Origin of the sequence: Corynebacterium sp. PCR 32 (assembly GCF_037464985.1) — a bacterium.
Taxonomy (GTDB): Bacteria; Actinomycetota; Actinomycetes; order Mycobacteriales; family Mycobacteriaceae; genus Corynebacterium; species Corynebacterium kroppenstedtii_D.
The window spans coordinates 115343-161886 of the sequence record NZ_JBAHVL010000006.1 but is presented as its reverse complement, the minus strand read 5'-3'; the positions used below and the strand labels follow the sequence as shown (position 1 = coordinate 161886).

General features: G+C 55.3%; 38 protein-coding genes, 4 tRNA genes and 1 pseudogene (1 of these 43 cut by a window edge). 13 read left to right on the top strand and 30 right to left on the bottom strand.

The features are described 5' to 3' along the window. Positions 1 to 192: 192 nt before the first annotated feature. The 4 genes from murA to V5S80_RS08600 form a co-directional block, all read right to left on the bottom strand. The gene (murA, locus tag V5S80_RS08615) at positions 193 to 1473 is read right to left on the bottom strand and encodes a UDP-N-acetylglucosamine 1-carboxyvinyltransferase (RefSeq protein WP_395170367.1); all 1281 of its coding nucleotides are present in this window, start codon (positions 1471 to 1473) and stop codon (positions 193 to 195) included. Positions 1474 to 1587: 114 nt separating this feature from the next. Further along, positions 1588 to 2430 carry an acetate metabolism transcriptional regulator RamA gene (ramA, locus tag V5S80_RS08610; RefSeq protein WP_395170351.1) on the bottom strand — a complete coding sequence of 281 codons (843 nt, stop codon included), beginning with the start codon at positions 2428 to 2430 and terminating at the stop codon, positions 1588 to 1590. Between the two features lie 540 nt (positions 2431 to 2970). Further along, positions 2971 to 3516 carry a DUF2505 family protein gene (locus tag V5S80_RS08605; RefSeq protein ID WP_395170350.1) on the bottom strand — a complete coding sequence of 182 codons (546 nt, stop codon included), beginning with the start codon at positions 3514 to 3516 and terminating at the stop codon, positions 2971 to 2973. An 89-nt stretch (positions 3517 to 3605) separates the two neighbouring features. Then, a complete protein-coding gene (locus tag V5S80_RS08600) occupies positions 3606 to 4523 on the bottom strand; it encodes an enoyl-CoA hydratase-related protein (protein WP_395170349.1) in 918 nt (305 codons plus the stop codon). A 333-nt stretch (positions 4524 to 4856) separates the two neighbouring features. On the opposite strand from V5S80_RS08600, the gene cysK reads away from it, so the two are divergent. Together cysK and epsC are read left to right on the top strand one after the other, a co-directional pair. Next, entirely contained in the window at positions 4857 to 5795 is a 939-nt protein-coding gene (gene cysK, locus V5S80_RS08595) for a cysteine synthase A (RefSeq protein WP_395170348.1), read from the top strand. Positions 5796 to 5915: 120 nt separating this feature from the next. After that, entirely contained in the window at positions 5916 to 6536 is a 621-nt protein-coding gene (epsC, locus tag V5S80_RS08590; RefSeq protein WP_395170347.1) for a serine O-acetyltransferase EpsC, read from the top strand. A 134-nt stretch (positions 6537 to 6670) separates the two neighbouring features. Here epsC and V5S80_RS08585 read toward each other — a convergent pair. Both V5S80_RS08585 and V5S80_RS08580 read right to left on the bottom strand, forming a co-directional pair. Next, positions 6671 to 6743, bottom strand: a tRNA-Phe gene (locus V5S80_RS08585). Positions 6744 to 6975: 232 nt separating this feature from the next. Beyond that, positions 6976 to 7049 (bottom strand) — tRNA-Asp (locus V5S80_RS08580). Positions 7050 to 7360: 311 nt separating this feature from the next. On the opposite strand from V5S80_RS08580, the gene V5S80_RS08575 reads away from it, so the two are divergent. Together V5S80_RS08575 and V5S80_RS08570 are read left to right on the top strand one after the other, a co-directional pair. Beyond that, positions 7361 to 8776: an MFS transporter gene (locus V5S80_RS08575; protein ID WP_395170346.1), complete on the top strand. Its 1416-nt coding sequence runs from the start codon at positions 7361 to 7363 to the stop codon at positions 8774 to 8776. After that, entirely contained in the window at positions 8773 to 9855 is a 1083-nt protein-coding gene (locus V5S80_RS08570; protein ID WP_395170345.1) for a glycerophosphodiester phosphodiesterase family protein, read from the top strand. The genes V5S80_RS08575 and V5S80_RS08570 overlap by 4 nt, the downstream gene beginning before the upstream one ends. A 119-nt stretch (positions 9856 to 9974) precedes the next feature. Here the strand turns inward: V5S80_RS08570 and V5S80_RS08565 are convergent. From V5S80_RS08565 to V5S80_RS08550, 4 genes are all read right to left on the bottom strand, one after another. After that, positions 9975 to 10047: transfer RNA gene (locus tag V5S80_RS08565), tRNA-Glu, on the bottom strand. Between the two features lie 130 nt (positions 10048 to 10177). Beyond that, positions 10178 to 11344 carry an MFS transporter gene (locus tag V5S80_RS08560; protein WP_395170344.1) on the bottom strand — a complete coding sequence of 389 codons (1167 nt, stop codon included), beginning with the start codon at positions 11342 to 11344 and terminating at the stop codon, positions 10178 to 10180. A gap of 211 nt (positions 11345 to 11555) precedes the next feature. Beyond that, positions 11556 to 11628 (bottom strand) — tRNA-Lys (locus tag V5S80_RS08555). 173 nt (positions 11629 to 11801) lie between these two features. After that, positions 11802 to 13316: an acetyl-CoA hydrolase/transferase family protein gene (locus tag V5S80_RS08550; RefSeq protein WP_395170343.1), complete on the bottom strand. Its 1515-nt coding sequence runs from the start codon at positions 13314 to 13316 to the stop codon at positions 11802 to 11804. Between the two features lie 320 nt (positions 13317 to 13636). On the opposite strand from V5S80_RS08550, the gene dusB reads away from it, so the two are divergent. After that, positions 13637 to 14740 carry a tRNA dihydrouridine synthase DusB gene (gene dusB / locus V5S80_RS08545; protein WP_395170366.1) on the top strand — a complete coding sequence of 368 codons (1104 nt, stop codon included), beginning with the start codon at positions 13637 to 13639 and terminating at the stop codon, positions 14738 to 14740. A 72-nt stretch (positions 14741 to 14812) separates the two neighbouring features. After that, positions 14813 to 15547 carry a phosphate signaling complex protein PhoU gene (gene phoU / locus V5S80_RS08540; RefSeq protein ID WP_395170342.1) on the top strand — a complete coding sequence of 245 codons (735 nt, stop codon included), beginning with the start codon at positions 14813 to 14815 and terminating at the stop codon, positions 15545 to 15547. A 63-nt stretch (positions 15548 to 15610) separates the two neighbouring features. Here the strand turns inward: phoU and V5S80_RS08535 are convergent, their stop codons facing one another. The 5 genes and pseudogenes from V5S80_RS08535 to V5S80_RS08515 form a co-directional block, all read right to left on the bottom strand. Further along, entirely contained in the window at positions 15611 to 17038 is a 1428-nt protein-coding gene (locus V5S80_RS08535) for an MFS transporter (protein WP_395170341.1), read from the bottom strand. A gap of 10 nt (positions 17039 to 17048) precedes the next feature. Continuing rightward, a complete protein-coding gene (gene deoD / locus V5S80_RS08530; protein ID WP_395170340.1) occupies positions 17049 to 17765 on the bottom strand; it encodes a purine-nucleoside phosphorylase in 717 nt (238 codons plus the stop codon). A 148-nt stretch (positions 17766 to 17913) separates the two neighbouring features. Beyond that, positions 17914 to 18113: pseudogene (gene pstB / locus V5S80_RS08525) on the bottom strand (phosphate ABC transporter ATP-binding protein); the annotation flags it as partial. A 473-nt stretch (positions 18114 to 18586) separates the two neighbouring features. Beyond that, entirely contained in the window at positions 18587 to 19654 is a 1068-nt protein-coding gene (gene mshD, locus V5S80_RS08520) for a mycothiol synthase (RefSeq protein WP_395170339.1), read from the bottom strand. Between the two features lie 151 nt (positions 19655 to 19805). Further along, the gene (locus V5S80_RS08515; protein ID WP_395170338.1) at positions 19806 to 20483 is read right to left on the bottom strand and encodes a winged helix-turn-helix domain-containing protein; all 678 of its coding nucleotides are present in this window, start codon (positions 20481 to 20483) and stop codon (positions 19806 to 19808) included. A 129-nt stretch (positions 20484 to 20612) separates the two neighbouring features. On the opposite strand from V5S80_RS08515, the gene V5S80_RS08510 reads away from it, so the two are divergent. Then, positions 20613 to 21539 carry a DUF2993 domain-containing protein gene (locus tag V5S80_RS08510; protein ID WP_395170337.1) on the top strand — a complete coding sequence of 309 codons (927 nt, stop codon included), beginning with the start codon at positions 20613 to 20615 and terminating at the stop codon, positions 21537 to 21539. A 51-nt stretch (positions 21540 to 21590) separates the two neighbouring features. After that, complete coding sequence (locus V5S80_RS08505) at positions 21591 to 22238, top strand: FABP family protein (RefSeq protein WP_395170336.1); 648 nt, start codon at positions 21591 to 21593, stop codon at positions 22236 to 22238. Between the two features lie 104 nt (positions 22239 to 22342). Here the strand turns inward: V5S80_RS08505 and V5S80_RS08500 are convergent, their stop codons facing one another. Continuing rightward, positions 22343 to 23200, bottom strand: coding sequence for an aminodeoxychorismate lyase (locus tag V5S80_RS08500; protein WP_395170365.1), 858 nt, complete (start codon positions 23198 to 23200; stop codon positions 22343 to 22345). Between the two features lie 102 nt (positions 23201 to 23302). Between V5S80_RS08500 and V5S80_RS08495 the strand changes: the two genes are divergently transcribed. Then, positions 23303 to 24697, top strand: coding sequence for a YgfZ/GcvT domain-containing protein (locus V5S80_RS08495; RefSeq protein WP_395170335.1), 1395 nt, complete (start codon positions 23303 to 23305; stop codon positions 24695 to 24697). A 192-nt stretch (positions 24698 to 24889) separates the two neighbouring features. Further along, on the top strand, positions 24890 to 25069 hold the full coding sequence (locus V5S80_RS08490) for a DUF3073 domain-containing protein (protein WP_395170334.1): 180 nt from the start codon (positions 24890 to 24892) through the stop codon (positions 25067 to 25069). Between the two features lie 206 nt (positions 25070 to 25275). On the opposite strand, the gene purM is transcribed toward V5S80_RS08490, so the two are convergent. The 3 genes from purM to V5S80_RS08475 all read right to left on the bottom strand — a co-directional run bounded on the left by purM (position 25276) and on the right by V5S80_RS08475 (position 28484). Continuing rightward, positions 25276 to 26367, bottom strand: coding sequence for a phosphoribosylformylglycinamidine cyclo-ligase (gene purM, locus V5S80_RS08485; RefSeq protein ID WP_395170364.1), 1092 nt, complete (start codon positions 26365 to 26367; stop codon positions 25276 to 25278). Between the two features lie 90 nt (positions 26368 to 26457). Continuing rightward, a complete protein-coding gene (purF, locus tag V5S80_RS08480; protein WP_395170363.1) occupies positions 26458 to 27966 on the bottom strand; it encodes an amidophosphoribosyltransferase in 1509 nt (502 codons plus the stop codon). Positions 27967 to 28091: 125 nt separating this feature from the next. Beyond that, positions 28092 to 28484 carry a sterol carrier family protein gene (locus V5S80_RS08475; protein ID WP_395170333.1) on the bottom strand — a complete coding sequence of 131 codons (393 nt, stop codon included), beginning with the start codon at positions 28482 to 28484 and terminating at the stop codon, positions 28092 to 28094. A gap of 93 nt (positions 28485 to 28577) precedes the next feature. Here V5S80_RS08475 and V5S80_RS08470 point away from each other — a divergent pair, with 93 nt between their 5' ends. Further along, a complete protein-coding gene (locus tag V5S80_RS08470; RefSeq protein ID WP_395170332.1) occupies positions 28578 to 29606 on the top strand; it encodes an acyl-CoA thioesterase in 1029 nt (342 codons plus the stop codon). Positions 29607 to 29693: 87 nt separating this feature from the next. Here the strand turns inward: V5S80_RS08470 and purL are convergent, their stop codons facing one another. The 10 genes from purL to purD all read right to left on the bottom strand — a co-directional run bounded on the left by purL (position 29694) and on the right by purD (position 43706). Continuing rightward, the gene (gene purL, locus V5S80_RS08465; protein WP_395170331.1) at positions 29694 to 32123 is read right to left on the bottom strand and encodes a phosphoribosylformylglycinamidine synthase subunit PurL; all 2430 of its coding nucleotides are present in this window, start codon (positions 32121 to 32123) and stop codon (positions 29694 to 29696) included. After that, positions 32124 to 32795, bottom strand: a complete 672-nt coding sequence (gene purQ / locus V5S80_RS08460; RefSeq protein ID WP_395170362.1) for a phosphoribosylformylglycinamidine synthase subunit PurQ — start codon at positions 32793 to 32795, stop codon at positions 32124 to 32126. Next, entirely contained in the window at positions 32792 to 33076 is a 285-nt protein-coding gene (purS, locus tag V5S80_RS08455; RefSeq protein WP_395170330.1) for a phosphoribosylformylglycinamidine synthase subunit PurS, read from the bottom strand. Before purS ends, purQ begins: the two co-directional genes overlap by 4 nt. A gap of 122 nt (positions 33077 to 33198) precedes the next feature. Then, positions 33199 to 34602, bottom strand: a complete 1404-nt coding sequence (locus V5S80_RS08450; protein WP_395170329.1) for a cation:dicarboxylate symporter family transporter — start codon at positions 34600 to 34602, stop codon at positions 33199 to 33201. Between the two features lie 189 nt (positions 34603 to 34791). Then, positions 34792 to 37050, bottom strand: coding sequence for a S9 family peptidase (locus V5S80_RS08445; RefSeq protein ID WP_395170328.1), 2259 nt, complete (start codon positions 37048 to 37050; stop codon positions 34792 to 34794). A 65-nt stretch (positions 37051 to 37115) separates the two neighbouring features. Then, positions 37116 to 38009 (bottom strand): phosphoribosylaminoimidazolesuccinocarboxamide synthase, encoded by an 894-nt coding sequence (locus V5S80_RS08440; RefSeq protein ID WP_395170327.1) that lies wholly within the window; start codon positions 38007 to 38009, stop codon positions 37116 to 37118. 85 nt (positions 38010 to 38094) lie between these two features. Further along, complete coding sequence (locus V5S80_RS08435; protein WP_395170326.1) at positions 38095 to 39465, bottom strand: alpha/beta hydrolase; 1371 nt, start codon at positions 39463 to 39465, stop codon at positions 38095 to 38097. Positions 39466 to 39566: 101 nt separating this feature from the next. Further along, a complete protein-coding gene (gene purB / locus V5S80_RS08430; RefSeq protein ID WP_395170361.1) occupies positions 39567 to 41003 on the bottom strand; it encodes an adenylosuccinate lyase in 1437 nt (478 codons plus the stop codon). Positions 41004 to 41122: 119 nt separating this feature from the next. Further along, entirely contained in the window at positions 41123 to 42403 is a 1281-nt protein-coding gene (locus tag V5S80_RS08425; RefSeq protein ID WP_395170325.1) for a pyridoxal phosphate-dependent aminotransferase, read from the bottom strand. A 22-nt stretch (positions 42404 to 42425) separates the two neighbouring features. Next, positions 42426 to 43706 (bottom strand): phosphoribosylamine--glycine ligase, encoded by a 1281-nt coding sequence (gene purD, locus V5S80_RS08420; RefSeq protein WP_395170324.1) that lies wholly within the window; start codon positions 43704 to 43706, stop codon positions 42426 to 42428. 71 nt (positions 43707 to 43777) lie between these two features. Here purD and V5S80_RS08415 point away from each other — a divergent pair, with 71 nt between their 5' ends. After that, a complete protein-coding gene (locus V5S80_RS08415; protein ID WP_395170323.1) occupies positions 43778 to 44206 on the top strand; it encodes an HIT family protein in 429 nt (142 codons plus the stop codon). A gap of 133 nt (positions 44207 to 44339) precedes the next feature. Beyond that, complete coding sequence (locus V5S80_RS08410; protein ID WP_395170322.1) at positions 44340 to 45281, top strand: esterase/lipase family protein; 942 nt, start codon at positions 44340 to 44342, stop codon at positions 45279 to 45281. On the opposite strand, the gene V5S80_RS08405 is transcribed toward V5S80_RS08410, so the two are convergent. Next, a protein-coding gene (locus V5S80_RS08405) for a sensor histidine kinase (protein WP_395170321.1) crosses the window boundary here: on the bottom strand, positions 45256 to 46544 show its 3' portion. 511 nt of this gene lie beyond the right edge of the window; 1289 of the gene's 1800 nt are visible here — the last part of the coding sequence; its start codon lies off the right edge, out of view; the stop codon is at positions 45256 to 45258. The two genes, V5S80_RS08410 and V5S80_RS08405, sit on opposite strands and share 26 nt — an antisense overlap.

Below are 46544 nucleotides of genomic sequence, written 5' to 3'. Positions count from 1 at the left end.
CAACGACGAGACAAAACACTACACACCCCACCCACACACCACAAACCCCCAGCACACACCACAAAAACACACACCAACACAGACATGCACGAGACACACCAAGGCGACAAGAAGCGCCCCCTAGGGGTGGGCGCTTCTTGTCAGCCCATCCCGGGGGCTGCGGGACGCAATCAAGTCACCGTCCCAGACATGTCATTCCGCCGTCGAATCATGGTGAATACGCTCAACCCCCGCTCCAAGTTCAGTCAGCGTCTCCACAAAATCCGGGTACCCACGATCAATGTGATACACATCGTTCACCTCAGTCGTCCCGTCCGCACAGAGACCAGCAAGGACCAACCCAGCTCCAGCCCGAATGTCAGAACTCCAGACCGGAGCAGACGACAAATCCCCCACACCGCGAATCATCACGTGATGACCATCGATATAGGCATCCGCCCCCAGACGCGTCATTTCATCGACAAATCGGAAGCGTGACTCAAAAACATTCTCGGTAATCACCGACGTCCCTTCCGACACCACACACAAGGCAATCGCCATAGGCTGGAGATCGGTCGGGAAACCAGGGAAGGGAAGCGTCTGATAGTCAACGGCCTTCGGACGCTGATTCTGCACAACGCGGAACCCCGTCGCATAGGTTTCCACCTCCGCACCAGCGCTCTTTATTTTCTCCAATACGAGATGAAGCGACGACGGGTCAATACCACCGACAGTGATGTCTCCCTGGGTAATCGCGGCAGCATAAGCCCACGTTCCTGCCACAATCCGGTCACCAATCACATCATGACGCACCGGATCCAAACGGCGTACACCTTCAACAGTAATCGTGTTCGATCCCGCACCAGATATCTTGGCGCCCATCTCAGACAACATCGCGCACAAGTCCACAATCTCAGGTTCACGAGCCGCATTATCTAGAACAGTAGTCCCCTCCGCGAGAACCGCCGCGGTCACAATATTTTCCGTCGCTCCTACAGATGGAAAATCAAGCTTGATCGAGGCACCATGCAAGCTATTAGCCTCACACACCACACAACCATGCTCAATCCTCGTGGTCGCCCCCAACTTCTCAAGACCACTTTGATGCATATCCAACGGGCGCGATCCGATGGCATCACCGCCCGGCAGAGCCACCACAGCCCGATGACTCCGGGCTGTCAACGGCCCCAACACACAGACCGACGCACGAAACTTACGCACAGCGTCAAAATCCGCATCACTCGTCACTGACTCGGGAACAGTGATGTAGACGGTCGAGCCATCTAACACCACTCGACAACCCAATCCCCGCAACACATCAGCCATATACGGGACATCAGCAATCTCTGGACAATTCGTCAGCACCGTTGTCCCTTCAGCCAACAGCGCTGCCCCCATCAACTTCAAAACACTATTCTTCGCCCCCGCGACACGCACCTGCCCTTGCAACCGGGCTCCGCCAGTCACCTTGAAACTATCGTTCCTGGATTTCACGTCACTCACACCTACAAGGTTAAACAAGCATGAGGATCAATGTGCACAAACATATTTACGCAGGAGAAACACAAGGAACAATTGTCAGTATAAGCAGGTGTCAGTCAATGACACTCACGGAAGAGCCCCAATACGACGAGCAGCATTTACCGCCTCATACCGGGTGTGAGCACCCAACTTACGCATCACCGAACGCAAATAACTCTTGACTGTCTCAGCCCCAATGCCCATTTCTTCGGCAGCCTCAACATTGGTGTGCCCCAACGCTACACACGCCAAAACATCCAATTCACGCGCAGAGAGCTTTGTCGTCTGCTTAACACGGACCGGCTGAACCATCTGGTCACACAGCTGCTCAAGCTCGAGGCGAAGGTCATCGGATTCAACACGATTAGCCAACATTCGAAGCTTCGAGTGAGTCGACCGCACCTGCTCCCACTCCGCGCCATTCATCAATCGGCCCGTCTTAGCCCCGCCCCCACGACTGGGATCAGCACGACGAAAAGCGTCGCCGATCGCCAAATCCTGCTCCAGCGTACGCGCCGTCATGGTCACTTCCTCGAGGACCTTATCTCCCAAACGGACCGGCGAATGGACCCCCACATACAACACTCCACGAAGATCGCGCGACACGATGATCGGCACGGCAACCACCGAATGCAAACCTTCGTCCTGAATAGCACGATCATGCTCGTGAGAAATTACTTTTGCCCGGGTGTAATCACTAACGCCGACTGGACGACGAGTAGTCACAACGCGACCACCGACACCAGTGCCCGCATCGATCGTAAGATTGTGCAAAGCCGGCGTACGAAGCCCGACCCACGCGTTGATCTTCAACCTGTTGTCTGTCTCAATCGCGCCATACATGGTCACGGGAATCCCGGTGGCGTTCTTTAACGAGGCAAGTGCTCGCCGAACGGCCTCACCATCGTCTTTGTATCGTAGTGCGTCCACGAATGCCCTCCTGTATCCCCCACCGGGTTACACCCGATGGGGGCAAAATCACGCTTCGAACTTCACTATAAAGCCACGAAATTGGCCTACAAAATGACACTCGGTGACAAATGAGAGGGCTAAACACCGCTTCAACCGTCGTGAACAGGCCTTTCGTAGTGTGGCCAGGTTACGCACAGGTATCGAATTGTGAATTTTCTCTCACAGCAATAGCTAAACTTTCTCACATTTTTCAGTAATGACACCCCCGCACTACCGCCATGGATGGTCGAATCCGCGACACAGGCTCAACATTTTTACACCTATTAACCTGGTGTTATACTTATTTTATAAGCAACTCTAACCAATGGCGGGTTGCCAATACCCGCAACCCATCTCACAAAAGGTGGATCGCCGAGCATCGCCACGTAATGTCACAAACCTTTACCCCGATACATCAATGGACACCGTAAAGGGGGGCCCAAACGGACTAAAACCAAAGATCGAAACCTACGGTTCCGTTGTTTTCCTCCATGGCACCCCCACGTGCGCCTGTTAAGGTTATTCTCCCCATGTCTGTGCAACCAGAGAATTAATCCGGTCAATAGTTTTATCCAAAGAAGAGCCCAAACTTGCCACGATTCTTTTCTCAAGTTTCCGCCCAAACATAGGAATACGGGACTTCGCAACAGCCGTCGCCTCAACATGACAACTCTGATAAAGCAAACCCGTCCCGTCACTCCCCTCATTCGATGCTGAATAGTGGAAAGTAATATTTACCGTCCCGCTATTTCCCGGTAACAACGCCTCACTCTCAATACGAAACGAGTTCTCTTTCAGCGGAAAGACCGTACTTACCTGCGTCATCCGCAGCGCCTTCGGCTCAGCATCACGCCCGGCCCCCTCCGGGGGACTTATCATGCGCTCAGCGGTCGTCTCCGAGAACACCGATCCGTCATCACGTTCTTCATAACGTGAGTCAACAATCACCACTTCCTGTTCCGAGACTCCGCCGCTATACAGCAAGAACTCCTCGCTCCGACAAATCTCGTACACGCGCTCAATCGGCTGGGCACAATCACGTTGCTCCGTGTTCGACGCACTCATACCTTAAATTCTTCCATGACACCATTCATGAACGAGCGCCCCTACACCACAAACCACAATGTCGGGTACCAACCGCTGCCAGCTCGCCACTACTCCTCCGCTGCCAGGCCGTCGCCCAAACCACTAGGGATACAGTTTTCATGGTGCTCCCACAACGGCTGCCGCTTATCGACAAATGCCGCCATCCCTTCCTTCTGATCTGCCGTCGCAAACAAACTATAGAAACTTTCCCTCTCCGCCCGAAGCCCCTCAGCCAATGAGGTTTCAAACGCACGATCCACAGCATTCGCTGCCGCACGAAGCGCTGTCGCACTGAATCCAGCCACCGTAGCCGCCACCTCAGCAACATCATCACGGAATGAATCAACAGGGAACACACGCGACACCAACCCACAACGTTCCGCTTCATCGGCACGCATGGGACGACCAGTGAGTACCATGTCCATCGCTTTCGCCTTACCAATAGCGCGCGTCAAACGCTGAGTGCCACCCAAACCGGGAATTATTCCCAACGTGATTTCCGGCTGACCAAACTGGGCCGTCTCCGACGCCAGCACAATATCCCCGATCATCGCCAACTCACACCCACCACCGAGCGCATAGCCCGAGACTGCAGTAATGATGGGAGTGTCAACCTCTCGAAGGCGGTCAAGCTCGCCAAACATACGCTGTTTCCGAATCTCCGGAAAAGTACGCTCCCTCATCTCTTTAATATCGGCCCCCGCAGCGAAGGCCTTATCCGAACCCGTAATAACAATCACGCCCACCGAAGGATCCGAGTCAAGCACCTCAACAGCGTCCACCAACTCACGAACCAAGACCTCATTGAGCGCATTAAGAGCATCCGGACGGTTCAGCGTCACCGTAGCGACCCTGCCTTCACGGACAACCACGACAGTCTCAAAGCCGACCGCCCCGGCGTTCCCTGATACCTCACCAACAACGGCCTGACCATCCTCGGATACCGACTGGTTATTACTTGGGCAATCGCTTCTGGCTGTACTCATTACATCCTCAATTCTTGTCATTGACTTGCCTCGGTCGATATATGATCTCGACACCCCACATTCCACGAGAGCTAAAACCCGACATCCTGGTGTGAGGTAATGGGCGAGTGTCACAACGATGGTAGCGCGAGGGTCCGCAGCCTGGGGCGCCAACGACAAGGACTATCCAGATTCCACGATAGACTGCCCAGTCTATTTGTTTTGAGGAAGAAAGCGTACACTTGCGATCGTCGGGCTGCTGTGCCCGGCATTTCCGCAGCGTGAGAACAGAAATTTCACGCCACACCATAGCACCCAATACCAATAAAACATCCAAGAAATGGAGAGCTCACCATGCCCAAAATCTACGACAATATTTCCGAACTCGTCGGTAATACACCGCTAGTCCGCCTCAACACCCTCACCGACGGACTCGACGCCACCGTCCTTGTCAAACTCGAGTATTACAACCCCGCAAACTCCGTTAAAGACCGCATCGGGGCCGCCATCGTCGACGCAGCCGAAGCTGATGGTTCACTCACACCAGGCGGCACAATCATCGAAGCAACCTCTGGGAACACCGGCATCGCCCTCGCTATGGTCGGCGCCGCACGCGGGTACAAAGTCATCCTCACCATGCCAGAATCCATGTCAAAGGAACGGCGTGCCATCCTCCGCGCCCTCGGAGCTGAACTCGTCCTCACCCCGCCCCCCTCAGGCATGCAAGGCGCCGTCGACAAAGCTCAAGAACTCGCCGATACCACCGACAACTCCATCTTGGCCTCACAATTCACCAACGCCTCCAACCCCACGAAGCACTACGACACCACCGGCCCTGAAATCTGGAACGACACAGATGGCAACGTCGATATTTTCGTTGCTGGCGTCGGCACCGGAGGAACGATCAGCGGCGCAGGAGCCTACCTCAAAGAACACAACAACGACGTCACCATCATCGGCGTAGAACCCTCCGACTCCCCGCTCCTTACGGAAGGACGCGCAGGATCCCACAAAATCCAAGGTATCGGAACCAACTTCTACCCCGAAACCCTCAATCGGGACATCCTCGACAAAGTCGTGACCGTGAGCTTCAACGACGCAGTCTCCACAGCGCAAGCAACAGCCGCCAAAGAAGGCATCCTCGGAGGCATCTCCTCCGGAGGCAACATCTGGGCTGCTCTCCAAGAAGCGAAAAAACCAGAAAACGCAGGAAAAACCATCGTCACCGTCGTCTGCGACTTCGGTGAACGCTACATCTCCACTCCCCTGTTCGAAGGACTCCGCGACGAGTAACACCACATCCACTCGACGCGCCACCCCTCACTCGCACTCGCAGCCAGCCACCACACATACCAACGGGCAGATGGGAGCCACCATCTGCCCGTTTCGTACACAACAGGTAGTGTTCTCCACATGCTCGGTTCGATCATGACAACTCTCAAAGAGGATCTTCGCAACGCCCGCGAACACGATCCCGCAGCCCGAGGAGATGCCGAAAACGCCCTCGTATACTCCGGACTCCACGCAATTTGGGCATACCGAGTAGCACACTGTTGGTGGACGCATGGCTGGAAAGGACCAGCCCGCATACTGTCACAAATCACACGATTCTTCACAGGAATCGAAATCCACCCCGGAGCAACAATCGGACGACGATTCTTCATTGATCACGGTATGGGCGTCGTCATTGGAGAAACCACCGAAATTGGCGACGGAGTCATGCTCTACCACGGGGTCACACTCGGTGGCCAAGTCCTCACCCAAACAAAACGACACCCCACCCTCGGCGACAATGTCACCGTCGGAGCAGGAGCAAAAGTACTTGGCCCCATCACAATCGGCGCCAACACAGCAATAGGTGCGAACGCGGTCGTCACCAAAAGCGTGCCCGCAGACTGCATTGCTGTCGGAATCCCTGCAACATGCCGACACCGCCAAGGATCCGAATGTGTCAAACTTGTCGACCCCGACACCTACGTAGCAGAGCCAGATACCGCCCTCCGAAGTACAACACACGACTCAGAAGAGCACTAGAAGCACAGCCCCCAAGCATCAGCACCACGGCTGTGCCGTGCATGCTCAGCGCCCACTTTTGACGTCCACATGCCGGCCATAACCTACCCAAAACAAAACCCCTACCTCATACACAGATGAAGTAGGGGTCAATGTGGCCAGAGCCGGGATCGAACCGGCGACCTTTCACTTTTCAGGCGAACGCTCTCCCGACTGAGCTATCTGGCCACCACGTCAGCCCAGGTTAACCGGGCTTCACGCACGAGACGATACTTTACCTGGATCGCAAGAAAGAACGCAAATATCCCCAGAGCCAGCGTTTTAAGGGAACCTAGCCGAGGAACATGACGACTGAATTGCCTCGCACTACGGCATCTCACAGCAACGAGCACTCTCCGTACTCAAATATTTCTTAAGAAATACAAAAATCGGCCGGACTAAAAATCCGGCCGATCTCTTGCGACCCTGACGGGACTTGAACCCGCGACCTCCGCCGTGACAGGGCGGCGCGCTAACCAACTGCGCCACAGGGCCATCAACACATTCAGAAGAATGATTGTCAATGATGTTCAGCCACTCACTGTCGGAGCCGCTCGAACGAGATAGAACTCTACACAGAACGATAAATGACCACAAATCACCACGTCAATGCCTATTTTCATGAAACATGACAACAATGCAAGCGACCCACACCGACACACTTTCCACAACCTACGGAACCGTCGACCCCCATCGACGCCACCATACCCATTCGGGGGATATATACAGATCCCTGACCTCGTATAATGCAAACCTTTGCCAGGTGAGGATATCTCCATCGATCACGCTATCGCATAATATTTTGCGTGTCACAAGAGAAAAAGGCGCGCCGATTGTCCTTCCGCGCACTTCCGCCACAACCCTTGCTCCCCGCAGACGACATTGCCCATAAATATCCACGGCTTCGCCTCCAAGTATTCATGGGAATATTCATCGGCTATGCAGGCTTCTACCTCGTACGAAACAACATTTCGCCAGTAGCAGCACTCATCAAAAATGATGGCATCCTCGATACTGTCGCCATCGGCATCATCGCCAACGCAGTATATATTTCCTACGGCCTATCCAAATTCATGATGGCCACACTTTCTGACCGAGCAAACGCACGCCTCTTCATGCCACTTGGCCTCGCTCTCTCAGGCATCACCAACATCTTGCTAGGTACCATCCCAGCACTCCACGCCACCGTCGCCATCTTCACCCTCGTGATGTTCATCAACGGATGGTTCCAAGGAATGGGATGGCCCCCATCCGGCCGAGCTCTCGTCCACTGGTTCTCAACAACAGAACGCGGATGGAAAACTGCCATCTGGAACTGCGCCCACAACGTCGGCGGCGCAGGCGTCGGCATGTCAATTGCGTGGGCCCTATCCCTCACCGGTGGCCAATGGGAATCAGCCTTCTGGCTCCCCGGCATCATGTCACTTATCGTTGCCCTCATCGCCTTCCTCCTCATCAGAGATACTCCTGAGTCCGAAGGACTCCCTCCCATCGAGGAATACCGAAACGACCCAGCCAAAACCGACGCTATCGACAACAAAGAAATCGCTCGCCAATCACCACTCACCATCATCTGGCGACACATCCTCACCAACCGAGTCATGGTGCTCCTGGCGTTAGCCAACATATTCATCTACGTTCTCCGGTACGGCGTCCTCAGCTGGACCCCCGTCTACCTCCACGACATTCACGGCGCCAGCCTCAACGGATCGATCGCAGGATTCTCCACCTTCGAGATCGCAGGAATCGTAGGCACACTTATATGCGGCTGGGTCACCGACAAGGTCTTCCGCGGCTACCGCACTAGCACAGGTATCCTTTTCCTCAGCGCAGTTGCCGCCTGCACCCTGGCCTACTGGCTCGTACCTCACAACTCACCATTGTGGATTCCTCTACTTCTCGTCAGCCTGATCGGTGGACTCATCTACGGCCCTGTCATGCTCATCGGCCTCCAGGCCATCGACCTCGCTCCACGAAATATCGCTGGTACCGCCGCCGGATTCACCGGACTCATGGGATATGTCGTCGGCGCCACTCTTGCCTCAACCGGAATCGGCTTTATCATCAAACACTGGGGATGGAATGCCACATTCATCTTCCTACTCATCTGCGCAATCGCCGCGATTGCTTTAATTGCCGGCGTCGGCAAGCACGAAAAATTGTTGATGAGACAACACAACAAGGCCAACACCCACCCCACAAGCCAAGGAACAGAGTCATGAGACCTCCCCGAACACGCCTCTACACCGCGGCACTCCTCCTCGCCACAGTCGGAGTGCTCAGCGCATGCAACCACCCCCCAAAGAGCGGCAACCATGCTAGCTCATCAGCATCCGAGACAGCATCACCGTCCGCCGACCACAACGGCGGAAACCACGTCGATCTCGCAAGCTTCGACCTTCAAGCACACCGCGGAGGCCGCGGCGAAAACACGGAGGAATCGCGACAAGCATTCCACACCGCCATCAAAGAGGGTGTCCGAACCCTCGAAATGGACATCGTTCTCACCAGAGACGGGATCCCCGCGGTATGGCATGATCCGCAGATCAAAGATGAAAAATGCTCCGACACCCACCCCGCCACGCCAAACGACCCCCAATTCCCCTATGTTGGAAAAAACGTCCACGATCTCACCTGGGATCAAATCAATACCCTGACGTGCAATAAAAAACTGAAAGACTTCCCTGACCAAAAAGTAGCTCCCGACAACCACATCCTCAGCCTCAACGAGGTCTTCGAACTGGTCAAACACCAAGGCGCGGACGTTCGCTACAACATCGAGACAAAAATTGAGGCAGACAAACGGGACGAATCTGCCACACCCGAAGAGTTTGTTACCACCATCATGGAAGTCATCGACCACTACGATCTTCGAGACAAGGTGACCATTCAGAGTTTCGACTGGCGATCACTCAAATTCCTGAAAGAGCACCACCCCAATGTGCCCTTAGCTGCGCTCTACGACGAAACAACGTGGAAGAAAAATTCGCCCTGGCTGTCGGGCTACAGCTACGAGAAGTACAACGGCGACGCGCTCACAGCAATCCAAGCCCTCGGCGCACAGTTCGCCTCGCCAGGCTACGCTCAGCCATACGACACCACAGTGGGCAACAAGGATTTCCACCCCGTTGCTGACCGCGCATACGTAGAAAAAGCCCACGGAATGAACATCAAAGTACTCCCGTGGACAGTCAACGATGCCGCAACAATGAAATACTTCATTGATAATGCAGGCGTCGACGGGCTCATCACCGACTACCCCCAGCGCGCGCACGACGTCATCAACGCTCTACACCAATAAAGCAGGATCCTAGGGATTCGTTCACACACCCGCATCAGAGCGATCCCTAGAAACCACAGCACACGACGGCAACAAAACAAGACCCCTACCTGACAACGAGCAGGCAGGGGTCTAACTTGTACTCTCAACGGGGTTCGAACCCGTGTTGCCGCCGTGAAAGGGCGGAGTCCTAGGCCACTAGACGATGAGAGCACATCACCATCGACACAATAACATACGACGAATACGCATGACATTTGCCTTCAGCGGTGCACACAGACTACGTGAAGCACCTACCCTTCACAAAATCGCCAGGTAAGCGACCACATTCACACAGGAACAATCACAGTGGCCAACGATCCACAGAGGTGGACGCAGCTGCCATCATGATGACAGCAACCACCCCCCAACCAACAGCTGTTAACGGCAACGACCCTACCCCACCCGCAGACAGAGAAACACCACCAACAGCAGCACCAATCGATACACCAAGATACGTCCCCGACGTATTCAACGCGAGAGCCTGAGGCGCCACCGACCCAGCCACCATGCACAAACGAGCCTGAATAGCTGGAGCATTCCAAAAAGCCAAGCCACCCCACACCGCCACGATAACCACAATGAGCAAAAACGGAACCGGACGGACCACCCATAGCCCCCACAAAAGAAACATCACAACAATGATTCCCATCATGCCGACGAGCAGCGTTCGATCCGCTCCCCACCGATCGGTCACGATACCGCCCATCCACATCCCCAGTACCCCAGCAACACCAGACACGCTGAATGCCAAGGCGCGCCCATTAACACCACCTGAGCTCGTGGCTTCAAGATAGGGGGCAAGGTAGGTCAACATCATCATCGAGCCCGTCATCAATGCACAGTTCGCCAACAATCCACATGAAATAGGCCGAGACCTCACCACCCGAAGCTGATCCCGAAAGGAAACCACCTCCTGACCACAATCACCAGACGGAAGCGTACGCAGTACCGCAACAAGAACCGCTAACCCCAACAATGCAACAGCGGCGAAGCATGCACGCCACCCCAGATGCCCACCAATCCACGTGCCCACCGGAACTCCGGCAGCAACCGAGCCTGTCACCCCCAACGACACAATCCCGATGTAACGGCCAGTTTTGTCCGCGGGAGCATGATCAGCAGTAAAAGCGAACACAGCAGGAGTCAGTGCTGCCGCCACCACCGCAGCACAAACTCTCAACACCAGCAAAAAAGGATATGACGCCACCACCACAGCCACACCATTTGCACACGTAAACAAACACAGCCCTGCCACGAATAAACGCCGCCTGGGCACTCGTGCCACAACAACTGCAGCTATCGGCGAGACAACCGCGACCGTCAATGAAAATGCAGAAACAAGTTGCCCCGCATGAGATTCACTCACACCCAGATCAGCCGCCAATTCTGGAAGAATCCCAGCAATCACATAATCATCGGTATACAACACAAATCCTGCAGCAAGTAGCGCATAGAGCCACGCTGGCATCAGATTCTCCTCCCGTGTTCATACGGCTATAACACGACCGCGAGAAATACGTGATGAAAATGGTAACGCCCAGCCACATCCGCGACGCTCGTTTCCGTATTCTCGGAAGAAACTAGGCACAGCGGTGACAGCATCCACAGATCACCCACCGTCGAGGAGCACATGACAACGCACAAAACCCCTCCACCATGTCTGGTGGAGGGGCATTCAGTGGGCCCTCCGGGGCTCGAACCCGGGACCTGCGGATTAAAAGTCCGTAGCTCTACCAACTGAGCTAAAGGCCCAACACACAACGAAACCTGTACAACCTATCGCCACGCAAACACGTCGCAATGCGCCATAGATGCACCATACACAGGTGCTACACACAAGTTTGAATGTGCGTTAGATAGTATAGATCATGACGCCCGACGGCTGGCAAACGGCCTGGAGAACCCCCCAACCACGCTTGTCAATCCTATTTTTCCGGCATCATAGAGCCCGTCTCCAAGAAACGGGTATGGAACGAAAGTGCCTCACGCAAATCATGTGGAGTATGTAAACCAGAAGAGACTTTCTCTGCCCGCTCCACATACTCCAACAACAACTCACGGTAATCTGGGTGAGCACAGTTCTCAATAATCTTCCGCGACCGCTGACGGGGAGCAAGCCCACGAAGATCCGCAAGCCCCTGCTCGGTAATAAGGACATCAACATCATGTTCAGCATGGTCAACATGCGAGACCATAGGAACGATGGCAGAGATCGCCCCACCCTTCGCGCGGGACGGTGACACAAAACAAGAAACAAATGCGTTACGTGCGAAATCACCAGACCCTCCAATCCCATTCATCATGGTGGACCCGGTGATATGCGTCGAATTAACATTCCCGTAAATATCCGCCTCAATCATGCCATTACACGCAATCACACCAAGACGTCGGATAACCTCCGCATTATTCGTAATTTCCTGCGGACGAAGCACAATCTTCTTTGCATAATCAGCCGCAGACTCATTCACCCGATGCGCATACTCTGGCGACAACGAGAAAGCCGTCGCCGACGCCACCGCCATGGTTCCTTGGTCCAACAGATCGACCATTCCGTCCTGAATAACCTCAGTATATGACGTGATCTGACGATACGGGCCATCACCAAGCCCAGCGAGAACAGCATTCGCAACATTGCCAACACCCGACTGTATCGGAAGCAAATCCCTATTCAGCCTGCCGGCCTTCACTTCCCCATCCAAGAAATCCAGCAAATAGTCCGCAATCCGCTTGGAATCATCATCAATAGGCTTAAACGGGGAATTTCGGTCAGGCCCATCGGTCTCAACAACCGCAACAACTTTGTCGATATCCAAATCTATATATGTTTTTCCAATCCGATCCCCTGGATCAGTGATCGGAATCGGCTGACGATTCGGCAACTGCCCATAGCTCCAAATGTCATGCATCCCCTCAAGGTTTTCGTCCTGCCACGAATTCACCTCAATAATGACCTTCTTGGCATTACGCAGGTAATTCACAGAACACCCCACCGACGAGGACGGAATAATCGACCCGTCTTCCCGAATCCGCACAGCCTCCACAACGGCAACATCCGTCGGGCCAAAAAACCCCTGATCAGTCAGGGTACCAGGATCAGAAAGGTGAAGATCAGTAAAATATGTATCCCCAGCGTTAATACGCTTACGCAACGTAGGATCAGACTGAAACGGCATACGCCAATTGATCCCATTGACCTCAGCAAGCGCACCATCAAATTCTGGAGCAGTCGAAGCACCAGTCATAACGTTAACTTTGAACTCGTCACCACGATCGTGCGCAGCCTTGATACGACGCGCAAGCGCCTCCGGAACAGCTTTGGGGTAACCAGCCCCGGTGAAGCCGCTACACCCGAGTTGATCCCCGGGATTAATCTGGGAAGCAGCTTCATCAGCGGTCATAATACGACCACGCAGCTTCGAGTTAGCTATCCGTCCTGACATATCCTTCTCCTCTACGTCCTCCGAGCGCCGGTCTCCTGCGAGGCCACGACACAACATGCGCCGATAACACGGTGCCCACCTGAACAACGACCGCTCAGTGACACCGACCACAATCGACGTACATTTTCACATCTTCCATGCCACGTCACAATAGCGGGGGACCACCAAGCCCCACCCCACACCATCATGCTCGAACAGCTCCGCGCGCCTCACTTGGTACCACACTCACCCCCATTTACACTGGCACGGTGATTTCTGGATCCCGTACACCTCTTCAGATCGGCCCCATTACCCTGTCCTCTCCCGTCATCCTCGCACCCATGGCGGGGGTAACAAACGTAGCCTTCCGCCTACTATGCCGTGAACTTGAAAAGGAAAAAACCGGCACCACATCCGGGCTGTATGTCTGCGAAATGGTCACAGCACGCGCACTCGTCGAACGAAACGAAAAAACGCTACACATGACCACCTTCGCCCCAGAAGAAACCCCACGCAGCCTCCAGCTCTACACCACCGACCCCACGTGGACCTTTGAAGCAGCACGTATGATCGCCAACGAAAACCTCGCCGACCATATTGATATGAACTTCGGCTGCCCCGTACCAAAAGTCACCCGACGCGGCGGAGGGGCAGCTCTTCCCTTCAAACGTCGTCTCTTTGGCAATATCGTCGCCGCTGCCGTCCGAGGCGTCGAAGGAACAAACATCCCAATCACCGTCAAAATGCGGACCGGTATCGACGATGACCACCTCACCTACTTAGACGCAGGTGCCATCGCCGCAGCAGAAGGCGCCCAAGCTGTAGCTTTACACGCCCGAACCGCAGCACAACGATACTCAGGAACCGCTGACTGGAATCACATCGGGGAACTCAAAGAACACTTGTCCGACACCGGAGTTCCCGTTTTAGGAAACGGCGACATTTTTAAAGCAACTGACGCAGCACACATGATGAACCAGACAGGTTGCGATGGGGTCGTCGTCGGGCGCGGCTGCCTCGGGAGACCATGGCTATTCGCAGAACTATCTGCAGCCCTCCATGGTCAACCTCTCCCCAAACAACCAACATTCGCACAAGTCTGCACCATTATTGTGCGCCATACACGCTTATTAGCAGCGCATTCAGGTGAATCCACCGCATGCCGAGACATACGCAAACACATGGGCTGGTATCTACGTGGATACCCCGCAGGATCTGAACTGCGCCAAAAAATTATGCAGATATCAAGTATCACCGAATTGACCCATATCCTCGACACAGCAATGGCTGACCCCACAGTAGCAACCGCTCTCCCCAACGACGCAGACGGTGCTCGTGGCAGACAAGGTTCCGCAAAAGCCGTGACGCTGCCTGACGGCTGGCTCAACGACCCCGATGACCGAACCGTCCCCGTCGGTGCAGACATCATGCACTCTGGGGGATAAACAGATACCACACGACAACTTCACCGTATCCAGCCCAGCAATGTCACCCGACTTCCCCTAAAATTAGCCACCATGAGAGACGACTATCGGGAACACCTCGCGGAATTTGCCCACAATCTCATCGTGATGTGCGATTCCATCACAGAGATGGCATCGCAAGCTTCCCGAGCGTTATTAGACGCCAACCTCACGGCTGCAGAAGACGTACTGACCAGCGTGGAAGATGTCGAAGAGCTCCGTGTCAAGTGCGAACAGCAAGCCTTCCAACTTCTTGCTCTCGAAAGCCCTGTAGCTCGTGATCTTCGCCGTGTCATTTCCGGCACCTACATTGTTGAAGACCTCTCACGCATGTCAGCCCTTATGGTCCACATCGCAAAAGTAGCACGACGTCGCCACCCAGAATACGCAGTACCGGAAAACATGGTTCCCTATTTCTCTGAAATGGCCAAGCAATGCCTTGACATTACCAACACCCTGCACGACGTCCTCGTATCATATGATCCAGAACTTGCACTCCAGCTGGCCCGCGATGACGACGCCACTGATGACCTCCACCACCACATTTTTGTCCTCACAACTCAGCGCGAATGGCCCTACACGACGACAAACGCTGTCGACGTCACCCTGCTATCCCGCTACTACGAGCGATACTCAGACCACGCAGTCCACATAGGTGCCCGCGTCATCTACTTGGCCACAGGCATGCGCCCAGACGAATACGTCGGAGGAAAAGACGAACGTGACCGCGAAGCCACATTCACCCGGCACTTCGACGAAATCCAACAACGCTACGGCGGAACCTTCTAGCGCTGGCACCGCCCACCGCCTCCACGACCATCGCTGAGCTCCCACATCCAAAGCCTAGGCGCCTCAGGCTCCCTCCACTGAAATGTCATCACCCCGAGCGCCACTAGCCACCACACCCCTGCGACGATGGTCCCGCCACGTCAGATAGCGATCTGAGAGCACATAAACAAAAAATGCCACCGCCACAATGGCAGCCAATATCCATAACACCGTGCCATAGGCGTGGCTCACATGGCCTGACCCCACAGTCAGACCACTGAAAAACGTCGGCTCAATGTCGATAAGTTTCGCCGTGTATGCAATACCCACTGGGATCGCGATGTTAATCGTCAGATTATAAAACCCAATCGCAACACCAGTCTTTTCCGCAGGAATTTCCTTGATCGCCGACGCCATCAACGGCGCATACATCAGCGCAAAACCGCTACCAAAAAACATCATAGAGATGATCAACAACCACACCGAGACATCAGGCATAATCGCCGGGATCACTAATGCACCACAAATCGACACCAACGCCATCATGATCGCCGGACGCGTTGCCACCACCTTCGCAATAACACCCGACGCTGCCCCCACTGCCGTAGCACAGGCATACCCCGGCGCAATCAGCATGGACGTCGTGTGCGTCCCCAACCCATACAGCTTCGACACGATAAACGGAAAGAAGACAATGTAGCCCAATTGAACCGAGTACAAAATGAGCACAACAACCAAAGCCCAAACGTACCGGCCGTTCAGAAAAAATTCTGGCCTGACGAGCGCATTCTTGTTAACCCTGATATACACCGCGAAAAGGACAACTCCAGCCACTGACATGGCAGCATAGAGAACCCGGAACTGTTGTATAAACACGACGGCAGACGTCCCGATAACACCGATGAGCAGTAATCCGATCACATCAAGGTTCGCACTGACTTTCTCATCGTCGGGTACTGTCTTCGCAATGAGAGGGACCGCAAGAATCAACGCCGCGGCAACCAAGAACATAGCTGGCCACGAAATATAATCAGAGACGAAACCACTGGTCAACACGCCGATGAGCATGGCGAGTTGAAAGGCGGCAGTCGAGAAACCGAGATAAGTTTTCTGATCTTTCGCGGGTATGTGCTTAGTCACGTAGATGACATAGAGCGTTTCTGCGCCAGCCAGACCGGTAGTTTGGATAATTCGTCCTATGAGGACCATCGGCCACGAATGTTGGAACACGAATCCAATGACCGACCCGCCAACGGCAAGCCCGATGCCAACGTAGAGTAATTTCTTAATACTGAAAGTATCGGCAAGAGCGGCATACACCACGGCCCCAATACCGATGACAATTCCCGCAAGTGTGGCTTGGAGGCTCACCGTAGTCGCAGAGAGGTGGAGGTCATCAGCAATGGGTTTGGACATGAACTTAAAGCCATTATCGATGACCAAACTAAACACGAAGGTGAATAAAATAATCGGTACCGCAACCTTTGGGTTCAGCGACTTTTTGTTCTTCATCGTGGCCTACTTAGATCGCTGCGAGTGGAAGGGCGAGCTCCATCATCGTGGTAAACGCCTGTTGTCGCTCCTCCGCGGTGGTCACTTCCCCAGTAACGATGTTGTCGCTCACAGTGAAAATCCCTAGCGCTTCCACACCGGCCTCCGCGGCAGTGGCATAGAGCCCAGCAGCTTCCATTTCCACAGCCAAAACACCCATCGCGGCCCACCGATCATTGACATCACTTTGGTAGTTGTAGAACACATCCGAACTCAACACATTGCCGACATGCGTGGCAATTCCAGCGTTCTGTGCTCGCTTCCGAACATCTTCGATCAGGCGGTAGGACGCAATAGGCGCGTACTGACCGGGCAAGTTGTACTGCGACATGAAATGTGAATCCGTACACGCAGCTTGACCAATAACGACGTCATACAGGTTTAGTTCTTTGTGCAAGGATCCACATGATCCGACACGAATGAGTTTTTTCACACCAAAGTCATGAATAAGTTCCCACGCATACAGGGAAATCGACGGGATACCCATCCCCGATCCCATTACCGACACCTGGCTACCCTGATACGTTCCGGTATAGCCAAACGCATTGCGAACAGAATTGAATTGGGCAACATCATCAAGATAAGTCTCCGCAATGAACTGGGCGCGGAGTGGGTCCCCAGGCAGAAGAATGGTCTCCGCAATGGGGACACCGTGTGGGTTGATATGAGGGGTTGATTGTCGGCCCATGATTTTCTCCTATTCGGAACACGCCTCTGACGTCACAGCGCACCTGTACACGACGGTCGTGGCCAAGCTTGCGCACACTCCTATGACTATCTCACGTCATCACCCGCAACGCAGTATGGGACCTATCACCCACGATGATCCAGACAACTCCACCTGGTTGATCCAGGCGATCTTTGACCTCATCGCAGAGATATGCGCTCCAGAGAGGCCTTTCGGTAACCTCTTTCCACCGCGCTTTGCTTTTCACACCGGAGGCTTTAACCCAGCTACAACAGTGCCCTCAATAGACATTCTCGAGAAAGGGTTCGCTTTGCGAAACACCATACCAACAGTGTACCGACCAGCTACAGAACCATAGCCACAATCAATAGCGGTCTCGTTCAACGCGACTTCTCTCGCGAAAACAAATTCCACAGCTTCACGCTCTCAATGCCTCGAGAACACCCTCACACCGAATAGAATAAAGCACCATTCAATGAGCCTTTTGCGGCGGAATAAAAAATGAAGACAATACCGATCATTACTATCACCCAATATACAGCCGGCGAAACTCCAGCGGTTGCATTCCCATTCATTGAACATGGTCGGTGAAATCGATCCAGCTTCCCACCGGATAGATTCACCCAGCTCCGCGGCGACGTCCAGCGTCAGATTGAGATGGCCGCTCACTCTGACCGTCAGCACAACCGGCATTGCTGCTCATCAGGCTCTCAAACCCCGTTGCGCAATGAATGGAAATGACCAGCCGAACCACTCGGCCAGACACCCATCCGTAACGTAGATAAAGCGCAGAGCACCACGCGGGGACTCTCACCGATAACTCAGAATTTCCAGGCTGTATGTCGCTCAACCACCGTGAAACCCAGTGCCTCATAAGCGCGAACGGCAGGAGCATTGTCTGCCTCCACATACAACTCGATATAAGCAGCACCCTTATTAGCAAGATACTGAATACCTTTCGCCGTCAGAGCCCGACCAAGCCCCCGCCCTTGGGCAGCACGAGCAAGCCCAATGACATAGACCTCTCCGACCTCCCGCCCAGAAGCCCCATCACCTTCAAACGACACCTTCGTCCAATGAAAACCCAACAGGGGAGGCATAGGAGCGTTATCATCTGCGCTCCCCCACAACAACAAAACACCGTCGGGGTCATACCAAGATGCCTTCCGCGCTTGATCCAACCGCGCTTGATCCCATCCCCCCTGCTCAGGATGCCAATCGAAGGCCTCATTGTTGACAGTTAGCCACGCTGTATCCACGGCTTGGCTCCCCCACATCGCCACCGATTCTCTCCAGCTCATAACAGTGACATCCTCAGGAAGCCCCGCCATAGCCTGGGCGATCCGATTGTCAGACTGATCAGTCAGCGCCGAACCAGGAAGCTCCATAACCAAGAGTTCTCGCGTGGCCACGGCACCAACGTGCTCAGCAGCAGCACGTGCCGAGGGCAAGTCACCATGCGCCCACCAGGTAAGACCTATGCCATTGGTGTGAAGATCACGCCCATCACCGAGACCAAGAGACGCCGCATGGGTGTGAACCGCCCGCTGCAACGACCTGGCCAGACCTTGCCGTCGATACGACGGATGAACAGCAAGCTCAACAGCCGGACCAGATGGATCGACAGCAGCTAGTGCACGCACATGCCCATCAACCCTCACCAATGCATGCCAGTGGTTAAACTCCGGTTCTTCCATTCCCCGCAAAAACTGTTCCGAAAAGGGGGCGACCCCATCATGTCGGGTACTCGTGTGCACAATCGTTTCGATCTCCATCCACCGATCGGCGGATGCCTGACGGGCAGTCCTCACCCGAGGAGACACCGGTCCCAACACAAGCTGAGTAATGATGTCACGCGGCCGTGTGGTGGATATCGATTCGTCTGCCATCACTACAATCCTCACTACATCTCTAGGTCGCAGCCTCATGCATGCTGCATCGTCTCATGCTGCATGTACTGTCGTCGCACAGGCTACCGGGCTCCTCGCGCCAGTCATAGTTGTTGAAGACGCGACCACGCCTCACACACCGTGAACGGCCCTATACATCAACATCAATCGCTTTATAACCAACGTTGCGAACCGTGGCAATCATTCCTTCATACTCGGAACCAAGCTTGGCTCGAAGTCGACGAACATGGACATCAACAGTGCGGGTTCCCCCGAAGAAATCATAGCCCCACACCTCCTGCAAGAGCTGCTTACGCGTAAACACACGCCCGGAGTGTTGTACAAGGAAGCGAAGCAGCTCAAACTCCTTGTATGTGAGGTCAAGAGGAGTGCCGTGGATACGAGCGGTATAGGTCGCATCATCAACAACGAGTTCACCGACCGTCACAACATTCGAATTATCGACCTCATTCACTGGCACCGGTCGGCGAGTGAGAAGAAGCCGAAACCGTGCATCAATTTCGACAGGTGTCGCGCTGGCTAAAAGAAATTCGTCAACGGCCCACGACGAATCCAACGCGATAAGGCTAGTTTCTGCAATGGCAACTGCAACAGGCATATCGGGATGAGCAGCAGCAACTGACCGGCACAACTCCCGGGCACCGAGAAGATCAGCCCCCGTGACGTCAACGACTGCGAGTGAGACATCATCTAGCTGACGAGACGAAGTAGCATCGGGAGGGAAAATAATGGTTTCGTGCGGCAATAGCGCCAGTGGTGGGAGTACGTCGGCCACACTCGTGGCGTCGGTGAGTAATGCGATTCTCACGATGGAATCCTTTTCCGGCGACTAGCTAACCTGCTCGATAATGGATCACTCTAGCTGAGTTCGCCCCACCTCCCGAACTAAATTATCTATTTTTACACCCGGGTACGATGTCTGCGGAGCGCGGGTTCGATGAATGCGAAAGGAACCGGTAAAACTGTAGAGGTGACTAGCCAACCTTCCTCGCCCGCCGGGTCTTCGCCCGTCGTGGCGCGGCCCCGTCAACGTCGAACGGTTCGCACCGTGAGCATGCTCACGGTCATAGCCGTGGTAGCGCTAGTCGTCTGTGCCTGGGTAACAGATTCATTTATCGCTGCACGAACGGAATCCCGCATAGCGCACGAGTTGCAGCGCTACTCTAATCTGCCAGTTCAACCTGCCGTCACCGCGGGCGGTTTCCCCTTCCTCTACGAAGCTGAACGGGGAAAATTGTCATCACTGACCGTCGACGCTCAAGATTTGGACGTCCCCGGCTTTGGCTTAGTCACTGTCCATTCATCAGCAACCAACATCGAGGCATCGCAACAAGACATCATTCACGGCCAAATTGAAAACGCCCCCGTGGAAACGATCTCGACAACGCTCTCGTTGGACGGGCTGGCACTAGGCGAGCGCCTCGGTATTACCGATTTGACCATTCGCCGTCTCGCAAACACTGCTCCTAACGGTGGCCAAGAATCCTCCGCCGTCTTTAGCGGTTCCATCGGCGGGATGGACGTGCCAGCAACAGTGGCAGTCAGCCTCCGCATTAAAGCTGACATTATTTCCATGGATGCCTACGAAGTTCTCGACGGACCAGCCAGCCGAGATAAAAACGCCCCTGTCGTGAAAGGCTCCGATATTCCCCATACTCTGAAAGAACAAATCAAAAAAGCGTTTTCACTCCAACTCGAAGGGAAATATCTCCCGCTACGGGCGCGGCCAGACTTTATTTATTGTGAAGGAGGCTCAATTTTCCTCCAGTCAAGCCAGCAAAACGTGACTATTAACCTCTCAGATCTCGCTCCCATGGCGAAGGAAGAACCCGGCCAAGCAAAATACGAAAAGGACCAGAAGTAAGAGAACATACGCCACGTCGGTGCCGTACTCACCCTCAGGTACGCTGGGCGCATGGCTGATAACGAGCAGAAGAGTCCGGTCACAAAACTCAATGGCAATGAGGCCGTCAATCGCGCCGCAAAGCAGGCACAGACGACAGCAGGTCGGAATATCCCGGGCTTCGGCGACCTCCCTATCCCTGATGACACCGCGAATCTACGCCAAGGCCCCTCTCTTCACGATGGCCTGCTGGCACTCCTCCCGTTAGTTGGAGTGTGGCGCGGCGAGGGACAAGGCAAGGACTTGTCCACGGGCGACGAATATCCATTTGGGCAGCAAGTTACCTTTTCACACGACGGACACAACTATCTGTCCTACGAATCGCGCACCTGGCGTTTAGATAGCGACGGACACGTATCCGGGCCCGGCGAGCGTGAATCAGGGTTTTGGCGTATCAACGACAAAGATGAGATCGAATTCGTATGCTCCCATGCCAGTGGCGTTGTGGAGATTTTCTATGGTCAACCCACCACAGAACGACAATGGGATGTACAGTCAGCATCAACGCTGGTCACTGCGTCTGGCCCCGCTACCCTCGGCCCCGGCAAGCGGCTCTACGGTTTGATGCCGAATAACCATTTGGGTTGGGTTGATGAACGCGCAATCGATAACGAATTGATTCCTCGTATGTCCGCAGAACTCACTCGGCACGCGGGATAGGACAACAGCACATCACACGCGGTGAGTGCCCCAAGGCGAGACCACGATAGTGGGTTCTACATATCATCAGCTCGGAGAACCCACTGCGGATACAGCCGTCACGGTCACTCCTGGACCGCTTCCGCCGCGATTGCCTCCACCTCATCTGCGGTATCCGGACGAGAGAACTCATATCCATCCAGACTCAGGACACGGGCAGCGATACGCACCGAGGACACTAACCACACCCCATCAGCGGCCTTCACTTCATCGAGTGTAAGGCGGCGCTCCTCACACTGCCACCCGCGCTCACGGGCAATATCAAACATCGACGCCTGTGTGGTCCCCGCGAGAATCCCCGCATCTGTCTTCGGCGTCACCATCCGGCGCCCCGACACAGCAATCACTGTCGAGGTCGGCCCCTCCAGTACTGCGCCATCATCAGAAATAAAAATGACATCATCAACACCATGCTCATGGGCATAGCGCAGAGCCGCCATATTCGCTGCGTATGACAACGTCTTTGCACCAATCAACGCCCACGGTGACCGCTGAGATATATCGAGACGAAATCCCCGCTGAGCAGACATCACTGTGACCCCGTCACGACGCCCACGTTCTACCGCTTCTGATGTCGGCGACACCGTAATCCACCCCGTTAGGCACCCCGTCGACTCCCGACCACGCGACAGCACCCACCGTAGACCACAATCACGATCAGCCAATTCCGGATATTTTTCTTTCCACGACGCAGCCGCCAGGTCCGTCGCCCGACACCACAAATCACGGTCAGGCTCAGGTAACCCCAGCATGTGCGCCGAACGTCGAAACCTCATCGCATGACGATCCATGTTTCGCACGCGGCCGCCTCGAAGCATCAGGGTTTCAAACACACCATCGCCTCGAATCGCGGCAAGATCATCAGCGTAGAGCAACGGCTGCGACGAATCATGAACGTACGGTTCTAGCGACGATGAATTCATGTCTGCGTGCAGCACAGACACAATCAATAGCGGTTTCTCATCAGATGGCTCGCGGGGTAATGGCGATGCCGGTACGGTAGCAGCAGGCATGGTGTCAATTGTATGACGAACCGCTCGCATCAATTGCGACGAGGACGTCGTGAGAACCACCCCAGGCACCGCTACACTGGCCCCGTGGCTATCCCTGAGACTCCGACCAACCCCCTGATCACTGGCGAGACTACGACCCCGGGCGCATACCAGAGCCCACTTCTCACTACCCTTCACGGAGCCGCTGACGCGCCCGATGGTCATCCGTCACGCGGCGTCGCGTGGCACTATGGCAACCCCCTCGGTGAGCAACGAGCATTCGAGCGTTCAGCGGGTGTCGTTGACCGTTCCCATCAACGAGTTCTCCGCATTACCGGGGATGACGCCCTCACGTGGTTGAATTCACTCATTAGTCAAAAGGTCGACGCCCTCATGCCGGGCATGACGACGCATGGGCTGATCCTCGATGCCAAGGGGCACATCGAACATGCCGTCACCATCGTGCGTCCACGTGGGGATGCGCCAGACACTGATGACCGGCAACGACCAGAAGAAAGCCACGCTGAATCCGGCAACCAGCCACTACTTTATCTCATCTGCACACCAGAACATGTCGATGCTCTTCGAACATATCTCACCCAGATGGTGTTTTGGTCACATGTGACTGTCGAGGACGCTGATGTCGCCCTTATCACCATCATGGGGCCCGACACTTCCGCCATCATCAACCAGATCACTCTAGAACCTCACCACTGGTGCCACAACACCATAACCTTTCATGATCACGTCATCGGCGACAACGACTCGATACACCTTCTCGTCCCGACTGCGGCACTCAAAGACACGTTCACTGCGCTGACCAATGCTGGTGCGACACCGACGGGACTCATGGCCTATGAAGCTGAGCGAATCAAAGCTGTGATCCCTGATGTTGCTCTCGACCTCGACGGGCGAACAGTGCCCCACGAAGTCGAAGCGTTCATTGGCCCCCACGCCAGTGGGCCAACCCAACTTGCCACCGCCAACGAGGGCCCGAGTGCCTCCTACGTCCACCTGAACAAAGGATGCTACCGGGGACAAGAAACTGTCTCACGCATCCACAACCTCGGACGTCCGCCGCGACTATTGGTTAAGCTTCATATCGACGGCTACTCCGGTCACCGCCCCTCCCCTGGCGATGCCATCACCTCGGGCGGGCGCACTGTTGGACGCATCGGCGCCGTCATTGATGACTGCGACGAAGGACCCATCGCACTCGGCCTGGTTAAGCGAGCCATCGTCGCGAAAACACTGACTAATAAGACACAGGTGAACTCGGCATCCGATCACAGTACACCCGCGCCCACCGCTCCGCCGCTAGAAGCTCAAGGAATTGCCCTCGCTATCGATCCCGACACCACGCACCTTGACGACGCCCCCAAAGCTGGGCGGTACGCCGTCGATAAGCTACGAGGGAAAGCTGAGTAAAGAGCGCTACCCCGCCCCGGGATACACACACCGCGTGTGTACTGGGATAACACCGCATTTCCACGATATCGCGCCCCCCATGCAGAATTTTTCGCCCGGAACCGGTAGGGTATGGGCAGGAAGAATCTATGAACTCGTCATGGGCCGGCGCAGGATTACCGCACCGGCCCGCTAACCCAAGGGGGTCAGACCATGGGTCGCGGCCGCGCCAAGGCAAAACAAGCCAAGGTAGCACGTCAGTTGAAGTACAACTCACCTGAGATGGACCTCGAGCGCCTTCAGCGTGAACTGACCGGACAACGGGAAGAAGACTCCCACGACAAGTGGGATCGTTGGGCAGAAGATGAGCCCAACGAAGACGACTGGCGCTAACCACCCTTAGGGGCATAGTCCCCTGGGTGCACCAGCACAACCCAACGAGAAATCATGGCCAGCACGGCACGGCTGTGCTGGCCGTTTTCGTGTGCGCAACGAGATGGCCTCAAACACTATTCCTCGCACATGAGGAGACCCGCCACGGTGCCGCCACACCTCCACCGTGAGCATCCAACATCTCGCACCTTACGTACACCTCACGCCTATGCCTGAGGATAATCTCCAACAAGCACAGCTCGCTCCTGCTCGCCCTCCTGCGCCACACGAACCCGGCCCAACACCCAACAATCCACATGCCGGGCAGTCAACAACGCCTGCGCACGATCAGCATCACCTGCACTCACAACGGCCACCATACCGACACCCATATTGAACGTCTTCTCCATCTCTGAGTCCGGAACAGACCCGAGCTCGGCAATCAAACGGAAAATGGGGCCAGGCGTCCACGACGCACGATCCATCTCCGCCACAAGCCCCTCAGGGATCACGCGCGCCATATTCCCCGCCAGACCACCACCAGTGACATGACAGAACGTGTGCGTTTCACACTCCTGGATAAGCTCCACACAATCCAGCGCATAAATCCGCGTTGGTTCCAACAATTCCTCGCCCAACGGACGGTCAAGTTCCTCCACGACACCATCAAGCGGCAGACCCGCATCCTCAAGCAACACCTTGCGAGCCAACGAATATCCGTTAGAGTGCAGCCCAGAGGACGCCATTCCAATAATCACATCGCCATCACGGACTCTATCTGGCCCTAAGACCTCCGCAGCCTCAACAACACCGACGCCCGTTGCAGAAATGTCATACTCGCCAGGCTTCATGACACCAGGATGCTCAGCGGTCTCCCCACCCAGCAACGCACACCCAGCCATCTGACACCCCTGAGCAATACCACCAACAATCTGCGCGACATGCTCCGGCACAACCTTGCCGATCGCAATGTAGTCCTGCAAAAACAACGGCTCAGCACCACACACCACGAGGTCATCAACAACCATCGCAACCAAATCTTGACCAATCGTGTCATGCCTATCCATTGCCTGAGCCACAGCAAGCTTCGTACCCACACCGTCCGACGACGCAGCAAGTAAGGGTTCCTTATATTCCCCCAATGCAAAAAGCCCCGCAAATCCACCGAGACCACCGCGAACCTCAGGGCGAGTCGCCTTCTTAGCTAATGGAGCAAACAGCTCAACAGCACGATCCCCAGCTTCAATATCAACGCCAGCCTCAGCATACGACGTGCCCTCAGCATGGGCCGCCGACGTATCACTGTCATGGGTACTCATCATTGACATATCGATTCCTCACTAAATAAAACTTTTCTACCAACGCACACTAACCACGGCAGTCCGCCACACAAGGCGACAACCGCCATGTCACAACCCACCCGAGGCCATGCTTTCTTGCAGACCACGAACCTCAACAGCATGCCGATCAAGATCCGGTAACCCCAACGGATAGTGACCATCGAAACACGCACAGCACAACTCTGACCGCTGTTGACGAGACGCAGCAACCATGCCCTCCACAGACACATACGCCAGCGAATCCGCACCAATCGACACGCGCACCCCCTCAACAACATCCCCAGGATCAACCTCATTGGCAACCAGCTCATCCACGGACGCAAAATCAATACCGTAGAAACACGGCCATTTCACCGGCGGCGACGCAATACGCACATGAACCTCCGCCGCCCCAGCATCGCGAAGCATCTTAACCAATGCACGCTGCGTATTACCACGCACAATCGAATCATCCACGACGACGAGTCGCTTCCCCGTAATAACCTCGCGCAGTGGATTCAGCTTCAAACGAATACCCAATTGACGAATCGTCTGCGACGGCTGGATAAAGGTACGCCCAACATAAGCGTTCTTGGTCAACCCCTCACCAAACGGGATATTCGACCCCTGCGCATAGCCCACTGCCGCCGGAGTCCCCGACGATGGAACCGGGATGACAAGATCACCATCGGCAGGCGCTTCCTCCGCCAACCGGCGCCCAATTTCCACACGGGTCGCATTCACCGCACGACCACGAATCGTGGAATCCGGGCGAGCCAAATACACATACTCAAACACACACCCGCGATGCTGCGACCGAGCAAAGCGATGTGACTGCACACCATCATCGTCAATAATGAGAAGCTCACCAGGCTCAACCTCACGAACAAACGTGGCACCAACAATGTCTAACGCACACGTTTCCGACGCGACAACCCACCCCCGTTCCAACCGGCCAAGGCACAACGGGCGAACACCATGAGAATCACGGGCAGCATAAAGCTTCTCGCCATCCGTAAACGTCAGACAAAACGCACCACGAAGACGCGGCAACAGGTGATCAGCAGCCTCCACAAGTGACGTGTCCTCATCGTGGTAGTACGCCAACAATGCGCACATGACATCCGAATCCGTGGGATCTGTTGCTGGATCAATCAACCCGTAAGCAGCTGCTTCCTCACGCAGCTCTCCCTGGTTAATCAAGTTCCCGTTGTGGCCCAAGGCTACGTCGCCACCGCTTCGGGCTGTACGGAACATAGGCTGCGCATGCTCCCAACGAACACCACCCGCAGTGGAATACCGAGTATGCCCAATAGCCACATGACCATGAAGCGATGAGAGCACCGGCTCGTCAAAAACCTGCGACACCAATCCCAAATCTTTAAACACCAGGATTTGTTGCCCGTCGCCAACTCCAATCCCGGCAGCCTCCTGCCCACGATGCTGTAAGGCATACAGCCCGTAATACGCTAACTTCGCAGTGTCCTCCCCCGGCGCATACACACCAAAGACACCACACTCTTCATGCGGTTCAGTCTCACCGTGAACATCAAGATTGTTCGGCGCAACCACCTCATCAGATACACCAGAATGGGCCACTGAGGGCCTGGTCGTGAACGGCTCGGTCGCAGTGGGGGCATTCGCCTCTACACACCGCAGATCAACACAATCAGTGCGCGACACTCCCCTTACTGTAATAACAGTTGCTGGTTTTCCCAACTAAATCACGACGAAGCCCTCCGTTGACGAACCTGAGGAAGCCAGCGAGACACCTCCGCCGCACGAGAACCAGAGAACTCAACCTCAGTGTCGCAGTCCTCCCAGGACACGATTCCCAACGCGAGACGTAACCACGTGAGAGCATCAGTCTCCACAACATTTGGCGGCGTCCCCCGCGTATGACGTGGTCCTTCAATACACTGCACTGCAGCAAAGGGGGGAATGCGAACCTCCACACTATGACCCGGAGCGTCAGCTTCCAAGGCCTTCACGCTAGCGCGAATTGCACGGGCAACTACACTTCGCGGGGGGCGTTCTACATTCTGTGGATCCATCGCCCACGACCGCACCTGCTCCAGGGACGCGACAAGCTCCCGCGCATCATTTTTCTTGGTCACTCACTAACTGTATCCCCAACCCCTACAATGCAAGAGACAAATAGTTCATAACCCACAACATTGCGGGGACGAACACGTCAACAAAAGGACACCATGACTACGAACGACACCACATCCACCCACGACACACAGCCAAGCAAGCAACGCAACAACAGCGTCACTCTGCGATTCCTCGCCGCCCCCAACGATATCCTCCTCGCCGGTGCCATGGGCGTCCACGGCGGTCGTGTCCTCGAGTGGATCGACAAATCTGCCTACGCCTGTGCCGTCGGCTGGTCTGGCGCCTACTGTGTTACGGCATACGTCGGACACATCCATTTCACACGCCCCATCCCCTCCGGACACCTCGTCGAAGTACGATCCACAATCGCCTACACCGGCCGATCCTCGATGCACATCATCAACGAAGTGTTCTCCGCCGACCCCCGCGACGGCTCCTTTAGCCGCGCCTGCGACTGCCTCGTCATCTTCGTTGCCGTCGACAACAACGGAAAATCCATTCCCGTCCCCACGTGGGAACCAACAACGGATGAAGAAAAGCGAGTCCACGACGCCTCACTATCCCGCGTCGATCTGCGTAAAGCCATCGAAAATGAAATGCTGAAGCAGAGCTACACAGAAGATTCGACTGCCCCAGAACTCGTCACCCGATTCATGGCAAAACCACAAGACGTGAACTGGGGAGGCAAAGTCCACGGCGGCACCGCCATGGCCTGGATCGACGAAGCGGCCACCGCCTGCACCATGGAATTCGCCGGGCACCGCACTGTTGCCGTCTACGCCGGAGGGATCCGATTCTACCGCCCCATCCAGATCGGAGACCTTGTCGAGGTCAACGCACGCATCATCCGCACCGACACACGATCTATGCAGGTCAGCGTGCACGTATATGCCGGTAACCCACGGGAAGGACGCAGCGGCATGAAGCTCGCCATCCACGCATCCACCACCTACATGGGTATCGATACCGACGGCAACCCCCTCGCAGCCCGACAATTCATTCCCACCACCGAGGAAGACAAGCGACTAGCCGAGCACGCTGAAACATTACGTCACCTCCGCGAAGAGTTCCATCCACGCCCCCTAGTCTCAGAAAACCCCGTGACGAAACGAATTCATTAACATACGACCACAGAAGACCAACCAGAGCACTACCTGACGCGTCGAGCGGCTCTCTGCCCGTGTGGGCAGAGAGCCGCTCCAATCTTATTACTCCACCACGGAGTTCGCGCCCGCAGCATGAGCAAAGAGACGAGGGAGCGTCGATGACCATGCCTCACGCAACTCTGCGACGGGAAGAACAATCTCACCGCCATCACCCAGAGCCACTGTCACACACGCTGATGTTTCCTGTGACGAACCGCACGCCACCGATGTCACAGAACCCAAGCGACGCACCGGAATACCATAGTGGTCCGCACGGGATACCACCTTCTCACCGTCACCAGGCTTACACGCAACCACCACTCGGTTAGCGGACTCCGAGAACAGCGCAGCACAGGGATCCTCATGCACCTGGGAAACATCCACACGAAGCCCCACACCTGAGATCATCGCCAACTCCGCCAAACCCTGCGCCAAGCCCCCTTCCGAAAGATCATGAGCAGCCGTCACCACCGGCTCCACGTCAGGATCCGCCTGTTCACAGAAGAAGCCTCCTAAAGCGGCCGTCGCCGACAAATCCACCTGTGGAGGAAGCCCAGCAAGGGCACCATGCTCAACCTGCTGCCAGATCGACCCCCCCAGCTCATCATGGGTCTCCCCCAACAGATATAGTTCTTCATACTCGACGCCAGCACCACCCGCTGTCTCACTCGCCGTGGACGCATCACCCACAGAGACCACATGATCCGGATACGCTGCACCCAACACATGACTGATATGACGATCCACTGACTGCACCACGCCAGCCACACCGACAAGCGGCGTCGGCAAGATAGACTCCGACCCCGTCTGATTATAAAACGACACATTGCCACCCGACACCGGAATAGCCAGCTCACGGGCACCATCCGCCAAGCCATGAACCGCCTCACGGAACTGCCACATCACCGCAGGATCCTCCGGCGAACCAAAGTTCAAGCAGTTCGTCACCGCCACCGGGCGTGCACCCGTCACAACCACATTGCGGTACGCCTCCGCCAGTGCAAGGCGCGCACCCACATTGGGATCAAGCTTCGTATACCGCCCCGACGCATCCGCCGACACAGCAACACCACGGCCTGTCTCTTCATCGATACGCAATACACCAGCATCAGCATTCTGCGCGGCCACAGTGTTACCCATGACATAACGGTCATACTGGTTTGTAATGAACTCACGCGAACATAACGCGGGCGACGCTACCATGCGCAACCACGTCTCACGCAACTCATCAGCAGTAGCCGGACGGGCGAACCCCGCCGCCTCCACTCCAGGAGCTTGCAGCTCATCCTGCCACTCGGGCCGCTCATACGGGCGGTCATACACTGGGCCCTGATGAGCAATCGTATGCGCCGGAGCATCAACGACAACCTCACCACGATGGCGAATCACCAGATGGTCCCCATCGGTCACCTCACCGATCTCCGCACACGTCACATCCCAGTGCGCACAAATCTCACGGAAACGCTCCACGTTCTCCGGTGTCACCACCGCGCACATGCGCTCCTGAGACTCCGAGGACAAAATCTCCGCCGCTGTCATATTCTCCGCACGCAAGGGCACCGCATCAAGGTTGACCTCCATACCGCCATCACCTGCAGCTGCAAGCTCAGAGGTCGCACAGGACAACCCAGCACCACCCAGATCCTGGATGCCCACAACGATGCCTGCATGATACAGATCCAGGCAACACTCGATCAGTACCTTTTCAGCAAAAGGATCGCCCACCTGTACCGACGGCAATTTACGCTCAGCACCATCCTCGAACGTATCCGAGGCCAACACGGACACTCCACCAATGCCGTCAAGCCCTGTCCGGGAACCAAACAACATCACCTTGTTTCCTGTGCCAGAGGCGAAAGCTAACTTCAGATCCTCCACTTTCAAGGTCCCCACACACAAAGCATTCACCAAGGGATTCCCGGCATAGGACTCATCGAACACCGTTTCCCCACCAATATTCGGCAACCCCAAACAGTTGCCATACCCACCAATGCCTTCCACAACACCTGGGAGAACACGCTGCGTATCTGGTGCATCAGCAGGGCCAAAGCGTAACTGGTCCATGACAGCAATCGGCCGGGCACCCATTGCCATAATGTCACGCACAATACCGCCAATACCCGTCGCCGCCCCCTGATGCGGCTCCACATACGACGGATGATTATGTGACTCCACACGGAACGTCACCGCATTACCGTCGCCAATATCAATCACACCAGCATTCTCACCAATACCAGCAAGAATCTTCGATGACATTTCCTCCGTCATCGTCTCGCCGAAATACCGAAGGTGTACTTTGGATGATTTATATGAACAATGCTCCGACCACATCACGGAATACATTGCCAATTCCGCATCGGTAGGCCGGCGACCCAAAATCTCTTTAATCCGGTCGTACTCGTCATCTTTCAATCCCAACGACGCATACGGCTGCGACGCGTCAGGATCAGCAACTGCGTGAGCAACCGTGTCATTCGTCTGGTTCGCCATCATTTACACTCCCACCGAATCAAGAACCGAATGAATCAAACCCAGCCCATCCGTCGACGGGCCAGTCAACAATTCCACCGCATGCTCTGGATGTGGCATCAACCCGACAACACGGCCATCCGCACTCGACACACCCGCAATACCATTGATCGAACCATTGAAGTTATCCGTATAACGAAAAACGACACGACCCTCATCCTCCAACTGAGAGATCGTGTCGGCAGGTGCTTGGAATCGGCCTTCGCCATGCTTCGCCGGAACCACAATCTTCTGCCCTTGTGCAAACGCAGCCGTCCATGGTGTCGATGTCCGTTCTACCGACAAACAGGTATCCACACAATGAAAATGAAGGCCCTTATTCCGCGTCAACGCACCCGGAAGAAGGCCTGCCTCCTGCAAAATTTGAAACCCGTTACAGATACCCAACACAGGAAGCCCTTGGCGGGCCCGCCGGACAACCTCACCCATCACAGGCGCCAAGCTGGCAAGCGCTCCAGCCCGAAGGTAATCACCATAGGAAAAGCCACCAGGAACAATCACTGCATCAACGCCGTGGACATCGGCGTCAGCATGCCACAAGCGCACCACCTCGGCACCACCCAGGCGAGCAGCACGAGCAGCATCACCATCATCAAGTGTTCCCGGGAATGTCACCACACCAATACGCGCCATCAGCGATCACCTTCGCCCGCAGCAATCGTTCCATTAGCCGTGTCATCAGCATGCTCGACAACAACGTCATAATCTTCAATGACCGTATTGGCCAACAATGTCGACGCTAAACGGTCCAGTTCTTCATCCGACACGGACCCATCGACATCCAACACAAACCGCTTGCCCTGGCGAACGTCGTGAACCCCCTTCACACCAATCCGCCCCAACGCACGCAGAACCGCTTGCCCCTGCGGATCTAAAATCTCAGTTTTCGGCATGACATTGACAACAACTCGAGCCACAGTGGCGCTCCCTATCAGGTCCGTTGACTACACCACGGATAACCCTACCGAATAGTTGGGGAAGTCAACCAGTTGAGACAGCGCCCGTCCGACGAGCACCATGCCACGAGCACCCCCGCGCTTTAGCCGCCCTGATGTTTGTCCCCCGCCACCTGCGGCGTGGGCTGAGGCGTCGCTGCCGAATCCTTCGCTGCATGCACCTCAGACTCCATCTCCTCTGGGGCCGCTACGTACGGAATGTCTCCAGAAAGTACCGCGTTGACACGATCTTTATCCACCGTCTTGGTCCACACACCCACAACAAGCGTTGCCACCGAGTTACCAGCAAAATTTGTCAGCGCCCTAGCTTCTGACATGAAACGGTCGATACCAGCAATAATCCCGACACCATCCAAAAGTTCAGCACGGTGTGCCTGTAAACCACCGGCCAAGGTTGCCAGACCAGCACCCGACACACCCGCAGCACCCTTCGACGCAATCATCATGAACACCAAGAGCCCAATTTGTTCCCCCACGTTCAGCGGCTTGTGCATAGCATCAGAAATAAAAATCGACGCCATAGTCAAATAAATAGCCGTACCATCGAGGTTAAACGAATACCCCGTAGGAACCACAATGCCGACAGTGGACTTATCAACACCCACATGCTCCATTTTCCGGATCAGCGTCGGCAGCGCAGACTCCGACGACGACGTCGCAAAAATCAGCAGATATTCACGGGCCAAATACTTCACCAGTTTAAAAATGCTAAACCGAGTACACGCATAGAGCACCAACCCCAACACACCGAAAATGAAAATCACACACGTGACATAAAAGCAGAGCATCAACAAGACAAGCTGCTTGACCGCATCGAACCCAGTGGAGCCCACCACCCACGAAATAGCTCCAAATGCCCCAATAGGAGCTGTCCACAGAACCATCATCAAGACTTTAAAAACCAGCTTTTGCACCTGAGCAATTGCCCGTAGTAACGGCTCCCCCGCTGACCCCATCGACTGGATAGCAAAACCACACAAGAGAGCAATAAAAAGAGCTTGAAGGACAGAACCACTAATCACAGCCGAAAATAAAGTGTCTGGCACAACAGACATAATGAATCCACTCAACCCATGTGCAGATTCTTTACCACTCTGAATAAACGACATCCCCGATCCGGCCTTCGGCATGGCCAGATCCGACCCCGGCTTCACAAGGTTGCCAACAACAAGCCCAATAGCCAGAGCAAACGTTGACATCACGATGAAGTACATCAACGAAATCACACCAGCACGCCCCACCGATGCAGCTGCCCGCACAGAACCAATGCCCAACACAATCGTGCAGAAAATGACAGGCGAAATCATCATTTTGATCAACGCGACAAAGAGTTTGCCCAGTAACTCAAATTTGACCGCCACATCCGGTGCAACCAACCCGAGAATGATGCCAGCAAAAACAGCAACAATGACAGAGATGTAAAGCCAATGCGACTTATCTTTTTTCTCGTTCTTGGATCCCACGATCCGAACTGCCGAAGAGCTCATGGGGTGAGATGCTACACTCGAACATCCCTGCACAGATAACAATTATCGAAACACATCACCCCCGAGACGAAACAGCCACAAGACGGTACTCCTCAGAGGAGACCTGGCATATACGACGGGCATGAGCATCGAACTCACACGCCGCCTCACAGGTCTTCTCACGCCCCCTTCGCGAGCCCAGCCGACACCTCACTCATCAACCGCACCAGAACGCTGAACCAGCCACGCATACTCAAACGCTGTTTGTTTCCATTGCTCATAGCGACCAGACACACCCCCATGGCCCGCGGTCATCTCAGTTTTCAGACACACGTCAACATTCGGCACCGTCGCCCGAAGCTTAGCGACCCACTTCGCAGGCTCCACATACAAAACACGAGTGTCATTCAAACTGGTTAAAGCAAGAATCGGCGGATACGTATTCTCAGCAGAAACATTGTCATACGGCGCATACGACGCCATGTACTCATATACCTCAGGATCATGAAGCGGATCACCCCACTCATCCCACTCAATCACCGTCAATGGAAGCTCCGGCATCAAAATCGACGTCAGGGGATCCACGAAAGGAACCACCGCCTCAATTCCTGAGAACCGGTCCCCTGCCATGTTGGCAACAGCTCCCATCAGCAAGCCACCCGCAGACCCGCCAAGCGCCACCATATGGTTACTATCAGTGATCCCCCGCCCAATCAGATCATCAGCAACGTCAATGAAGTCGTTGAACGTGTTTTTCTTCGTCAGCATCTTGCCATCGTCGTACCACGACCGCCCCATCTCGCCACCACCACGGACATGTGCGATAGCGAACACAATTCCACGATCAAGCAACGATAACCTGGCTATCGAGAACGATGGATCCATCGATGCCTCATAGGAGCCATACCCATAAAGAATCGTCGGGTGGGGGCCGCCAGCCGGAAGACTATCGGCCACACCATCCTCCGATGAATGGTCGATATCCGCCCGATAGATCAACGATACCGGCACACGCACACCATCTTGCGCTGTCGTCCACATCCGACGCGCAACATACTCGGAGGGGTCATACCCCCCCTGGACAATCCGCTGCTTACGGACCACCCGTTCACCGGTGGATAGGTCATAATCAAACACCAAGCTAGGAGTCACAAAAGACTCAAAGCCCATGCGGATATAGGGAGCCTCCCACTCTGGATTTCCACCCGTCCCCGCGCTATACAAGTCCTCATCAAACTCAATGGGACAGAAATCTCCGACGCTACCATCAATAAAAGAGAACAGCCCCAACTTATTCATAGCGTTTTCGCGATAACCAACAACCATATGCTCAGCGAAAACATCCACGCCTTCAATCCGACGACCCGCCTTGTGAGCAAGCACAACATCAAGGTCATCCAAACTAGACAATGGCCCAGCCGCAGCCATCCCCAACTCGAAATCGACACCATGGGCATTGTGAACAATGACCCAGCGGTCCTCCCCATCAATCACGGCATGATCAACGTCGTACTGCACACCAGTTTGTCGCGGAAGGATACACTGCAACTCACCTGTCACACGCTCTGGATCAAGATTGTTGGACGCATCATCTCCAGGGGCTCCGACCTCTAGGAACCACACTTCCGACGTCACTTTCGAGCCGACCTCAATCATGACGTACTTCTCTGAACGCGTGGTACCACACCCAACCCAAAAGCGCTCGTCGTCCTCACGGAATACGCAGACATCCTCATCCGCCGACGTCCCTACACGGTGGCGCCATACCTCGTTCGGGCGCCAGGAGTCATCCACACGCTCGTAAAACAACCAATCGGACCCCACCCAGGTCGCCCCATAACCGATGCCGTTGATCTCATCCTCAAGGATTTCACCCGTACGCAAATCCTTAATACGCAGATCAAACCGCTCATCACCGGTCGTATCAGTCGAAAATGCCAGAAAATTCCCATCACCTGAGACACTCGAGGCGCCCAACGAGAAGAACTCCGTCCCCTCCGCGAGGACATTTGAATCCAAAATAATCTGCTCATTCTCGGGAGCGGATTGCGCATCAATCGTTGGTGGCGTCCAGTCCTTCGCCGTATCACCAGTCATTGTCACAGGAATACGACACGAAACCCCATAACTCTTTCCTTCACGACTACGGCCGTAGTACCACCATCCTCCTAAGCGAACCGGCACCGACAAATCCGTCTCCTGCGTGCGGCCCTTGATCTCCTGGAAAATCGCGTCACGCAGCGGGTCGAGACCACGCGTGCGTGCCTCTGTGTACTCATTTTCCGCCCGGAGATAGGCTAACGTTTCCGGGCTGTCTTTGTCCCGTAGCCATTCGTAATTGTCGACAACATCATGCCCATGATGCGACCGGGTCGTCGGGCGCACATGAGCCACCGGCGGCTGAGGATACTCGTTGTCGTTGAGATACTCGGAAGTGTTAATCGTGTGATCAACGTCAGTGTGAGACATAGCCACTACCCTACTGGGAAGGCAGGCATGCCCACGCGGAGGACTCGATACTCGCAATCAGTCCACTATGCAGACGGGCCAATCCAGTCAGAGAACTTTAGGCCAGAGACACGCTCATACGCTTCCACATACTTGTCACGCGTAGCCTCCACAATAGATCCCGGCAACGCCGGTGGTTGTACCCCCGACTCACGCGACCACCCTGACTTCGGCCCGACCAACCAGTTACGCAAATACTGCTTATCGAAGCTCGGCTGACGATGCCCCTCCCTGTAGCCGTCCTTCGGCCAGTACCTCGAGGAATCAGGCGTCAAGACCTCATCAGCCAATGTCACATTGCCCTCATCGTCCACACCGAATTCAAACTTGGTGTCGGCCAAAATCAAACCGCCCTCGTCGGCAATCGCTGCTGCCTGAGAATACAAAGACAGGGTTGCCTCACGAATCGCTTCCGCTCGACGGTCACCCAGATGGTCAAGAACATAGTTGAAATCAACGTTCTCATCATGGCTACCGAACTCCGCCTTCGTCGCCGGAGTGAAAATCGGCTCCGGCAGCTTCGACCCCTCCACTAAACCATCTGGAAGTTCGATGCCACACACACGGCCAGTCTCGTTGTATTCCTTAAGCCCTGAACCGGTCAGATAACCACGCGCGACGCACTCAAACGGAATCATCTTGAGCTTCGTGCACACCAACGCGCGACCCAAGGACTCCTCCGGAATCCGCTCATCATCAACCGGCCCCACCAAATGATTAGGCATATCAAGCTGCTCAAAAAAGAACGTGCTCATCGCCGTGAGAATTCGACCTTTATCAGGGATATGAGTATCCAGAATATAGTCAAACGCGGACACGCGATCCGAGGCGACCATCAACAAGGTGTCGTCATCGATCTCATAATTCTCGCGGACCTTGCCTGCAGAAAGGTGCTCATATGAAGAGAGTTCTGGGCGCATGGCCCGGTATGTTACTCCCCTGAACTCAAAAACCCGATTTATAGCCCTACTCGGAACAATGAGACCGTCACAACTACTACGGCGACTACCCAATCAATTTCATCTCACGAGCAACCCGAGGAAGAACGAACACCAACGACCTCCGCCACGCACCGAAATCATGCGCACCTGGAACCTCATGGAACGATGACTCGATCCCAGACTTCCGCGCCAAACGATTCATATACCTCAAATCACGGCCAGACGATGTGTCCGCTTCACCAGAGATAAACAAGCCCTTGATACCCGAAAATCTCCGCCTGTTCAGGATATCCTCCGGATTAACGCGCTGATAAGCCTGCAGATTTCCACCGAAGTACGTATCGGCATTCGCCTGAGCCGTCAGCGCTCCTGGCGTACGAGCCCCCGAAAAATCGAGAAAGTACCGATACGGCCTCGGATTATTCACCACTGCCTGAAAAGCACAGGTACCGCCATAGCTCAACCCGCCGATCGCCCACTGCTGTGGATCACGCGACACCTGGAAATAACGTTGTATTTGTTGCGGAACATCGGTATCCATGTACGTCTGCACTTTGTTCTTATCTGTATCAAAACAGCCTAAATCCTGAACACCATTGCCCGTCGTATTAATAGCGACAATCACCGGCGCCAAACCACGATGAGCCCGCTCAAAATTGTGAAGAGCCTCCCCAGCATTGCCCAAGTCAAACCATTGTGATGCTGTCCCCGGTAGACCATTCATCAAAACGATGACTGGCAGCAAGGGACGAGGATTAGCGAAATACGCCGGCGGCAAATAGACCTGGGCTGTGGTTGTCTGAAAATGCGACACGGGCGTTGGAATCATGAAAGGAACAAGGACACCGGTGTTCCGCATCATTGCTCCTCGCCACACATGGGCAATGGTGCCCCCATGGGGTGGGATAAGTGGCGTCGCATGCCCCTGAACGTCCTTGTATTGTGCTGTTGTGTAGGAATCCGGCCCCACCAAGGAGTTCACTGAGGGATACAGTGCAAAACTATTATTGACAACGTTGATGCAGGCAATAGAGCCAAAAACCACGGCAACACATGCCCCTATGGCTTGTACCCACGTATCTTTACGGCCCCATCGACCACCGGTCTCCTGGTCGCCTCGCCCCACAATGCGCCCTCCACTCACGAGGGACATCACGGTACACCCCACTATGAGAACAAAAGCCCACCCTGCGACGTAAATACCCGCGGGGGTTGCTCCCCCAAACGGCTTCCACACCTTTTCCAACAGTGCCCACACCGCCGCAACCACACCGGTGACCGCACTGACGATCGCACATGCTATACGCACAGCACCGCTGACACTCCGGACGCGAGCCGTCGAGATAAAGAAGAAGCCTATCACCAGAATGATGACAAGAGCATTAATTATCGACGGCGTCCATCCCACAAGGAGAACATCTCCAAGAATATGCACCTGCCCATCATACGGTGCTGCACTTCACCTAGGCACTATCGTTAGGTCGACAATAACGGTCACGCCATCACGACCTTCCAACCACTAGGCCGACCCGAGGATTACACAATGTCGCCCGGCGCGTACACCGACGCCTCGGGGTGTTCAGCAACAATCTCGTCGACTCGGGCCACAACTCGATCAATCTGTGAGCCCGCCGCACCAATAAATACTCGCCGGTCTGCGAGTGCAGCATCGAGTTGCTCACGTCCCAGTGGCAGGCGGTCATCAGCAGCGAGACGCTCAATGAGGTTTTGTTCCGCACCCTTCTCACGCATGTCAAGTGCCGTCGCCACGGCGTTTTCCTTGATAATCTCATGGGCTTCTTCACGCCCCACCCCAGCGCGGATGGCGGCCATGAGAACTCGTGTTGTTGCCAGGAATGGGAGGTATCGTTCGAGCTCTTTGTCAATCATGGCGGGGAAGGCGCCGAATTCCTTCAGCACCGTCAGGAGGGTTTCCACCATGCCATCGATGGCAAAGAATGCATCGGGGAGAGCCACACGACGCACCACCGAGCAGAAAACATCGCCCTCATTCCACTGTTGGCCAGCGAGATCCGCGGTCATCGTCTGGTAGCCGCGAAGAATGATCTGGAGTCCACCGATACGTTCGCATGAGCGAGCGTTCATCTTGTGTGGCATCGCGGACGAACCGACCTGGCCCTCTTTAAATCCCTCGGTGACCAGTTCGTTTCCGGCCATGAGGCGGATCGTCATGGCCAGTGATGATGGCCCCGCACCCAACTGCACCAGGGTGGACAAGACATCGTAGTCAAGGCTGCGAGGATACACCTGACCAACTGAATCAAAGCATCGCGACATGCCCAGATACTCGGCTACGGCCTTTTCCAGTCGGTCAAGCTTGTCTTCGTCCCCCCCGACGAGGTCGAGCATGTCTTGCGACGTGCCCATCGGTCCCTTAATTCCGCGAAGGGGATAGCGTGACATGAGGTTGTCCAGGCGCTCATAGGCGACAAGAATCTCATCGGCCGCAGAGGCGAAGCGTTTCCCCAGTGTAGTGGCCTGAGCAGCGACATTATGCGACCGACCCGCCATGACCTGATCACGGTAGCGGACAGCCCACTCACTGACCATGCGAAGGACGGCGACCATCCGGTCCCGCACATGTTCCAGGGACCGGTAGATCTGGAGCTGCTCAACGTTTTCGGTGAGATCACGACTGGTCATCCCTTTATGGATATGTTCGTATCCTGCGAGGGAATTAAATTCTTCGATCCGAGCTTTCACATCATGCCTGGTCACACGCTCGCGAGCTGCAATAGAATCCAGATCGATCGTGTCGACGACAGCTTCGTAGGCCTCGATCGCTCGATCAGGAACCTCAACGCCTAATTCTCGCTGAGCACGAAGGACGGCAATCCAGAGTCGACGCTCCATGATGATTTTGTGCTGCGGACTCCACAGGTTTACCAGCTCAGGCGAGGCATACCGGTGCGCTAAAACATTCGGTATGCCTGCTTTTAGAGGCGTGTTCACCTTCTGCACAGAATCGGACGATGCGTTCTCAGTCTTGTTCTCAGCCACAGCGCTAGTGTAGCGGTCTCACCACCACCCGCGCCCATCATGTCTGAGCAATTCTGCCTCGAAACGTGTCGCTACCGATGCCGCTGCTCAAGGAATGGCTTCATGCGTTGACATGCCTCCCGCATCTCCTCCGGAGTGCCTGCGTAGCTTACACGCACGTATTTCTTCCCCAGTGCTTTGTCGGCGCTGCCATCAAAGTCAGTGCCTGGAGATACAGACACACCCGTGGCGTCGAGAAGCTCCCGAGCAAATGCCACAGAATCATCGGTGTAGTCCGACACATCAACCCAGAAGTAGAACGCACCGTCCGATGGGGCGAAACGAGGAAGACCAATCTTAGGCAACTCCTCGTTGAGGATATCGCGGTTTTCCCTGTAGCGTTCGACGTGCCCACGGAGTTCAGCTAATGCGTCGTCATCAAACACGCGTGTCGCCGCAACTTGGGATAACGCTGGGGCGCAGAGCGAAATGTTTCCAAGGATGTTCTCAATCGTCTCCCGCAATGTTGGATCGTCGGGAATGATAAGCCATCCCAGACGCCACCCCGTCATGGAGAAGTATTTCGACGTTGATCCAATGACAACAGAGCGGTCAGAAATCGACCGCGCAGTAACGGTGGGGCGACCGAAGCTGATCCCGTGGTAAATCTCATCGGAGACCAACACCGTCTTGGTGTCATCACACCACTGGGCGATCGCACGTAATTCGTCGGGATCAATGATGGACCCCGTCGGATTGTTTGGTGAAGTAATCAACACCATATCCGGCTTATTGCCCGCACGCTCAAGCTCCTCAAGGTGCTGGCGCGTCATATGGAAACGAGTCTCTGCCGTTGTGGGGATATCAATGAACGAATTTCCCAAAGCCTGAAGCACGTTTCGGTACGCGGCATATCCAGGGCTAGACACAGCAACAGTCCCACCAAAAGGCAAGCACGCAGCAAAAATAGCCACGAACGCGCCAGACGATCCCGTCGTCACGATGACATTATCTGCCGTCGTGTTCACCCCGTAGGTCTCCGCATGCCACCGGGCAATACGCTCACGCAGCGGCTGAATACCTAATGCCTCGGTATAGCCCAACTTGTCGTTATCAATTGCATCAATGGCGACATCCCGAACGACACGTGGCGCAGGAGACGATGGCTGGCCAATACACAACGGAATCGTATCGTGCTTTTCTGCCTCTCGCTGCGCAGTCAGCGCCACCATTTCCATCGTATAAAAAGGATCAGCGTGCCCGCGTTGAATAGCTAAACCGTAATCTTTTCCAGAGCTATACGAACCCGAATGATGGTCACTCGAATAGTTCATCCCTGAGCAGTCACTTGAACCCGAATTGTCACGTTCCACAGTTACTCTGTACTCCTCCACCTCAGTATGAGATCCCGATACGGCCATCGACGGCTTTTTGAGCAATATCACGACGATAATGACCGCCAGGCAACGATATACCCTCCAATGTTCGGTACACCTGCGTCCGAGCGTCCTCCAGATCACAGCCCCGCCCGACAACACTGAGAACCCGGCCCCCTGATGACACCAAACGATCCCCCAGCCTGGCGACACCAGCATGGCGAACACCATTCTTCTCCGAACCAGGTTCTGCTCCAGAGATCGGATCACCCTTCCGCGGGCCAGCTGGGTACCCTTGCGCCGCTAACACCACCGTCACAGCATACCCATCTTTCCAGGTCAACGGTGGTAGATCAGCCAGGTGGCCTGTCGCTACTGCGTTCAATACACCCGCCAGCGGGGTGTCCAAGAGCTCCAGCACCGCCTGAGTCTCCGGGTCGCCGAAACGACAATTAAATTCGACTACCGCCGGGCCGTCCTCCCCCCATGCCAGACCGGCGTACAACAAACCAGTAAAAGGACAGCCACGCGTCACCATTTCCGATGCCACCGGCTGCACAACCTCATCAACAATCTGCTTCACCGCCCCCACTGACAGCCATGGCAGCGGCGCATACGCGCCCATCCCTCCCGTGTTCGGCCCCGTATCCCCCTCGCCTACCCGCTTGTGGTCCTGTGCAGGCAACAGCGGCACAACTGTATCGCCATCAACCAGGCAGAACAGGGAAATCTCTGGCCCGTCAAGGAACGACTCCACTAACACCGGGTGACCAGATTCCAACACCGCAACCGCATGGTTTCGCGCCTCGTGGCGATTCTGTGTCACCACGACACCCTTGCCCCCGGCAAGCCCATCATCCTTGACGACAAACGTCGGACCGAAACCATCCAATACCCCGTCAATATCGGCAGATCCCGCGCCCGGCTGGACAGACTCCGCCCGCGCCGTACGGACACCGGCAGCCTTCATGACATCTTTGGCGAAGGCCTTTGACCCCTCAATCTGGGCAGCCTGCTCACTTGGGCCAAACACCGCGAAACCAGCATCGCGGAGAGAATCAGCAACACCAGCAACCAACGGTGCCTCTGGGCCAATGACCACCAAGTCCGCAGACAACGATGCCGCCAGATCCACGACCTGAGCAGCGTCGTTACCATCCGTATCTGGGTGCACATCAGCAATCGCTGTCATACCAGGGTTGCCTGGGGCAACGTGGAGGCCAGTCACCTGAGGGTCTTTGGATAACGAATAGAGAAGAGCGTGCTCACGAGAACCATTACCCAGGACAAGTATCTGCATGCCTATCACTCTAAGGCACTGACCCGCATACCACGTTTTTTCACTGTCCCGACGATGGCTACGCTGGATATATGGCTACCGTATTCACAAAAATCATCAACGGGGAGATTCCCGGCCGATTCGTCTACAGAGACGACACCGTGGCCGCATTCCTCACCATCGAACCCATCGCCTACGGGCATACGTTGGTCGTCCCCGTCAAGGAAGTTGACCGCTGGACCGACCTGAGCGCCGACGAGTGGACGCGCGTCACCACTGTCGCCCAGCATATCGGGCGCGCAATCACGGCGGCTTATGACGCACCCCGGGCAGGAATGCTCATTGCCGGGTTTGAGGTTCCTCACGCCCACGTGCATGTCTTCCCTGCCTTCGATATGTCCGGCTACAGTTTGCAGAACATCATGCGCGCCGACGACACCGACGCCGATGCTATGGATGCGGCTGCGGCAAAAATCCGCGCCGAACTCACGAAAGCTGGCATTGACACGGGTGTGGCATAACCTCTGGTAGGTGACCAACCGCGTACGACGAGCACAGCAGTGCGTCCATTGATGGTCGCGACATCCGTCCCACAGGCGCGTGTTCGTCGGGCGTGGAGCCGGAAACATGGCAGGCGAGAAGAGAAGGTAATCGGTGACACTGAAGTTGCTCGGGGCATCCACTCGGGTGCGCGAAAAGCTGACCTGGAGAGCTCTGCGGAGCAAGGTATCATTTTTGCTCTCCCGGCGAACCCGGTGGGAGGGTGCGGCAGACCCACGTCAGAGCGATAACGCTCGAGATACCCGTCGCCGCTTTGCCCGTCTGCCTTTTATGGCACGGATTCCCGACATGGGGCGCCTACCTGTCGAGGACTTTAGCCTGCTTCGGGAGGATGACAAGCCTCCTGTTCTCTGCGTCCACGGGATGATAGGTGCAAAAGGAAACTGGGAGGTCCTTGCTCCTCATATCACTGACCGCCGCGTGTTCTGCGTTGACTACGGTGACGCAGGTACCGCCCCCGTGGACAGAAGTACCGATGACCTCGCTGCACAGATTATTGATCTCAGTCGACGCATTAATGCCCGTGAGCTCATTCTTCTCGGACACTCTCGTGGTGGCATTATTTCCCTCTTGGCCGCCTCGCGGCCGGATGTTCAAAGCGTGGTCACGATTCGGCGCGTTATTGGCTTAGGCGCTCACTTTTCGGGAATTCCGCGGTGGAGACTCTTGCCAGCAGCCGCGTCGTCGCAGCGTCCGAGCGAGTTTTTCTTTTCAACCATGCGTCGAATCGCCTATTGGGCGGTGGGGGCGTCCTCCACTGACCAATTCACCGACTCGCCGACCTTAGTCCAAGCACTCGACCAGGTGGATCGGTCAATAGAAGTTATTTCTATCGCCAGCAGCACCGACTATGTTGTGCGCCCCTCCTCCGCATTCGAGGTACCCACTGACCACGTGCATGCCGTCCTTATGCAGGACTATTTTCCAGGCGCGAAAATATTGCACAACTTGTTGCCACGGGACGCGCGTGCAATCGCAATGGTGAAAGCAGCGTTGGCGCGACCTTTCATTACTCGTGAGGAAGAAGTACGGTAAACGTAGTTCCTTCGTCAACAATGCTCTGGACCGTGACATATCCTCCATGCTGTTCGACTAAGCCTTGAACGATCGAGAGGCCGAGGCCGGAGCCACCACCTTGATGTCGTGATCGCGACGAGTCGGCACGATAGAACCGTTCGAAGATGTGCTCGCTGTCTTCCGGTGGAATTCCAACACCATTGTCGGAGACCCGAATACGTACCGCTTTCGTCGGCTCTCGGTCGTCCGGATTGTTCGCTGGTGTTTCTTTGTTCTGGATGTGCGGGGGCGACCCTGTCATGGTGTCATCGAGAGTGGCGTCATCAAGCGTGATGCTCACGGAGGCATCAGGGCCAGCATGTTTCAGGGCGTTCGTCGTTAAATTAGTGAGAACTTGGTGGAGACGAGCACTGTCTCCCGTGACAATAGGCGGTTCCACACAATCATTACTCATAGAGATGACGCGGTCCGGGTAATTCACTTTCATGTTCTGAATAACGCTAATGGCGAGGCTAAGGATATCGACGCTTTTGTGCTCCAATGGGCGCGAATTGTCCATTCTCGCCAAGTCTAAAAGATCTTGGACGAGGACACTCATTCGTTGTGCCTCTGCTGAAATATTGTCCAACACAAGCGTGAGATCCTTGGTTTGCCCGGTGCGGTAGAGCTCGGCGTATCCGCTCACCGATGTCAGTGGAGTTCGCAGTTCGTGGGATGCGTCGGCGATGAAACGACGCATGGTGTGCTCTGCTTCACGTGCCTGAGTTTCCGCTGTGCGAGCAACGCGCGCGTTTTCCTGGGCTTCCGCTTCGCTTCGTTCCACGGCATCGAATGATTGCTCAATCTGCGCCAACATCTTGTTCAGTGATCTCGACAGGGCCCCCACCTCTGTGTCTGGTGACCACTCCGGTAAACGTTGAGAGAGGTCACCATCAGCAATTTTTCCAGCAACTCGCTCCACGTGGGTCAGCGGCCGTAACGATCGCCGCACAACATACCACGTCAGGACAAGGAGTACGGCGAGCACCAGCATGCCCAAGCCTATTTCGAGAAGTACGAGACGAGAAATTGTTCGTTCGTTGTCTTCCAGAGATACGGCGACTACAACAAGGTCTCCATCGTGGCTTCTCAGGGCCATAGCGCGCCAGTGTGCAAGTGAATTCGAACCTCGCGCAGCCCCTACCGTTATTGGGCCAGTCTCTTGGGTGACCGAGTCCAAATTCGGGTACGACTCGAACCCGTAGTCGTATGACACGACAGAACCACCTGGGTGTGTCACTT

Coding starts and splice junctions, on each gene's coding strand:
- V5S80_RS08605 (WP_395170350.1), bottom strand. CDS start 3,516: ATGAGTGCGTCGAACACGGAGCAACGTGATTGTGCCCAGCCGATTGAG.
- V5S80_RS08600 (WP_395170349.1), bottom strand. CDS start 4,523: ATGAGTACAGCCAGAAGCGATTGCCCAAGTAATAACCAGTCGGTATCC.
- cysK (WP_395170348.1), top strand. CDS start 4,857: ATGCCCAAAATCTACGACAATATTTCCGAACTCGTCGGTAATACACCG.
- epsC (WP_395170347.1), top strand. CDS start 5,916: ATGCTCGGTTCGATCATGACAACTCTCAAAGAGGATCTTCGCAACGCC.
- V5S80_RS08570 (WP_395170345.1), top strand. CDS start 8,773: ATGAGACCTCCCCGAACACGCCTCTACACCGCGGCACTCCTCCTCGCC.
- V5S80_RS08560 (WP_395170344.1), bottom strand. CDS start 11,344: ATGCCAGCGTGGCTCTATGCGCTACTTGCTGCAGGATTTGTGTTGTAT.
- V5S80_RS08550 (WP_395170343.1), bottom strand. CDS start 13,316: ATGTCAGGACGGATAGCTAACTCGAAGCTGCGTGGTCGTATTATGACC.
- dusB (WP_395170366.1), top strand. CDS start 13,637: ATGGCGGGGGTAACAAACGTAGCCTTCCGCCTACTATGCCGTGAACTT.
- phoU (WP_395170342.1), top strand. CDS start 14,813: ATGAGAGACGACTATCGGGAACACCTCGCGGAATTTGCCCACAATCTC.
- V5S80_RS08535 (WP_395170341.1), bottom strand. CDS start 17,038: ATGAAGAACAAAAAGTCGCTGAACCCAAAGGTTGCGGTACCGATTATT.
- deoD (WP_395170340.1), bottom strand. CDS start 17,765: ATGGGCCGACAATCAACCCCTCATATCAACCCACACGGTGTCCCCATT.
- mshD (WP_395170339.1), bottom strand. CDS start 19,654: ATGGCAGACGAATCGATATCCACCACACGGCCGCGTGACATCATTACT.
- V5S80_RS08510 (WP_395170337.1), top strand. CDS start 20,613: ATGAATGCGAAAGGAACCGGTAAAACTGTAGAGGTGACTAGCCAACCT.
- V5S80_RS08505 (WP_395170336.1), top strand. CDS start 21,591: ATGGCTGATAACGAGCAGAAGAGTCCGGTCACAAAACTCAATGGCAAT.
- V5S80_RS08500 (WP_395170365.1), bottom strand. CDS start 23,200: ATGAATTCATCGTCGCTAGAACCGTACGTTCATGATTCGTCGCAGCCG.
- V5S80_RS08495 (WP_395170335.1), top strand. CDS start 23,303: ATGACGAACCGCTCGCATCAATTGCGACGAGGACGTCGTGAGAACCAC.
- V5S80_RS08490 (WP_395170334.1), top strand. CDS start 24,890: ATGGGTCGCGGCCGCGCCAAGGCAAAACAAGCCAAGGTAGCACGTCAG.
- purM (WP_395170364.1), bottom strand. CDS start 26,367: ATGAGTACCCATGACAGTGATACGTCGGCGGCCCATGCTGAGGGCACG.
- V5S80_RS08470 (WP_395170332.1), top strand. CDS start 28,578: ATGACTACGAACGACACCACATCCACCCACGACACACAGCCAAGCAAG.
- purL (WP_395170331.1), bottom strand. CDS start 32,123: ATGATGGCGAACCAGACGAATGACACGGTTGCTCACGCAGTTGCTGAT.
- V5S80_RS08450 (WP_395170329.1), bottom strand. CDS start 34,602: ATGAGCTCTTCGGCAGTTCGGATCGTGGGATCCAAGAACGAGAAAAAA.
- V5S80_RS08445 (WP_395170328.1), bottom strand. CDS start 37,050: ATGTCTCACACTGACGTTGATCACACGATTAACACTTCCGAGTATCTC.
- V5S80_RS08440 (WP_395170327.1), bottom strand. CDS start 38,009: ATGCGCCCAGAACTCTCTTCATATGAGCACCTTTCTGCAGGCAAGGTC.
- purD (WP_395170324.1), bottom strand. CDS start 43,706: ATGCAGATACTTGTCCTGGGTAATGGTTCTCGTGAGCACGCTCTTCTC.
- V5S80_RS08415 (WP_395170323.1), top strand. CDS start 43,778: ATGGCTACCGTATTCACAAAAATCATCAACGGGGAGATTCCCGGCCGA.